The 57,671-nt window shown below is 70.5% G+C and carries 49 protein-coding genes (1 of these 49 running past the window's edge); 23 read left to right on the top strand and 26 right to left on the bottom strand.

The annotated features are described in order from the left end of the window. The 3 genes from pflB to QSK36_RS41155 form a co-directional block, all read right to left on the bottom strand. A protein-coding gene (pflB, locus tag QSK36_RS41165; protein WP_285786177.1) for a formate C-acetyltransferase crosses the window boundary here: on the bottom strand, nt 1-1,968 show its 5' portion. 306 nt of this gene lie to the left of the window's left edge; only the first 1,968 of its 2,274 coding nucleotides appear in the window; its start codon is at nt 1,966-1,968; its stop codon lies beyond the left edge, outside the window. Between the two features lie 184 nt (nt 1,969-2,152). Beyond that, nucleotides 2,153-2,575: an Hsp20/alpha crystallin family protein gene (locus tag QSK36_RS41160; protein ID WP_182903942.1), complete on the bottom strand. Its 423-nt coding sequence runs from the start codon at nt 2,573-2,575 to the stop codon at nt 2,153-2,155. Between the two features lie 247 nt (nt 2,576-2,822). Continuing rightward, the gene (locus QSK36_RS41155) at nt 2,823-3,524 is read right to left on the bottom strand and encodes a CBS domain-containing protein (RefSeq protein ID WP_183541943.1); all 702 of its coding nucleotides are present in this window, start codon (nt 3,522-3,524) and stop codon (nt 2,823-2,825) included. Between the two features lie 169 nt (nt 3,525-3,693). Here QSK36_RS41155 and gap point away from each other — a divergent pair, with 169 nt between their 5' ends. The 5 genes from gap (at nt 3,694) to mgtA (ending at nt 11,810) form a co-directional block, all read left to right on the top strand. Continuing rightward, on the top strand, nt 3,694-4,686 hold the full coding sequence (gene gap, locus QSK36_RS41150; RefSeq protein ID WP_502883456.1) for a type I glyceraldehyde-3-phosphate dehydrogenase: 993 nt from the start codon (nt 3,694-3,696) through the stop codon (nt 4,684-4,686). Between the two features lie 172 nt (nt 4,687-4,858). Next, nucleotides 4,859-5,869: a zinc-dependent alcohol dehydrogenase gene (locus QSK36_RS41145; RefSeq protein WP_285786175.1), complete on the top strand. Its 1,011-nt coding sequence runs from the start codon at nt 4,859-4,861 to the stop codon at nt 5,867-5,869. A 7-nt stretch (nt 5,870-5,876) separates the two neighbouring features. Next, entirely contained in the window at nt 5,877-6,779 is a 903-nt protein-coding gene (locus tag QSK36_RS41140) for a hypothetical protein (protein WP_285786174.1), read from the top strand. 25 nt (nt 6,780-6,804) lie between these two features. Next, entirely contained in the window at nt 6,805-9,282 is a 2,478-nt protein-coding gene (locus QSK36_RS41135; protein WP_285786173.1) for a cation-translocating P-type ATPase, read from the top strand. After that, nucleotides 9,279-11,810, top strand: a complete 2,532-nt coding sequence (mgtA, locus tag QSK36_RS41130; RefSeq protein WP_285786172.1) for a magnesium-translocating P-type ATPase — start codon at nt 9,279-9,281, stop codon at nt 11,808-11,810. Before QSK36_RS41135 ends, mgtA begins: the two co-directional genes overlap by 4 nt. A gap of 18 nt (nt 11,811-11,828) precedes the next feature. Here mgtA and QSK36_RS41125 read toward each other — a convergent pair whose 3' ends face one another. After that, nucleotides 11,829-14,318, bottom strand: a complete 2,490-nt coding sequence (locus QSK36_RS41125) for a bifunctional acetate--CoA ligase family protein/GNAT family N-acetyltransferase (protein WP_285786171.1) — start codon at nt 14,316-14,318, stop codon at nt 11,829-11,831. A gap of 512 nt (nt 14,319-14,830) precedes the next feature. Here QSK36_RS41125 and QSK36_RS41120 point away from each other — a divergent pair. The 6 genes from QSK36_RS41120 (at nt 14,831) to QSK36_RS41095 (ending at nt 21,077) form a co-directional block, all read left to right on the top strand. After that, nucleotides 14,831-17,542 (top strand): cation-translocating P-type ATPase, encoded by a 2,712-nt coding sequence (locus QSK36_RS41120; RefSeq protein WP_285786170.1) that lies wholly within the window; start codon nt 14,831-14,833, stop codon nt 17,540-17,542. A gap of 251 nt (nt 17,543-17,793) precedes the next feature. Next, nucleotides 17,794-18,003 (top strand): DUF1918 domain-containing protein, encoded by a 210-nt coding sequence (locus QSK36_RS41115; RefSeq protein ID WP_183541959.1) that lies wholly within the window; start codon nt 17,794-17,796, stop codon nt 18,001-18,003. A gap of 170 nt (nt 18,004-18,173) precedes the next feature. Then, nucleotides 18,174-18,467: a DUF1876 domain-containing protein gene (locus QSK36_RS41110; protein ID WP_285786169.1), complete on the top strand. Its 294-nt coding sequence runs from the start codon at nt 18,174-18,176 to the stop codon at nt 18,465-18,467. Between the two features lie 50 nt (nt 18,468-18,517). Further along, entirely contained in the window at nt 18,518-19,393 is an 876-nt protein-coding gene (locus QSK36_RS41105) for a universal stress protein (protein WP_183541963.1), read from the top strand. 104 nt (nt 19,394-19,497) lie between these two features. Then, on the top strand, nt 19,498-20,052 hold the full coding sequence (locus QSK36_RS41100) for a hypothetical protein (protein WP_285786168.1): 555 nt from the start codon (nt 19,498-19,500) through the stop codon (nt 20,050-20,052). A gap of 125 nt (nt 20,053-20,177) precedes the next feature. Continuing rightward, nucleotides 20,178-21,077 carry a universal stress protein gene (locus QSK36_RS41095; RefSeq protein ID WP_285786167.1) on the top strand — a complete coding sequence of 300 codons (900 nt, stop codon included), beginning with the start codon at nt 20,178-20,180 and terminating at the stop codon, nt 21,075-21,077. A gap of 35 nt (nt 21,078-21,112) precedes the next feature. Here QSK36_RS41095 and QSK36_RS41090 read toward each other — a convergent pair whose 3' ends face one another. After that, nucleotides 21,113-22,606 carry a bifunctional aminoglycoside phosphotransferase/ATP-binding protein gene (locus tag QSK36_RS41090; RefSeq protein WP_285786166.1) on the bottom strand — a complete coding sequence of 498 codons (1,494 nt, stop codon included), beginning with the start codon at nt 22,604-22,606 and terminating at the stop codon, nt 21,113-21,115. A gap of 315 nt (nt 22,607-22,921) precedes the next feature. Between QSK36_RS41090 and QSK36_RS41085 the strand changes: the two genes are divergently transcribed. Next, complete coding sequence (locus QSK36_RS41085) at nt 22,922-23,572, top strand: helix-turn-helix domain-containing protein (RefSeq protein WP_352241829.1); 651 nt, start codon at nt 22,922-22,924, stop codon at nt 23,570-23,572. A gap of 95 nt (nt 23,573-23,667) precedes the next feature. Here the strand turns inward: QSK36_RS41085 and QSK36_RS41080 are convergent, their stop codons facing one another. The 3 genes from QSK36_RS41080 to QSK36_RS41070 form a co-directional block, all read right to left on the bottom strand. Then, the gene (locus tag QSK36_RS41080) at nt 23,668-25,017 is read right to left on the bottom strand and encodes a nicotinate phosphoribosyltransferase (protein WP_285786165.1); all 1,350 of its coding nucleotides are present in this window, start codon (nt 25,015-25,017) and stop codon (nt 23,668-23,670) included. A gap of 137 nt (nt 25,018-25,154) precedes the next feature. After that, nucleotides 25,155-26,015 (bottom strand): universal stress protein, encoded by an 861-nt coding sequence (locus tag QSK36_RS41075; protein WP_183541975.1) that lies wholly within the window; start codon nt 26,013-26,015, stop codon nt 25,155-25,157. A gap of 169 nt (nt 26,016-26,184) precedes the next feature. Further along, nucleotides 26,185-26,877, bottom strand: a complete 693-nt coding sequence (locus QSK36_RS41070) for a CBS domain-containing protein (RefSeq protein WP_285786164.1) — start codon at nt 26,875-26,877, stop codon at nt 26,185-26,187. Between the two features lie 303 nt (nt 26,878-27,180). On the opposite strand from QSK36_RS41070, the gene QSK36_RS41065 reads away from it, so the two are divergent. Both QSK36_RS41065 and acsA read left to right on the top strand, forming a co-directional pair. Continuing rightward, nucleotides 27,181-28,491, top strand: a complete 1,311-nt coding sequence (locus QSK36_RS41065) for a phosphoribosyltransferase family protein (RefSeq protein WP_285786181.1) — start codon at nt 27,181-27,183, stop codon at nt 28,489-28,491. Nucleotides 28,492-28,839: 348 nt separating this feature from the next. Continuing rightward, nucleotides 28,840-30,624: an acetate--CoA ligase gene (acsA, locus tag QSK36_RS41060; protein ID WP_285786163.1), complete on the top strand. Its 1,785-nt coding sequence runs from the start codon at nt 28,840-28,842 to the stop codon at nt 30,622-30,624. A 27-nt stretch (nt 30,625-30,651) separates the two neighbouring features. Here the strand turns inward: acsA and QSK36_RS41055 are convergent, their stop codons facing one another. The 9 genes from QSK36_RS41055 to QSK36_RS41015 all read right to left on the bottom strand — a co-directional run bounded on the left by QSK36_RS41055 (nt 30,652) and on the right by QSK36_RS41015 (nt 37,657). After that, nucleotides 30,652-30,840, bottom strand: coding sequence for an acyl carrier protein (locus tag QSK36_RS41055; RefSeq protein WP_285786162.1), 189 nt, complete (start codon nt 30,838-30,840; stop codon nt 30,652-30,654). 56 nt (nt 30,841-30,896) lie between these two features. Then, nucleotides 30,897-32,255, bottom strand: a complete 1,359-nt coding sequence (locus QSK36_RS41050; RefSeq protein WP_285786161.1) for a dihydrolipoamide acetyltransferase family protein — start codon at nt 32,253-32,255, stop codon at nt 30,897-30,899. A 20-nt stretch (nt 32,256-32,275) separates the two neighbouring features. Beyond that, a complete protein-coding gene (locus tag QSK36_RS41045; RefSeq protein ID WP_285786160.1) occupies nt 32,276-33,253 on the bottom strand; it encodes an alpha-ketoacid dehydrogenase subunit beta in 978 nt (325 codons plus the stop codon). Continuing rightward, on the bottom strand, nt 33,250-34,275 hold the full coding sequence (pdhA, locus tag QSK36_RS41040) for a pyruvate dehydrogenase (acetyl-transferring) E1 component subunit alpha (RefSeq protein ID WP_285786159.1): 1,026 nt from the start codon (nt 34,273-34,275) through the stop codon (nt 33,250-33,252). The genes QSK36_RS41045 and pdhA overlap by 4 nt, the downstream gene beginning before the upstream one ends. Before the next feature lie 55 nt (nt 34,276-34,330). Beyond that, nucleotides 34,331-34,498: a hypothetical protein gene (locus tag QSK36_RS41035; protein WP_183541994.1), complete on the bottom strand. Its 168-nt coding sequence runs from the start codon at nt 34,496-34,498 to the stop codon at nt 34,331-34,333. Nucleotides 34,499-34,626: 128 nt separating this feature from the next. Continuing rightward, nucleotides 34,627-35,073, bottom strand: coding sequence for an archease (locus QSK36_RS41030; protein ID WP_285786158.1), 447 nt, complete (start codon nt 35,071-35,073; stop codon nt 34,627-34,629). Between the two features lie 4 nt (nt 35,074-35,077). Next, nucleotides 35,078-36,475, bottom strand: coding sequence for an RtcB family protein (locus QSK36_RS41025; protein WP_183541996.1), 1,398 nt, complete (start codon nt 36,473-36,475; stop codon nt 35,078-35,080). A 73-nt stretch (nt 36,476-36,548) separates the two neighbouring features. Continuing rightward, complete coding sequence (locus QSK36_RS41020) at nt 36,549-36,821, bottom strand: DUF1876 domain-containing protein (RefSeq protein WP_285786157.1); 273 nt, start codon at nt 36,819-36,821, stop codon at nt 36,549-36,551. An 89-nt stretch (nt 36,822-36,910) separates the two neighbouring features. Next, a complete protein-coding gene (locus QSK36_RS41015) occupies nt 36,911-37,657 on the bottom strand; it encodes a slipin family protein (protein WP_183542000.1) in 747 nt (248 codons plus the stop codon). A 340-nt stretch (nt 37,658-37,997) separates the two neighbouring features. On the opposite strand from QSK36_RS41015, the gene QSK36_RS41010 reads away from it, so the two are divergent. From QSK36_RS41010 to QSK36_RS41000, 3 genes are all read left to right on the top strand, one after another. Then, the gene (locus tag QSK36_RS41010; protein ID WP_225898624.1) at nt 37,998-38,432 is read left to right on the top strand and encodes a CBS domain-containing protein; all 435 of its coding nucleotides are present in this window, start codon (nt 37,998-38,000) and stop codon (nt 38,430-38,432) included. 109 nt (nt 38,433-38,541) lie between these two features. Continuing rightward, entirely contained in the window at nt 38,542-39,330 is a 789-nt protein-coding gene (locus QSK36_RS41005) for an HPF/RaiA family ribosome-associated protein (RefSeq protein ID WP_285786156.1), read from the top strand. Between the two features lie 56 nt (nt 39,331-39,386). Continuing rightward, a complete protein-coding gene (locus QSK36_RS41000) occupies nt 39,387-39,761 on the top strand; it encodes a CBS domain-containing protein (protein WP_183542010.1) in 375 nt (124 codons plus the stop codon). A gap of 14 nt (nt 39,762-39,775) precedes the next feature. Here the strand turns inward: QSK36_RS41000 and QSK36_RS40995 are convergent, their stop codons facing one another. Both QSK36_RS40995 and ppsA read right to left on the bottom strand, forming a co-directional pair. Beyond that, entirely contained in the window at nt 39,776-40,063 is a 288-nt protein-coding gene (locus QSK36_RS40995; protein ID WP_285786155.1) for a hypothetical protein, read from the bottom strand. Between the two features lie 57 nt (nt 40,064-40,120). Then, on the bottom strand, nt 40,121-42,553 hold the full coding sequence (ppsA, locus tag QSK36_RS40990) for a phosphoenolpyruvate synthase (RefSeq protein ID WP_285786154.1): 2,433 nt from the start codon (nt 42,551-42,553) through the stop codon (nt 40,121-40,123). 205 nt (nt 42,554-42,758) lie between these two features. On the opposite strand from ppsA, the gene QSK36_RS40985 reads away from it, so the two are divergent. Together QSK36_RS40985 and QSK36_RS40980 are read left to right on the top strand one after the other, a co-directional pair. Next, nucleotides 42,759-43,004 (top strand): hypothetical protein, encoded by a 246-nt coding sequence (locus QSK36_RS40985; RefSeq protein WP_285786153.1) that lies wholly within the window; start codon nt 42,759-42,761, stop codon nt 43,002-43,004. Between the two features lie 132 nt (nt 43,005-43,136). Further along, nucleotides 43,137-45,518, top strand: coding sequence for a glycoside hydrolase family 65 protein (locus QSK36_RS40980; protein ID WP_285786152.1), 2,382 nt, complete (start codon nt 43,137-43,139; stop codon nt 45,516-45,518). An 81-nt stretch (nt 45,519-45,599) separates the two neighbouring features. On the opposite strand, the gene trpA is transcribed toward QSK36_RS40980, so the two are convergent. The 5 genes from trpA to QSK36_RS40960 form a co-directional block, all read right to left on the bottom strand. Then, nucleotides 45,600-46,418, bottom strand: a complete 819-nt coding sequence (gene trpA, locus QSK36_RS40975) for a tryptophan synthase subunit alpha (protein ID WP_285786151.1) — start codon at nt 46,416-46,418, stop codon at nt 45,600-45,602. After that, nucleotides 46,415-47,668, bottom strand: coding sequence for a tryptophan synthase subunit beta (gene trpB, locus QSK36_RS40970; protein ID WP_285786150.1), 1,254 nt, complete (start codon nt 47,666-47,668; stop codon nt 46,415-46,417). Before trpB ends, trpA begins: the two co-directional genes overlap by 4 nt. Nucleotides 47,669-47,788: 120 nt before the next feature. After that, entirely contained in the window at nt 47,789-47,953 is a 165-nt protein-coding gene (gene trpM / locus QSK36_RS43795; RefSeq protein ID WP_396781818.1) for a tryptophan biosynthesis modulator TrpM, read from the bottom strand. 207 nt (nt 47,954-48,160) lie between these two features. Beyond that, nucleotides 48,161-48,823, bottom strand: coding sequence for a DUF4097 family beta strand repeat-containing protein (locus QSK36_RS40965; protein ID WP_285786149.1), 663 nt, complete (start codon nt 48,821-48,823; stop codon nt 48,161-48,163). Between the two features lie 126 nt (nt 48,824-48,949). Further along, nucleotides 48,950-49,174, bottom strand: a complete 225-nt coding sequence (locus tag QSK36_RS40960; RefSeq protein WP_285786148.1) for a hypothetical protein — start codon at nt 49,172-49,174, stop codon at nt 48,950-48,952. A 147-nt stretch (nt 49,175-49,321) separates the two neighbouring features. Here QSK36_RS40960 and QSK36_RS40955 point away from each other — a divergent pair, with 147 nt between their 5' ends. From QSK36_RS40955 to QSK36_RS40940, 4 genes are read left to right on the top strand one after another with little or no spacing between them, the layout of a single operon-like run. Then, nucleotides 49,322-49,735, top strand: coding sequence for a TOBE domain-containing protein (locus tag QSK36_RS40955; protein ID WP_183542024.1), 414 nt, complete (start codon nt 49,322-49,324; stop codon nt 49,733-49,735). 9 nt (nt 49,736-49,744) lie between these two features. Further along, on the top strand, nt 49,745-50,554 hold the full coding sequence (gene modA / locus QSK36_RS40950) for a molybdate ABC transporter substrate-binding protein (protein WP_285786147.1): 810 nt from the start codon (nt 49,745-49,747) through the stop codon (nt 50,552-50,554). A 5-nt stretch (nt 50,555-50,559) separates the two neighbouring features. After that, on the top strand, nt 50,560-51,426 hold the full coding sequence (locus QSK36_RS40945) for an ABC transporter permease (protein ID WP_502883453.1): 867 nt from the start codon (nt 50,560-50,562) through the stop codon (nt 51,424-51,426). Next, nucleotides 51,423-52,463: an ABC transporter ATP-binding protein gene (locus tag QSK36_RS40940; RefSeq protein ID WP_285786146.1), complete on the top strand. Its 1,041-nt coding sequence runs from the start codon at nt 51,423-51,425 to the stop codon at nt 52,461-52,463. Before QSK36_RS40945 ends, QSK36_RS40940 begins: the two co-directional genes overlap by 4 nt. Nucleotides 52,464-52,518: 55 nt before the next feature. Here the strand turns inward: QSK36_RS40940 and QSK36_RS40935 are convergent, their stop codons facing one another. Continuing rightward, nucleotides 52,519-56,757 carry a bifunctional nitrate reductase/sulfite reductase flavoprotein subunit alpha gene (locus QSK36_RS40935; RefSeq protein WP_285786145.1) on the bottom strand — a complete coding sequence of 1,413 codons (4,239 nt, stop codon included), beginning with the start codon at nt 56,755-56,757 and terminating at the stop codon, nt 52,519-52,521. A 547-nt stretch (nt 56,758-57,304) separates the two neighbouring features. Beyond that, nucleotides 57,305-57,671 (bottom strand): non-reducing end alpha-L-arabinofuranosidase family hydrolase (locus tag QSK36_RS40930; protein WP_285786144.1); only part of this gene is annotated, 367 nt, incomplete at its 5' end.

The raw sequence follows: 57,671 nt of genomic DNA, 5'->3' as shown, positions 1-57,671 counted from the left end.
TTTGGCCACCGACAGTGCCGAGGCGACCAGGCCGTGCCGGTCGCGGCCGTTCATCGGGTTGGCGCCGGGGGCGAACGGCGTGCCGGCCCTGCGTCCGTCGGGGGTGTTTCCGGTGTGTGTGCCGTACACGACGTTGGAGGTGATGGTGAGCACCGACTGGGTGTGCTCGGCGCCCCGGTAGGACGGGTGGCGGCGGATCTTGTCCATGAACGACCGCACCAGGTCCACCGCGATGGCGTCGGCGCGGTCGTCGTTGTTGCCGTACGCCGGGTAGTCGCCCTCGACCACGTAGTCCACGGCCAGCCCGGTCGCGTCGCGGATCACCCGGACGGTCGCGTGCCTGATGGCCGACAGGCTGTCGGCGGCCACTGACAGGCCCGCGATGCCGCAGGCGAGCGTGCGCTTGACGGGGTAGTCGTGCAGCGCCATCTCGATGCGCTCGTAGGCGTACTTGTCGTGCATGTAGTGGATGACGTTCAGCGCGTTCACGTACGTCTTGGCCAGCCAGTCCATCATCCGGTCGAACGCCGCCGCGACCTGGTCGTAGTCGAGCACGTCGCCGGTCAGCGCCGGGTAGGCCGGGCCGACCTGCTCGCCGGTCATCTCGTCCCGTCCGCCGTTGACGGCGTACAGCAGGGCCTTGGCGAGGTTGACCCGGGCGCCGAAGAACTGCATCTGCTTCCCCACGGGAGCGGCCGAGACACAGCAGGCGATGGCGGTGTCGTCGCCGTACGCCGGCCGCATCAGCTCGTCGCTCTCGTACTGGATCGAGCTGGTCTCGATGGACAGGGCCGCGCAGAAGCGCTTGAACGGCTCGGGCAGCCGCGGCGACCAGAACACCGTGAGGTTCGGCTCCGGGGCGGGGCCGAGGTTGCGCAGCGTCTGCAGGTAGCGGTAGCTGGTGCGGGTGACCAGCGGCCTGCCGTCGGCGCCGATGCCGCCGATCGACTCGGTCACCCAGGTCGGATCGCCGGAGAACAGCTGGTCATACTCGGGGGTGCGCAGGAAGCGGACGATGCGCAGCTTGATGACGAAGTCGTCGACGAGCTCCTGCGCCCGCTGTTCGGTGAGTCGTCCCTCGGCGAGGTCCCGCTCCAGATAGACGTCCACGAAGGTCGAGGTGCGGCCGAGGGACATCGCCGCGCCGTTCTGCTCCTTGACGGCGGCGAGGTAGGCGAAGTACAGCCACTGGATGGCCTGGCGCGCGGTGCCGGCCGGGCCGGAGATGTCGTAGCCGTAGGAGGCGGCCATCTGCTTCAGCTCGTCCAGCGCGCGGATCTGCTCGGCCAGTTCCTCCCGGTCGCGGATCACCGCGTCGGTGGAGAAGTCCCCGTCGAGCGAGCGCAGTTCGGCCCGCTTGGCCTCGATCAGCCGGTCCACGCCGTACAGCGCGACGCGCCGGTAGTCCCCGATGATGCGGCCGCGGCCGTACGCGTCGGGCAGGCCGGTGATGATTCCCGCGCGGCGGGCCGCCCGGATCTCGGGCGTGTAGGCGTCGAAGACGCCGTCGTTGTGCGTCTTGCGGTACTTGGTGAAGATTTCCCGCACCTTCGGGTCGAGCGTGTAGCCGTACGCCGCCAGGCCGTTCTCGACCATCCGCAGCCCGCCCGCCGGCATGATCGCCCGCTTCAGCGGGGCGTCGGTCTGCAGGCCGACGATGAGCTCACGGCCGGAGTCGATGTAGCCGGGACGGTGCGAGGTTATCGAGGAGGGCGTGGCGGGGTCCACGTCGTACACCCCACGCCGGCGCTCCTCGCCGAACAGGCTCGACACCTCCGCCCACACCGCTCGGGTCCGGTCGGTCGGCCCCGCCAGGAACGACTCGTCTCCCTCGTACGGCGTGTAGTTGGCCTGGATGAAGTCGCGCACGTCCACCGACCTGCGCCAGGTCGTGCCGCGGAAACCGCGCCACGCCTCATGCGCGGTCGCCTGCGCGGGACCCTGTGTCCTGACCTCCGTGACCGTCATCGCCTGTCCCCTTCCTCGGTTCCGCCTCCACTGTCGTCCCTGTCGCCGCCCGCCTCCGCGAGCGGAGGTCACCGATCACGGGGACCAAAGTCATCCGTGCGGTGGAAGGGGACGGGCGGGGGGCCCGGCCGGCTCCCCGCCCGTCTCGTCCGCCCTCCGGTGGTTGCGAGGGCCTGTCTCGCGGTCAGTGCTGGACGAGGATCCTGCGGCCCGCGGTCTTGTTCTCCTCCTCCAGACCGACCGTGATCTCAAGGACTCCGTCCCTGTAGACGGCCGTCACGTCCTCGGCCTTGGCCGTCGGGGGAAGCGTGACCGAGCGGGAGAACGCGCCGTAGGCGATTTCGGAGCGGCGCGGCTCCTTGGCGTCCTTGACCTCCTTGATCTTCTCGGCCCGGATGTGGAGAATCCCGTGGCCCACGGTGACCTCGAGGTCCTTGTCGGGGTCGATGCCGGGAAGCTCCGCCCGCAGCACGTACCGGCCGTCCGCGACGAAGTCCTCCACCCTGATGATCTGGCCGAACGGCCGGAACCCGTAGACCGGGCTCTCCAGCAGCTCCAGCAGTTCAGGGAAGGGGAACCGGCCCTGGCTCCGCTCCGTGAGGTTCATCGTGACCTCCTTGTCTCGATGACGACGCACCAAGCACACACCCGCCGCTTCCTCTCCGGCAGGGCAGGACGTCCCACCCGAAGGTCCTCGAAACACCGGCCGCCCGCGGGTCGTGAGTCCCCTCCCGGTGGGGCCTTCGGCGCTGCACACCACAGCGACCCGACGTACCTGGCTCACATCGGCCTGGCCCCGCTCGCCGCCTGGGCCGGTTGAGCCGCGACGCCGCCGGCGCCGGGCGGGGACCCTGTCATCGGTGGCGCCAGGTATGGGTGTCGTCCTCCTCCCACTCCAGGTGGTCGATCACGTCCACCACACCGTTGACACCGCGCGCCAGCCGGGCGGCCGTCAGCGCGTCGCTTCGCCAGCGCAGGCGACCGGTCAGCGTCACGACGCCCTGGTCGACCGTCACGGTCACCCCGGCCAGGTCGCGGAACAGGGAACGGCCGAACGTGTCGATCGTGATCTCGCGGGCGATGTCGGCGTCCGGGCGGGTGAAGACCCGCAGCAGGTCGTGCCGGCCGACCATGCCCTCGAGCGTGCCGTCCTCCCCGACGACCGGCAGATGCGTGACGCCGTGCTCGTCCATGAGCCGGATCGCGAACACCACCGCCGTTCCCGGGCCGATCGTCACGGCCGGGGAGGTCATCAGCTCGGCGGCCGTGTCACCGCGCGACTTCTCGCGCCATCCGTGCCCCGTCCGGCCGAACAGGCGCCGCAGCCGGGCGCGTAGCGGCGGCCGGTAGCCCTCGTGGGCGTACTGATCCTTGAACTCCTCCTTGAGCAGCAGGTCCGCGTCCGTGACGACGCCGATGACCCGGTCGTCGGCGTCGACCACGGGCACGGCGCCCAGGTCCGCGGCGATCAGCACCTGGGCGACGGTCTTGAACGGCGTGTCCCCCTCCACCGCAGGGACGTCGCGGGCCATGACCTGGGCGACCTTCACACGCATCTCTTCCTCCTCGTGACACCTCCCGCATCCCATCGCCGCGACCCGGCGGAGGCGGAGAGGCGGAAGACCTTCGCGCGGGGGGCTGTTGCGCCTCTGTCTTCCGGCACTTACGCCTCTACGGCCGTTCCGCGCCGGAACGGACGATGGCGGCACAGTCAGCTTGAGGAGGATCACCATGAGGATCGGCATCAACGGGTTCGGCAGGATCGGCAGGGCCGTGCTGCGCCGCGCGCTGCCCATGGGCATCGAGGTTGTCGCGATCAACGACCTCGCGGACGCGGCGACCCTCGCCCACCTGCTCAGGTTCGACTCCACGCACGGCCCCCTCGGCGTGCCGGTGACCGCGAGCGCCTCCTCCATCGACGTGGACGGCCGCAGCATCCCGGTCACCGCGCACAGCGATCCGGCGCACGTCGACTGGGCCGCCTACGGCGCCGACCTGGTCATCGAGGCCACCGGCAGGTTCCGCACGCGGGACGACGCGGCCCGTCACCTCAAGGGCGGCGCCCGCCGCGTGCTCATCTCCGCGCCCGGCAAGAGCGTGGACGTCACGATCGTCCCCGGTGTCAACGACGCGGCCTACGACCCCCGCCGCCATGAGATCGTCTCGATGGCCTCCTGCACCACCAACTGCGTGGCCCCGATGGTCAAGGTGCTGCACGAGAACTTCGGCGTCGTCCGCGGCTTCATGACGACCGTGCACGCGTACACCGCCGACCAGCGGCTGCTGGACGCCCCGCACAAGGACCCGCGCAGGGCCCGCTCGGCCGCCGTGAACATCGTCCCGACCACGACCGGGGCCGCCCGGATGGTCGGCGAGGTGCTGCCCGAGCTCGCGGGCCGGCTGGACGGCGTCGCGCTGCGCGTCCCGGTCGAGGACGGGTCGCTCACCGACCTCGCCGTGGTGCTGTCCCGCCCCGCGGGGGTGCAGGAGGTCAACCGGGCCTTCGCCGGCGCCGCCGACCGGGAACTGAAGGGCGTGCTGCGCTACAGCACCGACCCGATCGTGTCCCGTGACATCGTGGGCGACCCCGCCTCCTGCGTGTTCGACTCCGCGCTCACCCAGGCGGACGGCGAACTCGTCAAGGTCTTCGGCTGGTACGACAACGAGTGGGGTTACGCCAACCGGCTCGTCGAGATGGCCGCCCGCATGGCCGGGTGACGGCCGAAGCAGCCAACGAGGCGCGCGGCGGTACACGCCGTGATGAGACGTCTTTCTATCCCGCATGTGTTCGCGGCCGCGGGCGTCCTCGCCGCGGTGCGGTGGCCCGTCCGGGCTCTGCCCGCGCAGGCGCCGCGGGAGGACGCTGAAAGCCCGGTGAAAGGAGAAGGCAATGCGTGCAGCGGTGGTCACCCGGTTCGACGGCCCGATCGAGATCCGCGACCTTCCGGTGCCGGAACCGCGGCCCGGCCAGGTGCTGGTGCGTGTCGAGGCCAGCGGGCTGTGCCACACCGACATCCACGCCGCCCGCGGGGAGTGGCCGGTCAAGCCGGCTCTGCCGTTCACGCCCGGCCACGAGGGCATCGGCGTGATCGAGCAGGTCGGCGCCGGCGTCACGGGCCGGGCCGTCGGGGAGCGGGTCGCGGTCCCGTGGCTGGGCTACGCGTGCGGCGTCTGCGACTACTGCGTGAGCGGGCGGGAGACGCTCTGCGAGTCCCAGCTGAACACGGGCTACAGCCTGAACGGCTGCCACGCCGAATACGTCGCTGCCCACGCCGGCCACGTGGTCCCCGTGCCCGAAGCCGTGAGCTCGTTCGACGCCGCTCCTCTGACCTGCGCCGGGGTCACCACGTACAAGGCCGTCAAGGTCTCGGGGCTCCGTCCGGCCGAGCGTGCGGCGATCTTCGGCATCGGCGGGCTGGGACATCTCGCGCAGCAGTACGCGCAGATCTTCGGCGCCGAGACCGTCGCGGTCGACGTGACGGGCGAGAAGCTCCTCCTCGCCGGTGAACTCGGCGCAACTCACGTCGTGAACGCCGCGGCCGACGACCCGGTGCGAGCGATTCGCGACCTCGGCGGTGCCGACGTGGCCGTCGTCCTGGCGGCCGACCCGCGCGTCCTGCAGCAGGCGCACGCGTCACTGCGTCGTGGTGGGCGCCTGGTGCTGGTCTCGCTGCCCCGGGACAACGCGATGTCCCTGCCCGTCTTCGAGACGGTGCTGGGCGGCATCAGCGTGATCGGGTCCATCGTCGGCACCCGCGCCGACCTCGCGGAGGTCTTCCGCCTGCACGCCGCCGGCCGCACGACGGTGAAGTACGAGACCCGCAAACTGGACGACATCAACCAGTCCTTCGAGGACATCCTCGCCGGCCGGATCCCCGCCCGGCTGGTCTTCGAGCTGTGAGACGGTCATGACCACCCTCGATTCCCGGCCCGCCCCTGCCGCCTCAACGGCATGGCCCGGCCGGGCCGCCGTCTGGCTACGGCTGTCGGTCACGGCAGCGCTCCTGGCCGCTGCGGGCAACATCTACGCGCTGTTCGATCTGGAAGGCGTCTACGGCAGGGAGACGAGCGCCTTCGTCGACCAGGCGATAGCCCAGGACGCCGTCGATCTCGTCGTGGTCTCCCCGGCGATCGCCGTCCTCGTCCTTCTCGCTCTCCGTGGCTCGCTCCGCGCGTACCTGACGTGGCTCGGCGCCGTGGCCTTCACGACCTACAACTACGTCGTCTACACGCTGTCGGTCCATGTCGGTCCGCTGTTCCTGGTCTGGGTCGCCGTCCTCGGGCTGTCCGCGTTCTCCCTCATCGGCGGTCTGGCGGCACTCGACGCGCGAGCGGTCGCCGCCTGGTTCGGCCAGACGTCGCGGCGGCCGGCGGGCTGGTTGCTCATCATCGTGGCCACGCTGTTCACGCTGCTGTGGCTGAAGGACATCGTGCCCGCGATCCTGGCCGGCCGCCTCCCTCAGAGCGTGCGCGAGCTGGCCCTGCCGTCCAGCCCGGTGCACGTACTCGACCTGTCGTTCTTCCTGCCCGCCGCATTCGTCACCGGAGTGCTGCTCCTCCGAGGACGGCCATGGCCCCATACGACCGCGCCCGGCCTGCTGGCCTTCCTCGCGCTGACCGGGCTACCGATCATGGTCACGCCCTTCGTCGCGCAGGCCCGCGGCCACGAATCCGCATGGGCGGTGCTTCCACCGATCGCGATGATCACCATCGCCTGCCTCGCCGTCCTGGCCCGCCTGACGCGGACGCGTGGGCCGAAGGTCCTCCGACGGGATGGCTTTGGCCTGCGGCCTTCCCATACGTCCCAATGATCTGCTTGAGGGCATGGAGATCAGCGTGCGAGAGCCGATCGGACTGAGCGCGGCGGCGGCATCGGAGCGGCTGGCCGAATACGGGCCGAACGAGTTGCCGCAGCCGAGGCCGCCACGCCTGCCCGTCCGGGCCGCCCGCCAGCTCGCCGACCCGATGTCGATCCTGCTGCTGATCGCCGGACTGGTCACCCTGCTCGTCCTCGGCGAGGTTCCCGAGGGAGCGGCGATCTTGACCATTCTCCTGGTCAACGTCGTCATCGGGGTGAGCCAGGAGACGAAGGCCGACCAGGCCGTACGGGCGTTGCGCACCCTCACCGCTCCCATGGCCAAGGTCGTCCGCGACGGCGTCGTACGGAGGGTTCCCGCCGCCGAGGTCGTACCGGGCGATGTCGTGCAGGTCGCGGCCGGAGACCGCGTCCCCGCGGACGCGCGGCTGTCGCAGGCGAACGCCCTGGGGGTGGACGAGTCCATGCTCACCGGGGAGTCGCTGTCGTCCGACAAACGGGCCGCGCGAGCGGACGGAGCCGGCGGCACGCTCGCCGATCGCCGTGACGAGTTGTTCGCAGGGACGCTCGTCGTCCGGGGTTCGGGAGTGGCCGAGGTGACCCGCACCGGTGCCCGCACCGAGATGGGGCGCATCGCCTCCGCGCTGGGCGGCGGCGTCAAGGGCCCGCTGGCGGTGGAACTCGCACAGGTGTCGCGGCGGATCGGCCTGGTCGCCGTCATGGCGGGCGTCGTGATGATCCTCATCGGACTCACCCGGGTCCAGCGGGGCGAGGCCACGCTCCTCGACATCATCCTGGCCGGGGTGGCGCTGGCCATCGCCGCCGTGCCGGAAAGCCTGGCCGCCGCCGTGACCACGGCACTGGCGCTCGGCTCACAGCGCATGGCGGCGCTCGGCGTGATCGTCCGGCGGTTGCCGGCCATCGAGGCGCTCGGCGCGACCACCGTCATCGCCACGGACAAAACGGGCACGTTGACCACCGGACACCTGACCGTGACCGACCAGGTGGCGGTGTCCGAAAGCGGCCTGTGGCGTGCCGCGCTGCGCTGCAACGACGCCCGCGACGGGCTGGGGGACGCGGTCGACGTCGCCCTCGCCGTGGCCGCCGAGCGGCACGGGGCGAGGCTGCCGCCCGGCGAGGAACGCCTGGCCGCCCGGCCGTTCGACGCCGAGACGAGGTCGATGGCCGTGATCACCACGGCGGCCGGGGGTGGGCCTCTGCTGACGGTCAAGGGTGCCCCGGAGGTGGTGCTCGCCCGGTGCGTTCCCGGCCCGGAGACCGAACTGCTGGTGCGAGCGGTGTCCGGTCTGGCGGACCGGGGCCTGCGGGTGCTCACGCTCGCCGACAAGCACACCGACGACCTGGACGCCACAGGGCTGCGTCCGCTGGGCCTGGTCGCGCTCAGTGACGAGATCCGCCCCTCGGCGGCGCGGGCGGTGGCGGACTGCCGCGCCGCCGGCATCCGCGTGGTGATGGTGACCGGCGACCACGCCGACACCGCCCGCGCCATCGCCGGGGAGGTGGGCATCGACACCGACCCCGTCGTGACCGGCGCCGCGCTCCAGACCCTCGGAGGTGCGGCCGGCGATCGTTCGAAGCGGTTCGCCCGGCTGCGCGAGGCGGCCGTGCTGGCCCGCGTCGACCCCGGCACCAAGCTCGACCTGGTGCGCGCCCTGCGCGAGGACGGCCAGGTCGTGGCGATGACCGGCGACGGCGTGAACGACGCCCCGGCGCTGCGCAACGCCGACGTGGGGGTGGCCATGGCCGGAGAGGAGGGAACGGACGTGGCCCGGGAGGCGGCCTCCGTCGTCGTCACCAATGGCGACCTCGGCACCATCGTCGCAGGGGTACGCGAAGGACGCCGCCTGCGCCACAACGTGGCCTCGATGGTCGGATACCTGCTCATCGGCAACCTCGCGGAGATCCTGATCGTCCTCACCGGCCTGATCGCCTGGCCGGATCTGGTCGTGCCGCTGTTTCCCGTGCAGCTGCTGTGGATCAACCTGGTGCTGGACGGCATCCCCGCCATCGCGCTCGGCGTCGACCGGCCCGCCGGCGACCCGCTGGCACTGCGCCCCACCGGCGGCCTGCTCTCCTGGCCGGTCCTGACCCGGATCGCGCTGCGCGCGGTGGCCGTCGGCGCGCTCGTCTTCGCGGCCGTCGAAGTCGCCCGCCGCCTCGGCTGGAGCGAGGAACAGGTCCGCAGCCAGGCCGTGCTCGCACTGGTCTTCGCCCGTCTGACCCTCGCCTACGTCGTCCGGGCCCGCCGCCGGACCTTCGAGCGCGGCTGGTGGCGGAGCCGTTCCGTACTCGTCGCGGTGACCGCCACCGCGGCGCTGCAGGTCTCCGTGACGGTGATTCCGGCGCTGGGCGCGCCGCTCGCGCTGGTGCCTCTGCCGCCCGCGGGCTGGGCGATGGCACTGGGCGCCGCCGCGCTCTCGGTGCCGGCGTGCGACCTGGTGCGTTCCGGCCGGCGAATGAGGAAGGACTCGCTGTGACAGAACCGGCCGTGACAGGGCTCACCGACGAGCAAGCCGCCGCCATCCGGTCAAGGGTCGGCTTCAACGCGGTGCGCAGCCACCGGGCGCGCCCGCTCGCGGTGCTGGCCCGGCAGCTCCGCAGCCCGCTGCTGATACTGCTGCTGGCCGCCGCCACCGTGTCGTTCTTCGTCGGGGAGCGGACCGACGCGGTGGTGATCGGTGTGATCGTCGCCTTGAGCGTCGGGCTGGGCTTCGCCAACGAATACCGCGCCGAGCGTGCGGTGGAAGCGCTGCACGAGCACATGCGCAGCCGGGCGCGCGTGCTGCGCGGCGGCACGCTGGTCGAGCGCGACGTGACCGACCTGGTTCCCGGCGACGTGGTCCAGCTGAAGCTCGGCACCGTGGTCCCCGCCGACATCGAGCTGACCGAGGCCCGGGACATCGAGTGCGACGAGTCGGTGCTCACCGGGGAGTCGTTGCCGGTCCGCAGGAAAGCAGGCGACACGGCGCTGATGGGCACGGTCGTCACCGCGGGAACCGCCACCGGGACCGTGTCCCGAACCGGCGCCCGTACGGCCTTCGGCGCGATCGCCGCGGGCCTGGGCGAGCGGCACGCGGAGACGGCCTTCCAGATCGGGCTGCGCAGGTTCTCCGGGCTGCTGGTGTGGGTCGCCGCGGCGCTGACGGCCGGGGTGTTCGTCACGAACCTGGTCTTGGGCCGCCCACTGCTCGACGCCATGCTGTTCTCGCTCGCCATCGCGGTCGGCGTCACTCCGCAGCTGCTGCCCGCGGTCGTCACCACCGGCCTCGCCACCGGGTCCCGCCGCCTCACCAGGCTGAAAGTGCTCGTGAAACGCCTGGTCGCCATCGAGGACCTCGGCGACGTCGAGGTGCTGTTCACCGACAAGACCGGCACGCTGACCCAAGCCAAGATCGCCCTGCGCCAGGCTCTGCGTCCCGACGGAACTCCCGACCGCGGCGATACCGTCGGCCCGTTCCGTCTCGGGGTGCTGTGCGCGGACCCGCCCGGCTCCGGGCCGCTCGACGACGCCCTCCACGACGCCCTCCACGGCACGGATGCCGTCGCGGGGGAGTGGACGCCGGAGGGCTACCGGCAGCTCGACGCCAAACCCTTCGACCACGAGCGGCGCATGGCATCCGTACTGGTCGAAGACCCCGCCGGCGACACGCTGATCATCGCCAAGGGAGCCCCGGAAGCGGTGCTGGCCCGGTGCCGGACCGTGCCGGAGGAGTCCCGCGCGCTCGCCGAGCGGCTGTTCACCGAGGGCGCCCGCCTGGTCGCGGTCGCGGTACGTCCGGGAGCCCGCGAACTGGTGGAGTCCGACCTGGACCTGGCCGGGTTCCTGGTGTTCAGCGACCCGCCCAAACCCGGTGTGGAGCAGGCGCTCCAGCGCCTGGCCGCGCTCGGAGTCACCGTGAAGATCCTCACCGGTGACCACCCCGCCGTCGCCACCGGCTTGTGCGAGAAGATCGGCCTGCCCGTCTCCGGAGTGCTGACCGGTGAGGAGATCGAGCGTCTCGACGACGCCGCCCTGGCCGATGCCCTGCCGGCGACCACGGTGTTCGCGCGGGTGAGCCCCGAGCAGAAGGCCAGGATCGTGAGCATCCAGCGAAGCGGCGGCCTGGACGTCGCCTACCTCGGCGACGGCGTCAACGACGCGCTCGCCCTGCACCGCGCGGACGTCGGCATCTCCGTCGACACCGGGGCCGACGTCGCCAGGGACGCGGCCGACGTCGTGCTGCTGGAGAAGGACCTGGGCGTGCTCGCCGACGGCATCGTCGAAGGCCGGCGCATCTTCGCCAACACCATCAAGTACCTCCTGATGGGGACGGCCAGCAACGTCGGGAACATGTTCTCCGCCGCGGCCGCCTCGGCGGTGCTTCCGTTTCTGCCGATGCTGCCGAGCCAGGTGCTGCTCAACAACCTGCTGTACGACGCCAGCCAGCTCGCCATCCCGGCCGACGCCGTCGACCGCGAGCAACTCGCCCGGCCCGCGCGCTTCGACCTCGGGCTGATCCGCCGGTTCATGCTGGTCTTCGGACCGCTCAGCTCGGTGTTCGACCTCGCCATGTTCGCGCTGCTGCTGCGGGTGTTCCACACCGAGGCGCCGCTGTTTCGCGCGTCCTGGTTCGTGGAGTCCCTCGCCACCCAGACCTTGGTGATCTTCATCGTCAGGACCCGGCGTACGCCGTTCTGGCGGAGCCGACCCGCCGCGGCCCTCGCGATCGCCGTGGGGTCCGTGGTGGCGGCCGGACTCGCCCTGCCGTATGTGCCCTTCGCACCCGACCTGGGGCTGGCACCCATCCCACCGGCGATTCTCGGCACCATCGCCGTCGTCCTGATCGTCTACCTGGCACTCGTGGAGGCCGTCAAACGGCGCTTCCGCGCCGTGCCCGCCCCACGCGAGCGACACCTGCCGCCCCACCGCCGGGTGCATCGCCGGTCCACGCCGTTCAGCCGCAGGCTGCGGCCGGCCCGGAAAAATCGAGCCCCGGCACGGTCAGTCAGGTCCGCTTCGGCCTGACGGGTCGGCTCTCCACGCCTAGCGGAGACGACGCCGGAAGGGTGAGGGGAGCGGCGGCGCCGGCGCGAGCCGTACGCGAGCCTCCACGGCCACCGCTCCGTCCGCCGTCACGATGACAGGGTTGAGATCAAGCTCAGCGATCCCGGGCAGATCGTCCATGAGACGGCCGACGCGGACGATCTGGTCCTCCAGCGCCGCGACATCGGTCTCAGGCCGTCCACGGTAGCCGTGCAGGAGCGGCGCGCTACGCAGCTCCGCGATCATGCGGGCGGCCTCGGCCCTGTCGATCGGCGGCACCCGGAAAGCGCGGTCGGCGAGCAGCTCGGTCGCGACACCGCCGAGCCCTACCATGATCAGCGGCCCGAACGCCTCATGCGCGACGCCTCCAAGGATCATCTCGACCCCCTCGCCCGCCATGGCCTGAACGATCGCGCCCGTCATGGCGGGACCGAGGCGAGCGGTGACGGATCGCGCCGTGCGGATGGCGTACGCCGACAGCAGGCGGGCCGTCGTGTCTTCGTCCAGCCATCGTCCCTGGGGATGAGCGGCGAGGTCGGCGGCGACGATCCGCCGGGCGGCGGCGAGGTCGATTCCCGGAACGTCCTCGGCAGGGGCCGCCGGCCGGGCGCGCCAGGCGGCATGGCCGGCCGCCCGGGAGAGGGCGTGCACGGCCTGCTCCGGGAAGGCGTATGCGGGGACCCTGCCGTCGATGAGCTCGTCATGCCCGGCCAGGCACGCGAGCACGGGTTTCACCGCGCTCCTGGTGGCGGTCGCGATCGCCTCCCGGGTCGCGTCGAGACCCGCGCCGAACGGCGGTGTGTAGACAGTCAGCACGGCGTCGACGCCCGGGTCGGCCAGGGCGGTCGCGATCGCGAAGGCGAAGTCGGCGGCGCCGGCCTCGGCGGTGAGGTCGACGGGGTTGCCGACGGCGGCGGCCGGGTGGAGCCGGGAGCGAAGCGCCTCCACGGTGGCGTCGGACAGGTCCGGCACGACCAGGCCGAGCCGCTCACAGGCGTCCGCGGTCATCGCCTGCGGGCCTCCGGAGTTGCCCACGATCGCCACCCGAGGGCCGTCCGGCAGCGGTTGGAAGGCCAGCAGCCGGGCGGTGTCGAGCAGGTCCTGGACGCTGTCCTCCCTGATCACGCCGCACGCGCGTAACAGGGCGTCGACGGCGACATCGGGGGTCGCCGCGGCGGCGGTGCGCGAGCGGACGGCCCGGCTGCCCGAGGCGCTGCGTCCGCTCTTCACCACGATGATCGGTTTACGGGTGCTGATCCTGCGGGCTATCCGGGCGAATCTGCGCGGATTACCGAACGATTCGAGATAGAGGGCGATGACGCCGGTGGCGGGATCGTCTTCCCAGTATTCAAGCAGGTCGTTGCCGCTGACATCCGCCTTGTTCCCGACGGAGGCGAAGGAGGAGACGCCGAGGCCCAGTTGCCCGGTCCGCTCGATGACGGCGGCGGCCACCGCGTCCGACTGCGACATCAGCCCCAGTGGTCCCGCGGGTGGACGTCCGGGCAGGAAGGCGGCGTGCAGGCGGGCCGCCGTGTTCACGACGCCGAGGCAGTCAGGTCCGATCAACCGCATGCCCGCCTCACGGCAGACGCGCAGCAGTTCCCGTTCCGCCTCACGGCCCCCGGCTTCGGCGAAGCCGCCGGTCAGCACGACCAGGGCGCGCACCTGGTGACGGGCACACTCGCGAGCGACGCCGAGCACGGCGGAGGCCGGGACGGCGATCACGGCCAGCTCAGCCTGCCCGGGCAGGGAGGCGAGGTCGGGATGGGCGGCCAGGCCGCACACCTCGGCGGCTCGGGGATTGACGGGGTAGATCGGCCCGGGGAAGCCTCCGTCGACCAGATTGCGCAGCACTCGATGCCCCACGCGGCCCGGATCACGGCTGGCCCCGATCACGGCCACCGAGCGTGGGGTGAACACGTGTGCGAGGGAGCTGCGCTCCGCTTCGTGCGCCCGGGCCTCGATCTCGGCCACCAGGCTCTCCGTGGGTCGCGTGGCGATGCGGACCTCGACCTGCCCCTGCTCGTACCGCTTGTCCACGGGCAGGCCGAGATCGTTCAGGACGCGCAGCATCGCCCGGTTCTCGGGCAGGACGGTGGCGACCAGGTGCTCGATACCCGCGTCCGCCGCGTCCAGCGCGATGTGCTCGAGCAGGAGCGTGCCGAGCCCGTGGCCGTGCACCACGTCATCCAGCAGGATTCCCACCTCGGCCGCCGGCCCGTCGGGGATGTATTCCGCCACTCCGACCATGAGGCCGCCGACCAGAGCGACCAGGGCGTGCCCGCGGTAGCCGGGGCCGGTGATCCGGTCCATGTACGCGTGGGCCGAGGCGGTGCCGCCGGTGAAGAACCGCAGGTACGCCGAGCGCGGGGACGATCTGGTGATCAGCGCGTGCAGGGCTTCGCGGTCGGATGACTGCAACGGGCGGATGTGCGCCACCCCGCCGTCACGCAGGAGGACGTCACATGCCTCGGCGACGGTTCGAACCATGCTCCCAGCGTCGACCAGCACCGGACACACCCCCAGGGGCCTCCTCCCCTCTCGGCAGGGACCCTGGTCCCGAGGTTCTCGGACGGGGTGCAATCCCGGCGGCCGGCCGTGAGGCGGGCAGCCAGCGTGACAGCGCGCGGATCCGCGCTGCGAGGCGGGCGTACGGGGCGGAGGCGTGAGTTCGATGGTCTTCTCGCCCACGCCTCTCCGCCGGGGCCGAAGGTCCCCCGGGCCGGTGGCTTTCGCCCGGAGCCGCCTGCGAGGTCCGGGTGATCTGCTGAGGGCATGGAACCCGCTGTGCGCACTCCGGCCGGGCTGCCCGAGGAGGAGGCCGCATGGTCTTCGCCCGCCTGACCCTCGCGTACGTGGTCAGGGCGCGCCGCTGGACGTTCGAGCGGGACCGGTGGCGCGGCGAAGCACGAGATCGTGGTCACCGACGACGGCTCGCTGCGGAGCCGGACGGGAGCGGAGACGGGCAGCGCGATCCAGGTCGATTCTGAGGGTGGTCGCCGATGACGGAAACCGAAGGCCGGCCGTCGGATCCGCGGGAACCCGTCGTCCGGCTGTTCCGCGATCTGCGGACGCGCCCTACTGGGCTGTCCTCCAGGGAAGCCGCACGCCGCCTTGTCGTGTACGGGCCGAACCAGTTGGTCAGGAAGGCCCGGGGGAACTGGGCGAAAGAGCTCGGCCGCCAGTTCACCCATCCGCTGGCGTTGCTGTTGTGGGCGGCGGCAGGTCTGGCGGCGGTGGCGCACACGGCTCCGCTCGCCGTCGCGATCGTCGGCGTGATCGTCCTGAACGCGCTCCTGGCCTTCGCGCAGGAACAGCAGGCCGAGCACGCGGTCGAGACGCTGGCGCGCTACCTGCCGGCCAAGGCCAAGGTCGTCAGAGACGGCAGGCTCCTGGTCATCGATGCCGGCGGGCTCGTGCCGGGTGACGTGCTGGTCGTCGAGGAGGGCGACCGGGTGTCGGCCGACGCCCGGATGCTCGACGGCTCGGCGGAGATCGATCTGTCGACGTTGACCGGCGAGTCGTTGACCGCGTACCGATCCGCCGCCTTCGACGACCGCGCGGGTCCGCTGCTCCAGGCGCGAGACCTGCTGTTCAGCGGCACGACCTGTACGGGTGGGCAGGCCCGGGCGCTGGTGTTCGCCACCGGGATGCACACGGAGCTGGGCAGGATAGCCGCGCTTTCCCAGCGCGTCGGCAGAGACGAGTCGCCGCTGGAACTGCAGGTCAAACGGGTGGCCTGGTTGATCGCGATCGTCGCGGTCGCGGCGGGCGCCGCCGTCCTGCCCGTCGCCGCCCTGGTGGCGCGTCTCCCGCTGGCCGACGCGTTCAAATTCGCCGTCGGCCTGCTGGTCGCCAACGTCCCCGAAGGACTGCTGCCCACCATCACCCTCGCGCTGGCCGTCGGGGTCCGGGCACTGGCCCGCGGCGGCGCGGTCGTCAAGCGGCTGAGCGCCGTGGAGACTCTCGGCTCCACCACCGTGATCTGTACGGACAAGACCGGTACCCTCACGCTCAACCGGATGCGCGTGACCGACATCTGGACCAGCGCCGGCCCGATCCAGAACGCCGGCGGAAAGTGGACCGGCCTTTCGTCGTCACCGCCGCTGAAGGCGGTGGCAGGGGCGGCTGCCCGTTGCAACAACGCCGCTCTCGGACCTGCGGAGACGGGGGACCCGACCGAGATCGCCCTGCTCCGGATGAGCGTCTCACTCGGGGAGAGCGGCCACAACGGCGAGCGGCGGCGGCAGTTCCACTTCGATCCCTCTCTGCGGATGATGTCCACGGTCGACGCCGTCGACGGAACGCTGTGGGTGCATGCCAAGGGAGCTCCCGAGGAGGTCCTCAGGCGCACCACGATGATGATGACCGCCGACGGCGCCTCGCGACCGATCGAGGAGCGGGACCGCGCGGAGATCGCCAAGGTGGTCGACGGCTACGCGTCCCAAGGGCTGCGCCTGCTCGCGGTGGCCCGGCGCCCTCTCGACGCGGAGGTGCCGTTGCCTGCCCGGCGTGAGCATGCCGAGGCCGAGCTGACCTTCCTCGGCGTCGTCGCCATGCTCGACCCGCCCCGCCCGGAGGTGCCCGGTGCCGTGGCTCGCTGCCATACGGCGGGAATCCGGCTCATCGTGGTCACGGGCGACCATGGGCTCACGGCGGCGATGATCGCCAAGCGGGTCGGCATCGCCCGCGACCGTACGCAGGTGGTGACGGGGTCCGAGGTGGACGCGATGACCGACGACGAGCTGGACGCTCTGCTCCGCAAGGGCAACGAACTGATCTTCTCGCGCAGTTCGCCTGAGGCCAAGCTGCGCATCGCCGACGCGCTGCGGGCCGAGGGCCATGTGGTGGCGATGACGGGTGATGGGGTCAACGACGCCCCCGCCCTGCGAAGTGCCGACATCGGCGTCGCGATGGGGGTCTCGGGGACCGACGTCGCCCGCGAAGCGGCCACCATGGTGCTGACCGACGACAACTTCGCCACGATCGTCGACGCCGTGCAGGCGGGCCGGCGCGTCTACGACAACGTACGCAAGTTCATCTGCTACATCTTCGCCCACGCCACACCCGAGGTGATCCCGTTCCTCGTGTTCGCGTTGTCCGGGGGCAGGGTCCCGCTCCCGCTCACGGTGCTCCAGCTCCTCGCGATCGATCTGGGCACCGAAACGCTGCCCGCGCTCGCTTTGGGCCGCGAGCCCGCGGAACCCGGCCTGATGAACCGCCCACCCCGTCGCCGATCGGAGGGGGTGATCCAGGGCGCCATGCTGGCCCGTGCCTGGGGGCTGCTCGGCGGAGTGTCGGCGGTTCTGGTGCTGGGAGCCTTCTTCGGCACGCTCCTGCTGGGAGGCTGGCATCCGGGCGCGGCCACGGGACCCGGCTCGGCGCTGCACCACACCTGGCAGCAGGCGACCACCATGACCTTCCTGGGCATCGTGGTCTGCCAGATCGGCACCGCCTTCGCCGCACGCACCCAGGCGGCGTCCCTGCGGGCCATCGGCGTGACCAGCAACCGGCTGCTGCTGTGGGGGATCGCGTTCGAGATCGCCTTCGCCGCCGTGGTCGTCCTCGTGCCGCCGTTCCGCGCGGTTTTCGGCACGGCGCCGCCCGAGCCGGCTCAGCTCGTGCTCCTCCTTCCCTTCCCGTTCGTGGTGTGGGGCGCCGACGAGGTGTGGCGATGGACACGCCGCCGCTCAAGCACGCGGTCCTGCGGCTGAGAGCATCGGACCAACCGGCCGGCCCGCAGGGGGATCACAGGGAGCGCGCCGTCGGTGGCCCTCGGTACGGAGGTCCCTCGGTTACGGGACCTCCTGCCCTAAGCAGTAGGAGCGACCCCGACCAGGCTGAATAGCGGCAACGGGCCTGGCACACCGCTGGACGCCGATCACGACCGAGGTCGCGACCCCGGTCGGCAGCGGGACCGAATAAGCCGATTAGGGAGAGCCGATAAGGAAGAGATGGGGTAGCCATGAAAGCGGCAGTCGGCGACCGATTGATCATCGAGAGCCGCCGCCTCGACGGGCCTCGCCGCACCGGCATCATCACGGGCCTTTATCACAGCGACGGGTCCCCGCCGTATGTGGTCAGGTGGTTGGACGAGAAGCATGAGACTCTCATTTTCCCGGGGCCGGGTGCCCACGTGGTGCACGGTCGCGAGTACGGAGAGCGCGGTAGGTGACAACACGCCTCCAGGGTGTTTCACCGTAGAAACGCCGCACGCAGGGGCCTGCCGCCCCCGCTGTGTGAGTGCCAGGGGAGAGGCGTGTCGACGCCGCACTCGCGCAGCCTCTGTGGCCGGTGAGATGCGGCAGATCCGACTTGCCCGGGTTCGCGTCACGGGGAGGAAGGATGACAACCAAGCGCTGGAACATCGGCATCGACATCACCGAGCAGGACGATGAGACCTACGCCTGCGCCAGGCTGACCACGGCCGACGGAGTCGACGTCACGGGCGCCGGTCACGCTCACCGCAGCCCGGACGACCGGTCGATCCCCGAGATAGGCGACGAAATCGCCACAGCCAGAGCCCTGGCCAGGCTCAGCCACTGTCTCAACCAGATCGCGGTCAAGAAGATAGCCCCCCAGCAGCACGCGCTCCAGGAAGTGGTCGAACCGAACCTGCCGTGGGAGCCGCCTGAATGAGACCTCTCGATCAGGATCGACCACCAACGCTCGCGACGGGAGAAGACGCCATGGGCAAACTCATCGTGGTCGGCGTGGACGGATCGGCACAGGCCTTGTGCGCTGTGGACTGGGCCGCCGCCGAAGCAGGGCGCAGGCATCTGCCGTTGCGCATCGTGCACATCGCGATCCGCTGGGAGTACAACGTCGCGATCCGCGAACCCGGCCTGGAGGCGCCACGGCCGGAGGCCGCAGGACTGGAGGTCCTCAGGATGGCCGAGGACCGCGCCCGCACCTTCGCATCCGTCGACGTCGGCTGCAGGCTCGGGATCGGCCCCATCTCCGCCACGCTACTTCAGGAGGCGGCCGACGCCGCCCTGCTGGTGCTGGGCTCGCACGGCACAGGGGGTTTCACGCGGTTGCTGCTCGGCTCGGTGAGCCGCCAGATGGCGGAACACGCCGCGTGCCCTGTCGTCGTCGTGCCCGAGAAGCCGGACATCGGGCCCGGCCGATCCGGGATCGTCGTCGGTGTCGACGGCTCGGAAGCCTCCGTAGACGCCGTGGGATTCGCGTTCGAGGAGGCATCTCTGCGCTCGGTCGGCCTGCGTGCCGTACACGCCTGGGCCCACCCCGCGTACCCGAGGGAGGTGCGCCCGGTCCGCTACGACATGACGGCGGTCGAACGAGAAGGCGCAAGGCTCCTGTCGGAGTCGCTGGCGGGTTGGAAGGCCAAATACCCGGACGTTCCAGTGGCCGAAGAGGTGATCGAAGGCGTCCCCGCGTCGGTTCTGGTCGCGGCGTCGAGCGACGCGGAGCTTCTCGTCGTCGGAGCCAGAGGGCGCGGCGGCTTTGCCAAGCTCCGCCTCGGCTCGGTCAGCCACGCCGTCCTTCACCACGCGGAAGGACCTGTGGCCGTCGTACGTAGCCTTCATCCCAAACGGCGGTAGGCGGGACGCTGTCCCGATGTGAGAGCCATGGGCCTCATCGCAGGCATCTGCGGGTAAGAAGCCCATGGACACTGCACGAAGGCTCGCCATCGAGGAGTCACGCAGTGATGGTGGGAGTCTGGATCGACGCCACGGGCGACAATCCTCAGGAGCGGTACGGCGAACGGCTCCGCGCATGGAGCCACGCCTTCGCCGCCGCAGACACTGAGCCTCAGGCGGGCGGCATCACGCTGGATCCGGTGCACTACGCGATGACCGCATGGGATCTGGCGACCCGCCCGACGGATGGACCGCCGTATGTCCGGTTCCATCCCCGGGTGCTGCATGCCGCCTGCCATCGACCGGAAGGGACGTACATCGTCCTGGCAATGGTGAAGTTGGCTGCTCCATCGCCGGAACGGATCCCCGACGGTTGGTTCGGCTGGCAGCAGGGCGAATCGGGCGTCCCCTGCGTCGCCCCGCCGTTCGACAGAAGAGCCGCGCTGTTCACTCTTGAGCTTCGGATTCCCATTCAGGCCGGCCGGTTGCCGACGCCCACGAGGCCGGAAGCCGAGGGGTTGCCGAATCTCGGCGACGCCCAGGCGGCTCTGGAAACGCTGGTAGAGGAGATCAACGCCGCCGTCGTGCCGTTCCTGCGGATTCTGGACGCCACGAGCTGACGGGTGGCCAGGGGGCGGCCCAAGACAAGGTGTCGGTGGGCGCGACACGCAGGCACGTGAGGCGCGCGACCCTTGCCACGCCCCTTCCCACCCGCTGAACCGGACATGACTGCGAGGAGGCGGAGATGAGCGGACACGAGCAGACGCGCTCCGTGCTGGTCGGATATGACGGATCACCGGCCAGCGAGCAGGCGCTCCGCTTCGGGGTGGAGGAGGCTCGGCTCCGCGGCCTTCCTCTCACTGTGTGCCACGCCTGGCACTGGCCCTATCCCCTCCGCCCGCCAGAAGAGAACACCCTCGAAATCCTCAAGGGCATCGGCGCGATCGTGGCCGACGAAGGCGTACGCAAGGCCCACGCTCTCGCCGAAGGTCTCGACGTCCGCTGGCGGTTGGAGCGAGGATGGGCGCCCGCCGTACTGCTGGAGGCGTCCCGCGACGCCGCACTGACCGTGCTCGGCGCACGGGGACACGGCGGGTTCGACGACGTCACGGTGGGATCCACCGCGGCGCAGGTCCCCGCTCGCGCCAACCGCCCGGTCGTCATCGTCCGCCCGGATCTGCCGCCCACCCCGCACCCTCGTGCACGCATCGTGGTCGGCGTGGACGGTTCACCGGCGAGCGAGGCGGCGCTCGGGTTCGCATTCGAAGAAGCCGAGCTGCGCGGAGCGCTGGTGGAGGCCGTGTGCGACTGGTGGGACCCCGCCGCGCTCCCCGGGCCGGACCGGGTTCCCTTCATCGATCCCGAGTCGCTGAGAGTCGAGGCGATCACGCGATTCGAACGAACCGTCGCACCGTGGAAGACCCGGCATCCGAGGGTCTCCGTCGAGACCAAGTTTGTGATCGAGACTCCACGGCGCGCCCTGGTCAAGGCCGCGGAAGACGCGACCCTGCTCGTGGTCGGCAACCGCGGAATCGGCTCCGCCCCCAAGATGCTCCTTGGACCCGTGACCCAGACCGCGCTGCACGAGGCGCCCTGCCCTGTGGCGGTGGTGCCGGGACCACAGGGTGGTTCTCCGGACACCTGACCGGGGCTGTCCGCCGTGGGTGCCGCGGTCGTGGTTCAGCCGGGTTCCATCCGGGGACGCCGAAACCGCCGTGGCACGCCGGCCCAGCGGGCGCGGATCGCCGTCATCGCCCGCTCCAGTGTCTGTTCCGGGGGCGTATCGGTGTCGATCTCGGTCGCGTCCGGCCAGGGCGCCATCGTCGCCGTCATCGCCGCGGCGATCGCCTGGTCCGCGTCCGATATCCCGCCGGTGCGGCGCGCGAGGCGTTCGGCGGTCACCCGCGGAGGGGCGGTGCAGCACAGCGCCAGGAGATCGGCGGAGGCACGCCGGGCCAGGTCCACCGCGGCGGTGCGGCGCGTGGCGTCCGTCCAGGAGGCGTCGACGACGACCGGCTCGCCGAGGCCGAGTAGCCTCTCGGCCCTGGACAACAGCTCGGTATAGGTCCGTCGGGTGGACTCCGCGCAGTAGATGCCCTCGCCGAAGGGGGCGGCCGCGGGCTGGTGTGGCGATATGCCGGCGAGTTCCTTACGAAGGCGGTCGCTGGTCAGCAGCGTGCAGCCGAGCCGGTCGGCGACGGCGGCGGCCAGAGTCGATTTGCCGGTACCCGGGAGCCCGCCGACGAGGACCAGGGTGACCGCGCCCGCCTGGAGATGGCCCAGCGTGAGCTCGGCCAGACGCCGGGCCTCCCACGCCGCTGTGGAGTCTCCCTGGCCATGGCGCAGGCAGGCGACCTTGGCGCGGACGAAGGCCCGGTAGGCGACGTAGTGATGCCACAGCGAGGGCGGCGAGGGGTCTCCGGAGAACTCGGCGTACCAGCCCAGGAACAGCTCTGCCAGGCGAGGCGCGCCGAGCCGCTCCAGATCCATGGCCAGGAAGGCGGCGTCGTCCAGGCCGTCGACGAAGCGGAGCCGGTCGTCGAATTCCAGGCAGTCGAGGATCCGAGGCCCGTCGTCCAGGCAGAAGATGTCGTCGGCGAGCAGATCGCCGTGGCCGTCCACGATCCGGCCTTCCGCGACCCGGGCGGCGAAGAGCGGTTCCCGGCCGTCGAGGAAGCGCAGCGTGAGCCGTTCGATCTCGTCGAGGACCTCGGCGTCCAGGACCGCCTCGGGCAGCGCCCGCACCTCACGGAAGCTCGCGGTCCAGCGGAGTCGCAGTGCCTGCCCGCTCCCTTGTTCGTCGATGCGGGGACTGCGCGGGGACCGGGCGTGCATGCCCGCGACCATTCGCGCGACCTGGCACACGGCGTTCTCCACCGGTTCTCCCGCGCGGACGAGCGCCGACAGGCGGCGTTCGTCCGGCATGCGCCGCATCACCACGAGGTGCTCCCAGACCCGTCCGTCCGGGCCGGCCACGTCGGCCACTCCTTCGTAGACGTCCGGCGCGAGCCGGCGGTTGAGCTCGACCTCCTTGCGGCACATCGCCCGCCGGGCCTCCAGCGTGGTGAAATCCAGGAAGCCCAGATTCACCGGTTTCTTCAGCTTGAAAGCGTGATCTCCGAGGAGGATCACGACCCCGGCGTGCGTCTCCTTGACCTGCGCCCATGGCCTCATCGAGGTGCCCCCGTCCCCGGTCGTTGCCAGGCGGCCGACCAGGAGCCGCCAGACAGCGTCTCCACATCTGCTTCCTGGAGACATTCCCCGCGCACCGGCTCCTCCCCTCGGCTGTGGTCTGCCGGTGCCCCGGCCGGTGGCGGGCCACGATCAGGGGCCGGCGGGAGGTGAAGCACAGCGTGGAATAGATGGGCGACTCGTGGCGACCGGTACATGACGTCGCATGCGACGGGCATGCCCGAGGACAGGACCGCAGATCAGCGCGATCACGTACGCGATGCGATCCGCGTTCCGCCGTAGAAGGGAGGGAAGGTCATGCCGCGTCGAACCGTCATGCCCGGTGACCTCAGTCGTCGCATCACATACCACCGTGAGAAGCTGGGCCTGACTCGCGAGCAGGTCGCGGAGCGTGCGGGGATGGCCCCCGGATTCCTCGAATACCTGGAGCAGAGTCCGTCGTCGCTCACGCAGGGGGTTCTGCTCCGGCTCGCCGCGTCCTTGGAGACGACGGCGGACGAGCTGCTGGGCGGCACCACCGATCGGCCGCCCGGCGGCGGCACGGCGGCGGCCTATCCCGTGTTGCGCGCACTCGAACCGCGCGAATGCCTGCGTCTGATCGCCCCGGGCGGTGTCGGCAGGGTGGCTTTCACCGGGCCTACCGGCCCTGTCGTCCTCCCTGTCAACTACACGATCCACCGTGACGCCGTCGTCTTCCGCACGCGCCTGGGGGGTTCCATCGGCGAAGGCGTATTGGAAAGCGCCACTACCATGATCGGTTTCGAGGTGGATCACATTGACGAGGCCAGGCGAGAAGGCTGGAGCGTGCTGATCCACGGGCCGGCCGGCCCCGTCGCCCAGGACGAACTGCCCATACCCGGCCTCGAACCATGGCCCGGAGGCGACCGCGGGCTCTACATCCGCATCGTGCCGTGCCACATCACCGGTCGCCGCATCCACGGCTTCTGAACGCGTCCACCTGTCTCAGGGCGCGGAACGTCCTGCCGGAGAACCACGTGGAGCCGGGCGTGAGAGGCGCCACCCGCCCTGTCGAAGGAGACCCGTCACTGGGAGCCTCGATCACTCCGGATCGCCGCCGTTCTCGCATGTATCTCGCGGCGGACGCGCTGGGAGAGCAGAGTGAGGCGTTCGCTGTGGCGGACCTGGGGCGCCCGCGGGTCGCGCAACGCCCGCGCGGGCGCCGGAAGGCGCGCGAGTTCCGCGGCGCAGCGGTCGCGCGACGTCGCGATCGCCTCGCTCGGGGCGAGCCGCCGCCCCGCCTCCATCACGGGGGCGAGCAGGGGGCGGTGGCCGGGCGGTGCGGGCTCGTCGCGCAGGCCGACGATGTCGCCGGTCTCCCCGCGGAAGACCTGCTTGGCGCCGGGGAGGGTGACCTTCCCCGCGGAGAGCTTCATCACCGGACGCCCGCCGTAGTCGACCAGCTTGTACGCGCTGTTCAGCGAGGGCGCGTCGGCCGAGACGCCCATCTTCGTGCCGACCGCGTAGATGTCGATCGGTGCGCCCTGCCGCACCAGGTCGTCGATGGCGTACTCGTCCAGCCCGCCGCTGGCGAGGATCTCCGCGTCGGGCAGCCCCGCTTCGTCGAGCATCCGGCGGGCCTGCCGCGACAGGTCCGCCAGGTCTCCGGAGTCGAGCCGTACGACCAGAGGCCCGGGCAGTCGCATCCGCCGGGACACGGCGATGGCCGCCCGGACGCCGGTCAGGGTGTCGTAGGTGTCGACGAGGAAGGTGTTCGCATCGGGCAGATCGGCGGCGAACGCCGCGAATGCGGCTTCGTCGTCGCCGAATGCCTGGATGTACGAGTGTGCCATCGTGCCGGCGGCGCGCAGGCCGTACCGCCGGGCCGCCTCGACGTTGCTGGTGGCGGAGAATCCGGCGATCGCGGAGGCCCGTGCCACCGACATGGCGGCGCCGATTCCCTGGGTGCGCCGGAAGGCGAAGTCGATCAGCCGTGCCCGGCCGGCGGCGAGCACGCATCTGGCGGCCTTGGTCGCCACGGTGGTCTGGAAGGTGATGTGGTTGAGCAGCACGGTCTCGGCCAGTTGGGCCTCGGCGATCGGACCGCTCACCTCGATGATCGGCTCGTCGGCGAACAGCGTGGATCCCTCCGGTGCGGCCCAGACGTCCCCGGTGAAGCGCATGCGTTCCAGGCCTCGCAGTACGTCGTGGCCGTACTGTCCGGTGCGTCCGAGGTAGTCGAGTTCGGCGCCGGTGAAGTGGAAGCCTTCGAGGAATTCCAGGCAGTCGTCCAGCCCGGCGGTGACGAGGAAGCCGCGGTTCGCGGGCAGCCTGCGGACGAACAGGCTGAAGGTGGCCCTGCCGGTCATGCCACGGCGAAGGTAGCTCGCCGCCATGTTGATCTCGTACAGATCGGTGAGCAGTCCGCTGGCCATGGCCTCCTCCTCGATCCTGCTGTGCCGACCCTGCGCGGCTTGCGGCTCAGCCCCGGGCGGTGGACCAGGGTGATCTTCCCGCCCGGAGGCGCCGCAGCGTGACCCCCTCCCTCGGCCGTGGCCTCGGCTGCAAGCGGTCAGTGGCGGACCACGATCACGGGCGCGCGAGCGTGATGAAGCACGGCGTGAGCAGTGGCGCCCAGGCCCAGCCAGGCGGCCATTCCCGTATGGGCCCCGATGATGACCAGGTCCGTCTCCGCGGAGGCCTCGATCAGGGCTTTGGCCGGATGCTCCTGCACGACGCGCTCGGTGAGCGTCACGTCGGGAAAGTTCTCCCGCCGACCGGCGATACTCTCCGCGAGCAGCCGCGCCTCCTCCGCCCCGACGCTGTCCACGTCGTAGACGAGCGGCTGAAGGTAGCCCAGTTCCGTCGCGGCCGGATGCGTCCAGGCGTGCACGGCACGCAGGCCGGCATGCCGCAGCGCGGCTTCGCGGAACGCGAACTCCAGGACGGGTTCCTGATCGGGGTGCCCGGTGACGCCAACGGTGATCTCACCGCGGCCGCCTTCTCTGGTCTGCCGGACGACGGCTACGGGGCAGGGAGCCCTGGCCGTGACGTAGCGGCTCACCGAACCCAGCAGCAGCTCGGCGAACCCGCCACGGCCGCGGTTTCCCACGACGATGAGCTGAGCGCCCTCCGCGGCTGCGACGAGCGCCTCCGCCGCCGCCCCGTTGACGATCTCAGCCGACACCGCCAGATGCGGCCTGCCCGCTCTCGCGTGGACCGTCGCCTCATCGAGCACGGTCCGTGCAGCCGCCTCGGCCTCGGCTCCCCAGCTCGCCGGCTGCGGGACGAGCGGCACGTAGTACGGCCAGCGCAGCGTCACGTACACGATCCGCAGCGGAGCACCGCGGAGCTCGGCTTCCTGACCGGCCCAGCCGGCGGCCTGAAGCGAGGGCGTCGATCCGTCGACGCCGACGACGATCGGCTCTGCCATGGCGTCACCCCTCACACGTTGCCGACCGACGGTCGGTAGGTAAGGCTCCTACTGCAGTTGTGCCCGCATCCGTGCCGTTCGTGCGGCTATGCCACATGAAGGAGCCGGAGGTGTGCTCTGATCCGGTGAAGAGTCGGACCACAGGCCCTGTGCCGGCCGGAGTTTCCCGCTACCCGAGATCGGGCTCCGATTCCGGCGCCCGGAGGTCGCCGATTCCGAAAAGACCCACGAGCGTGCCGTCCGCCCGGGTCACGACGACATGCCGGATGTCGGCGCGATCCATGCGCTCGGTCAGGCTCGCGACCTCTGCGCTCGGACGGGTGGTCGTGGCGCCGACGCACATGACACGCTCGGCCGTAGCCGTGGGATTCGCGCCGATCAGCTCACGCGCACCGATCACCCCGTGAACGACGCCATCCCCGTCGATCACCACAGCCAGCCCTGCCGGATCGGCGATGATTCTGTCCGCTACTTCCGCAAGCGGATCCTCCAGATAAGCGATCACCGGGTCACGACGCACCTGTTCTCTCACCAGGGCAGCGTTCCCTTCATAGGGAAGATCGGCGGAGATCCAGTCCATCTTGCCCGGCGAGTAGTCGTGGACGGTGTCAAAACCCAGCCTCTCCAGGCGGTGGGCCGCTCGGGGACTCAGATCGCAGAGCCAGTCGTGGCAGTAGACGATGATCGGCCGAGACCTGTCCAGCGTAGCGGGGGACAGGTCGTCGAGGTCCTCGAGCGGATGATTGACGGCGTACGGGAGGTGCGCCCACTCGTACTGCCCCCTGGGGAGCACTTCGACCAGCTGAGCCCGCCCGGCTGAGAGAAGATCCTGCACGGCTTCTCGAGTGACGACCTGCACCATGTTGTGGGGCCGTACCCCGCTGACGGAGAGTATGCGGGGTCACAAGAGTTGGGGCCGTCCTGTCGCCGTCGTCGCGGCGATCGCCTGTCCGGCGTCGTCGGGGCAGCGCCACCAACCGGCCGGTGTGCGCGATTGCCGGGAACGCGGTGACCCCAGGGTGGCGTGGGGCAGATGTGCGCTTTCCGCGATGGACGCGCGTCCCCCCCTGTACACGGGCGGAATGTGGGTACGGATGGGCGCAGGACAACAGGCCCTGCGGCCACGGGGAATGGCCGCTTGAGCGGTGGTTCCGGGGGTGGGCGTATGTTTCTTGATCGTCATGATGCGGGGGTACGGCTCGCCGACGAAATGCGCGGGCGTGGCGGAGCTGAGGATGTGGTCGTCCTGGGGCTGCCCCGGGGTGGGGTGCCGGTGGCGTACGAGGTGGCCCAGACGCTCGGCGCGCCGCTGGATGTGATCGTGGTGCGCAAGCTCGGGGTGCCATACCAACCGGAGCTGGGATTCGGCGCCGTCGGCGAGGGTGGGGTAGTCGTCGTCAACCGCGATGTCGTACGGCTCGCGAATCTCAGCCAAGCGGAGATGTCCGCTGTGGAGGAGCGCGAGCGGGCCGAAGTCGAGCGCCGGGCCCGCCGTTTCCGCGGTCACCGCCCGCCCACGGATCTGACGGGCCGTACGGTGATCGTGGTCGATGACGGGGTCGCCACCGGGGGAACGGCTCGTGCCGCGTGCCAGGTCGCACGCGCGCGTGGCGCTTCACGGGTGGTGCTTGCGGTGCCGGTCGGGGCGCGGGAGACGGTCGAGAGTCTGCGCGAGGACGCCGACGAGGTGATTTGCCTCGATGTCCCCGACCGCCTCTACGCGATCGGCTTCTGGTATCACGATTTCTCCCAGACCACCGACGAGCAGGTCGTCGAGTTGCTGCGGCGGGCCGCGTCTCGACATGAGGTCGCCGCAGGGTCCGTTCTGCACGGTCTCGCCGAGGATGTGCAGGTGGACGCCGGGCCGGTCCGGCTCCCCGGCCGGCTGGTCGTCCCTCCGAAGGCGGCAGGTGTCGTGGTGTTCGTGCACGGCAGCGGCAGCAGTCGGCACAGCCCCCGAAACCGGTACGTCGCGACTGTGCTCAACCACGCGGGTCTGGGGACGCTGCTGTTCGATCTGCTCACCGCGCAGGAGGAGATCGACCGCGGCAACGTGTTCGATATCGGGCTGCTTGCGGGAAGGCTCGTCCAGGTGACCGGCTGGGTAGGTCGTCAGAGCAGGTTGGCAGGGCTTCCGATCGGCTATTTCGGTGCGAGCACCGGCGCGGCGGCAGCGCTGTGGGCGGCAGCCGAACCTGGCAGCGAGATCGCGGCCATCGTGTCCCGCGGCGGTCGGCCTGACCTCGCCGAGCCCCGTCTCGGTGAGGTGCGCGCCCCCACTCTGCTGATCGTGGGAGGCCGCGACACCGTCGTGCTCGGTCTCAACCGGGCGGCTCAGGAGCGGTTGCGCTGCGAAAGCTCGCTTCAGGTCATCCCCGGCGCAACGCACCTGTTCGAAGAGCCGGGGGCGCTCGAGACGGTCGCCCACCTCGCCTGCGACTGGTTCACCGACCAGTTCACGCTCCATGCCGCATGAGGCCGCCGGCCTCGGCTGCGAAGACCCGGCGGCCGCTGACAGCAGAGGCGGGCGCCCTCCTCAGCAGTCGATCTCGCCCGCCGTTCGGCACGGTCGCGTAGCACCGGGCGTCGATGCGCGCGATCGTAGTCACGCCCGGGGCGTCGGCCGGGTCGAGACCGGCGCATCCCTTGCCCTCCCGCGAAGCGTTGTGCGGCCTGCGGGTCTCGCCGGCAGAGGACCGAAAGGGCTTCGGGCGCCTTGGCGGGTTTTCCGTCCGCGTCATAGGGGATTTCCGCTCCTATGGGTGCGCGATGAGCCAGATTCACGCTGCAGCGCAGGCTCAACGCAGCCGAGGAGGAGGCCGCGATGACCTGGGAGCCGATTCGGAAAACAGGACAGGAGGCGGCGCGGTCCAACCTGACGGACTACGAACGTGAGCGCCGCGGCTTCTCCTGGCAGACGGCGCGGCGATCCGTGTCCGGCCTGCCCGAGGGCCGGGGGCTGAACATCGCCTACGAGGCCGTGGACCGCCACGTGGACACGCCGCGACGCGATCACGTGGCGCTTCGGTGCGTCGGCAGGGACGACACGGTCACCGAGATGACCTACGAGGATCTCCGCTTCGCCACCAACCGCTTCGCCAACGTGCTGCGCGGCATGGGGGTGGGCAAGGGCGAACGGGTGTTCACGCTACTCGGCCGGGTGCCTGATCTCTATGTGGCCGTCCTGGGGACGCTGAAGAACCTGAGCGTGCTGTGCCCGTTGTTCTCCGCCTTCGGCCCCGAACCGGTCCGCGAACGGCTGCGCCTCGGCGACGGGCGTGTCCTGGTGACCACCCCGGAGCTCTACGCCCGGAAGGTCGCCATGATCCGCGAGTCGCTGCCCGGTCTGAAGCACGTGCTGGTCACCGGCGACGCTTCCCCGCCTCAGGGCGCCGTGTCCCTGCGGGGACTGATGGCCGAGGCGTCGGCGGAATTCGAGATTCCCCCCACTGACCCGGAAGACATGGCGCTGCTCCACTTCACCAGTGGGACGACCGGCACACCCAAAGGCGCCGTCCACGTACACGAGGCAGTGGTCGCCCACCGCGTCACCGCCACCTACGCCCTCGACCTGCGCCCCTCTGACGTCTTCTGGTGCACCGCCGACCCCGGCTGGGTCACAGGAATGTCGTACGGCGTCATCGCGCCGCTCAGCCTGGGAGCCACTCTCGTTACGGACGCGGGCGAGTTCGACGCGCGGCGCTGGTGCCGCGTCCTTCAGGATCAGCAGGTCACCGTCTGGTACACCGCCCCGACGGCGTTGCGCATGCTCATGCGTCATGGCGACACCCTTCCGGGCGAGTACGACCTGTCCGGGCTGCGCTTCATCGCCAGCGTGGGGGAGCCGCTCAACGCCGAGGTGGTGGTGTGGGGGCCGCGCGCGCTCGGCCTGCCGATCCACGACAACTGGTGGCAGACCGAGACCGGCGCCATCATGATCAGCAATTTCGCCGCGATGGACATCAAGCCGGGCTCCATGGGCCGTCCACTCCCCGGCATCGAGGCGACCGTGCTGGAAAGAGGCGCGGACGGGCGAGCCCGCGTCGTCGACGGCGAGGTGCGGGTGGTGGAGGAGCCCGACGTCGAGGGAGAACTCGCACTCCGCCCCGGCTGGCCCTCAATGTTCCGCGCCTATCTCGGGAACCCGGAAAGGTACCGCAAGACGTTCGCCGGGGGCTGGTATCTGAGCGGCGACATCGTCCGAAGGGACCGGGACGGTTACTTCTGGTTCGTCGGCAGGTCGGACGATGTGATCAAGTCGGCAGGGCATCTCGTCGGGCCGTTCGAGGTGGAAAGCGTGCTGATGGAGCATCCCGCCGTGGCCGAGGCGGGTGTGATCGGCAAGCCCGACCCGGTGGCCGGCGAACTGGTGAAGGCCTTCATCACGCTCAACACCGGCTTCGAGCCGACCGAGAGGCTTCAGCTGGAGCTGATCGCCTTCGGTCGGCGCCGCCTCGGCGCGGTCGCCCCCAAGGAGCTGTGTTTCGACCAGAACCTGCCGCACACACGCAGCGGCAAGGTCATGCGCCGCCTGCTCAAGGCTCGGGAGCTCGGACTCCCCGAGGGCGATATCTCGACCCTCGAACGCCAGGAAGGAACCGCACCGTGACGGTCATGCTTCCGAAGGGCCGGCTGCTCACGCTCCGGCGTGCGCGGCGAGGAAGTCCGCTCCACCGGCGATGGTGGAGAAGGCCGGGTAGTCGTCCTCCTCGATCCGGCACCCGCTGGATTCACTCAGCGTCTGCACGTAGGTGAGAAAGTCGAGCGAGTCCAGTTCGAGAGCCTCGCGGATGTCGGCGTCCCGCGGTAGCGTCGCCGGGTCCATGTCCGGCGCCACCTGGCTCAACGCGGTCGTGATGAGTTCCCGAGCGTGTTGTGGCGTCATAGCGTTTGCGGCTGGTTGAGTAGTCGGTCGACGATGCCGAGGAACCGCCCGCCGGTGTAACCGTCGGTCGCTCGATGATCTGCGGCCAGGGTGACGGTCACCAGCGGCCGGACACCCAGCAGCCCGTCGACGGCCCACGGACGATCGAGGATCTTCCCGAAACCCACCAGGGCCACCTGCGGTGGGTAGATGACGCCGTGCACCGCTTCGACTCCCTGGTCACCGAGGTTGGTGACGGTGATGGTGGCCTCGGTCATCTCGGCACCGCGCAGCCGCCCCGTACGCGCCCGGGAGACCAGGTCTTTCAGAGCGGCCATGAGATCGTCAAGCTCGCGGCAGGCCGCGTCGTGCAAGGCCGGGGCGATCAGGCCGCCGCCTTTGAGCGAGACCGCCACCCCCAGATGCACGGCCTTCCCAGGTACGAAGGCATCGTCGACCCAGAAGCCGTTCAACTGCGGCACCGCGGCGGCGGCGCGGGCAGCCGCCTTGAGGAGCAGGGCCGCGGGGAGCAGCCGACGTGAGACCGGCAGATCGTGGTTGCGCTCGCGCAACCACGCGAGCGCGCGGGTGAGGTCCACGGTTGCGCTCAGGTAGTAGTGCGGAATCTCCCGTTTCGACCTAGCCATCGCCCTCGCGATCGCCTGGCGCATCGCCTCCCGCCGGCGTTCCAGGTCAGCCTCCGGTACGGCTCGCGCCTCCACCGGCTCGGCAGGCGTGCGGGCGGCCGCTTCCTCCTCCTCGTGCGGCCGTGCCTCGGTGCCCCGTTCGGCCGCCTCCCGCACGTCCTGGGCGCGGATCGCACCGGCGCGCCCCGTGCCGTGGACGCCGGCGAGGTCGACGCCGAGTTGCGCGGCGAGCCTGCGCGCCAGCGGTGAGACCTTGACCTGCGGTGCGAGCTCCACATGCTCGACGTCCGCGCGGGTCACCCGTCCGTGCGGACCCGTCCCCCGTACGCGGGCGATGTCCAGTCCGCGTTGCTCGGCGAGATGCCGTACGAGGGGTGAGGCGACCGGTGACGGAACGTGCGGCGCGCCTGGCGTCGGCAGGCGCGCCGGCGTTGGCCGTCGTGGGCGCGCCCGCTTCCTCTGGGGCGGAGCCGGCATCGGCTCGGGAGACACCGGTTCGGCAGCGGGCGGGGTGCCGGCGATGACGGCGAGGGCCGTACCGACCGGCACCCGCCGGCCGGTCCCCACCAGCAGGCTCTCGACCGTCCCCGTGTGGAACGACTCGACCTCGATCGTGGCCTTGTCGGTGTCTATCACCGCGATGACGTCACCCTTGCGCACCCGATCCCCTGGCTTGACCCGCCACTCGGCCACTGTGCCCGACTCCATGTCCGCACCGAGCGAAGGCATCACAAACTCCGCGCGCTCGTTCATGAGGCGACCGCCTCTCGCGCGGCGGCGACGATCGACGGCACCTGGGGGAGGGCGGCCTCCTCCAGGTGGCGGGCGTAGGGGATGGGGACCTCCGCTGTGCAGACCCGCTGGATCGGCGCGTCCAGCTGGTAGAAGGCCCGCTCCACGATGCGGGTGCCGATCTCGGCCGACAGGCTGCCCGACCGCCAGCCCTCGTCCACGATGACGGCCCGATGCGTGTTGCCGACCGACTCCACGATCGTGGCGTCGTCGAGCGGGCGCAGGACGCGTAGGTCGATCACGTCCGCCTCGATGCCTTCGGCGGAGAGCGCGTCGGCGGCGGCCAGTGCCTTCCCGGTCGTGCCGCCGTAGGCGATCAGTGTGATGTCCCTGCCGGAGCGCCGGAGCGCGGCGGAGGTGATGTCCACCAGGCCGGGGCGCGGCTGCCCCGACATGCCGTACAGCGAGCCGTGTTCGAAGATCAGGACGGGGTCGGGGTCCTCCAGGGCCGGCCAGAGCATGCCGCGGGCGTCCTCGATTGTCGCGGGTGCGAGGATCCGCAGGCCCGGAATGTGGGCGTACCAGCCTTCGAGGCTGTGTGAATGCTGCGCGGCGAGTTGCCGGCCGGCTCCGGTGGTCATCCGGATCACCAGCGGGACGTTCAGCTGCCCGCCCGACATGTGCAGGAGCGTCGCGGCGTTGTTGAGGATCTGGTCGAGGGCCAGCAGGCTGAAGTTCACCGTCATGATCTCGACGATGGGACGCATCCCGCCCAGCGCCGCACCGATGCCCGCGCCGACGAAGGCGGCCTCCGACAGCGGGGTGTCCCGGATACGCTCGGGGCCGAACTCCTCCAGCAGGCCCAGACTCACCGCGAAGCAGCCCCCGTACGCGCCCACGTCCTCGCCCATCAGGAACACGCGGTCATCGCGGCGCAGGGCCTCGCGGATCGCCTCCCGCATGGCCTCGCGATAGGTGGTCGTCGCCGCGCTCACGACGCCGCCTCCACCGACCCCGCGCGCGCTCCGCCGCTCGCCGGGGGCGTCTCGCTGTAGACGAAACGGGAGAGATCCTCCACCGGCTCGACCGGCGCCTGCTCAGCGAAGGCGACGGCCTGGTCGATCTCTGCTGATATCTCCTTCTCCAGCACGGCGAGATCGTCGTTCGTGATTTCGTGTTCCGCCTTCATCGAGGCGACGAGGGCATCGATGGGGTCGCGCTTCTTCCACTGCTCGATCTCCTCCTTGCTCCGATAACGGTCTGGGTCGTACATCGAGTGGGCGCGGAAGCGGTAGGTGCGCAACTCCACGAAATACGGTCCGGCCCCGGCGCGGATCGCTTCGGCCGCCCGGGTCGCCGCGTCGGCGACCGCCAACACGTTCATCCCGTCCACCTGCCACGCCGCCACGCCGTATCCCGCCGCGCGAAGGGCCAGATCGGTCTGGGCGTGGGACTTGGCCAGCGCGGTGCCCATCGCGTACAGGTTGTTCTCGCAGGCGAACAGCACCGGCAGCCGCCAGAGCGCCGCGAGATTGACGCATTCGTGGAACCCGCCCTCGGCCATCGCGCCGTCGCCGAAGAAACACACGGTCACCCGGTTTCGGTCCTGCAGTTTGTCGGCGAGGGCGAGCCCGATCGCCAGGGGAAGTCCGCCGCCGACGATCGCATTGCCGCCGTAGAAGCGGCGGGCGACGTCGAAGATGTGCATCGAGCCGCCGCGCCCCCGGCTACACCCCGTGGCCTTGCCGTACATCTCGGCCATGATCGTTGTGGCGGGCACTCCGCGGATGAGCGCGTGCCCGTGTTCCCGGTAGGTGGAGACGACCGCGTCGTCCGTGGCCAGCGCGTGGCAGACGCCGGCGGCCACCGCCTCCTCACCGATGTAGAGGTGCATGAATCCGCGGATCTTTTCGCCGCTGTACAGCTCGACACAGCGTTCCTCGAACCGCCTGACGCGCAGCATCTGGCGCAACAGGTCCCGATGCGACTCGGCCCGCGCGCTCTTGTTTCCAGCCATAGGTCCGTCCTCGTGCGCGGTTCGCTCCACTCGGCTCGACCACTTGGTCCCGGGTTTAGGCGCCCTCCGGCATCTTGTTCAGGCGTGCGAGCATGCCGGCGGCCACGTGTGAGGCATAGGCGTAGGCCTCCCGAACCGTCGCTGTCTCGCAATCGCGGTACACCTCGTCCGGGACCTGCCGCACCTCGTTCGGGAATGATCGATCGGGCATCTCGCTGTTCACCCTCTAATGCTGGCGTTCTTACCCACAGATAGGCACAGTCCACTTGTGAGGTTGGGTCAAGGTATGCAGTGACAGATCGACGTCGAATAGGGACCGAGGAAGTCTGGACGACGGCGAGTGTCGGTCGTCTACACGTCCAAGGTCACGGCGCAGACCCATCCGTGCGGTCCGTGATCGAAACGCAGGCCGTGGAGTGCGACGGCCTTGGGCACCGCGCCGATCTGGGGGACGGCCGCCACGTCGGTCATGCCCAGCGTCAGCCACAGTCCCGCCTCGTCCTCGTGCGCATCGATCTCGCAGGGGACGCGGGCTGCCGTGTCCATGAGGTAGATCACCTCGTCGAGCACCGTCAAGAGTTGCTCGTCGGGCGGGGCCGGGGCGACGTGGAGCGTACGCGTGCCGTGACGCTCGGCTCGGCTGAGGTCGGCGAAGCCGTCGATCATTGCGCGGACGGCCTCGGCGATGCATTCGGCGACGGTGGGGGCCCATGCCTCCAGGCGGACGTCGGCGGTGTGGGGGAGCGAGCGATGGCCGCGCCCGCCGATCGGGCCTCTACCGCCGTGGGGCCGGGCCACCGGGTCAGCCCTTCACCACGCCGAGCGGGACGAGCCGCGCGACCATGCGGCAGAGCCCGGCTCCGACGCTCGCCGCGACCACGGCGTCCACGTCCTTGTAGGCGTCCGGCTTCTCTTCGGCGAGGCCACGCCAGGAGGATCCGCGTACGGCGATGCCCTGGCCCTCCAACCGCGCGCGCAGCTCCCGTCCACTGGTGGAGCGCGCGGCCTGATGGCGGCTCTGGACGCGACCGGCGCCGTGGCAGGTGGAGTGGAAGGCGTGCCCGCCGGGCACGCCGGTGAGCACGTACGAGGCGGTGCCCATGGTGCCGGGGATGAACACGGGCTGGCCGAACGGCGCCAGATCCGCCGGCAGATCGGGATGGTGGGGCGGGAGCGCGCGGGTCGCGCCCTTGCGGTGCACGCACAGCCGCCTCCCGTCGTGCTCTTCCACCTTGGCCAGGTTGTGCGACACGTCGTAGACCAGGGCCAGAGCGGCGCCGGTGACCTGACGGAACGCCCGCCGGGCCGCCTCGGCAAGCAGCTGCCGGTTGGCCCGGCCGTAGTTGGCCGCCGCGGCCATCGCGCCCAGGTAGCCGCGGCCTTCCGGCGAGTCCACCGGGACGCAGGCCAGCTGCCGGTCCGGCACACCGATGCCGTAGTCGATCATGGCTTTGTCCATCGCGCGGACGTGATCGGTGCAGATCTGATGTCCCAGGCCGCGTGATCCGCAGTGGATCATCACGCACACCTGGCCGAGCCGCAGACCGAACGCGGCCGCCACCGCCTCGTTGTAGATCTCCTCGACCGCCTGGACCTCAAGGAAGTGGTTGCCGGAGCCGAGACTGCCGACCTGGACCAGGCCTCGTTCCATCGCCCGGGTGCCGACCTGGCCGGGGTCGGCGCCGGCCACGGCTCCCTGATCCTCACAGCGGTCCAGATCGCGAGCCTCGCCGTGCCCCGCCCGTACGGCGAAGCGCGCTCCTTCGCGCAGCACCCGGTCGAGCTGGGCGGGGCCCGGCAGACGCCACACTCCGCCTCCGCCGAGCCCACGGGGTGTGGCCGCGTCCAGGTCGTCCATCAGCCGGTCCATGACGGGCACGAGTCCTTCGCGGTGCAGGTCGGCGGCCAGCAGACGCACCCCGCAGGAGATGTCGAATCCCACACCCCCGGGGGAGACCACTCCGCCCGCCGACACGTCCGTGGCCGCCACGCCCCCGATCGGAAAGCCGTACCCCCAGTGCAGGTCGGGCATCCCGTAGGAGGCGCCGACGATGCCGGGCAGGGTGGCCACGTTGACGATCTGCTGAAGGGCCTGCTCCTCGGGCATCAGGTCCCGGGAGACGAACACGACTCCCGGCACCCGCATCGGCGCCTGCCGCTCGATACGGAACCGAAAGGGTGTCTCCTGTACAAGCTTCATGACCCATCTCACCCGATTGCGACGTCCCGAGATCTGCGAACGAATCCAGCCGGGATTCGGCACAACGGCGCGGCTACCGGCTCCACAGACTGTTCCGCTCGGCGGGCGGGGCGACCTGGGCGATGTCCCTGGACGTGATGACCAGGAGCTTGTCCGCCAAGTCGGCAAGCGCGCGGGCCGTGGCGAGCTCGTCGCCGATTTCGGGGACCGAGGGGTCGACGGGGTTGCGGCGTGCGTGTCCTGCACCGGCCAGATGGCCGTCCCTGGTGGTCAGCACCGCCTTGGCGAAGGTGTCGTCGCCGTGCTCTGAGAGGTAGATCTGCACGGTCCACCGCTTAGTCTCCATGTCAGGAAACCTCCGCTCCCCCTGGACGTCCGATGCGGACGGTTGATCTCGTGGCGGGTCGAGCCATCGGCTCACGGTGCGGCCCGATGTCAGGGCACGAGTGTCGGCTCTTCGACCTTGGCGCCCTCCGCACCCACGAACTGCGACAACGCGCGCACCGTGCTGAGGAACTGGGCGGGGAACACGATGGTGGAGTTGTGCTCCACGGCGATCTCACTCAGGACCTGGAGATTGCGCAGTTGCAACGCGATCGGATGGGCGGCGATGACATCGGCGGCCTCGGCCAGCCGGCCGGCGGACAGCGCCTCACCCTCCGCCGCGATGATCTTGGCACGCTTCTCACGTTCGGCTTCGGCCTGGCGGGCCATCGCCCGCTGCATAGAGGGCGGCAGTTCGATGTCCTTGAGCTCCACCAGAAGGACGTAGACGCCCCACTGCTGCGTGATGCGATCGAGGATCTGTTTGATCGACTCGTTGAGCGTCTCGGTGTCGGTGAGCACCTGGTCGAGCAGGGAGCGCCCGACCACGTTGCGGACGGTTGTCTGAGCGATCTGACCGATGGCCGTCTCGACGTTCTCGATCTCCACGATCGACTTCACGGGGTCCACCCGGCGGAAGTACGCGACTGCGGCGACGCCGATGGAGACGTTGTCGCGGGTGATGATCTGCTGCGAGGGGATGGGCATGGTCACCGTGCGGAGGCTCACCTTCCGCATGCGGTCGACCAGGGGGATCATGAACCGCAGACCGGGATCGCGGACGTCGCGGACTTTGCCGAGCCGGAACACCACACCCCGCTCGTACTGCCGCACGATGGCAATGCCGAGATTTGGCATCGCTGGCCCCAATCCACACGTGATCGCCACTGCTGACGACCCGGGCTTCGATCTGACCGATCCCCGCCGACCGGCGTGCAGGGAGGCGTCCTGTCTCACTCCATGACGTCGGCGGAGCCCTCTACTCGTGAGCCTCGCGTCGCGCGGCGCGGGAAGGTAGAGAATTTCGTCCGCTCACTTGTGGACGAACGTCCTGGCCGAAGCCGGTCTCCTACCGGGCGAGATCGGAGGCGTCGCGGGTATCGCCGGCCGGTACAACCATGGCGTCGGCTACTGCTCATGGCCAGGGTGGGTATAAGGGCCGGGACGCGGGTCATTCGACGTGTCTCGGGGGGCACCGATGAGCGTAACGGACATGGGCAAGAAGGCGCGGGACGTGATGCACGAAGGCGTTCAGTGCATCGGTGAACACGAAACGCTGCGCACCGCCACGCAGATCATGGCCGACCTGGGAGTCGGCGCGCTGCCCATCTGCGGGGACGACGACCGGCTCAAGGGGATCATCACCGACCGCGACATCGTGGTCATGTGCTGCGCGCACGGCATGGACATCGACCGGACGACGGCCGGGGAACTGGCCCGTGGCCTGGTGTGGGTCGATGCCGACGCCAGCGTGGAGGAGGCGCTGTTCGCGATGGAGGAGCACCACATCAAGCGCCTGCCCGTGATCGCACGTCATCGTCTGGTCGGCATCATCAGCGAGGCGGATCTGGCCAAGGAGTTGCCGGACAGCAAGCTCGCGGAGTTCGTCCACCGCGTCTACGCGCTCGACTGACCGCCGGCGGCCGCACCTCCGCTGACCGGAGTTGAGCTCGATGACGCATGCGGAACGGGAACCAGGCCCGACGATGCGGAGGTGATCCGATATGGAACGCCGTTCTCCCGTGAGTGCGCTCGATCCCTCCGAGATACAGGTGGAGACCCGGGGATCGGTCCCGGCCGGTTCGGCCGACGAGGCTCGCGAGACCGTCGCGGCCCTGACCCCGCTCGCGCACGAACCGGTGCTCTACGCCCGGGTGAAGCTCGGTGTCTCGGCCGATCCGGCCGTCCCCCGTCCCTGCGTCGCCCAGGCCAACCTCGACGTGAACGGGCGGCTCGTCCGCGCCCAGGCGGTCGGCGAGCACATGCACCAGGCCATCCGCCTCCTGGAGGACAGGCTCCGGGTCCGGCTGCGCCGTACGTCCCGGGACTGGGAGGACCTGCGCGGGCGAAATCCCTTGGACGTCGACCAGGAGTGGCGGCGTTCGAGCCCGCCTCGCCACCCGCTGCCCTACTTCCCCCGGCCTCCCGGCGAGCGGCAGGTCGTACGGCACAAGGCGTACGAGCTCGCCTGGGCGACCCCTGACGAGGCCGCCTTCGACATGGAGCAGCTCGACTACGACTTCCACCTGTTCCGGGAGGTGGACACCGGTCAGGACAGCGTCATCTACCGCAGCGGAGAGGCATACCGGCTGGCGCAGGTGTCGCCCCGCCCCGATGGTCTGGGCCCGGTGTCCGTGCCGCTCACCGTCAGCACCACGCCCGCACCGGTCCACACCCTGGAGGAGGCCACGGCCCGGCTGGAGACGAGCGGCCTGCCCTTCGTGTTCTTCGCCGACAGGCGGACGGGCCGGGGCAACGTCGTCTACCACCGCTACGACGGCCACTACGGGCTCATCACGCCCAGCGGCTGACCGGCGTCCCCGGGCGGTGTGATTGGCTGGATGTGCTGGTGAGGAGGGGAGGCCGCATGCGTATCGCCAACGTTTACCGTCCCCTGGTGTTCGGCTGTCCGGTGAGTGCGAAGCTGCCCGAGGTGGCGCGCCGGATGACGGAGAAGAACATCGGCGCGCTCGCCGTGCTCGAAGGGGACCGGGTCACCGGAGTGATCACAGAACGGGACCTCGTGACGGCACTTGCCACATCCGACGATCCCGCCGGGCTGAGCGCGGGAACGTGCGCGTCGTCGGACATCAAGACCGCGACCTTGGACGAGGACACGCGCGAGGTGGCCCGCCGCATGCTCGATCACGGCATCCGCCACATCCCGGTGGACCAGGACGGGCGCCTGATCGGCATGGTGTCGATGCGCGACCTTCTCTCGGTGGAGACACTCGCGCCGTAGCCGCCGCACGATCCTCAGGGATCAGGGGCGGGTCCGCGTTCCGGCGGGATAGGCGCGAGCTCCAGTTCGATACACGCCTCCAGTTCCGCCTTGCCGGGCAGCCGGCGCAGGCGTACGAGCATGCTCGGAATCTGGTGCCCGAGCTGGTCGAGGGCGACCACCAGGGGAGTGATGTCCCAGCGGGCGTGGCCGGGTTGGCCACGAAGGTAGCGCGCAAGCCGGTTGTCGAACTCCCGGCGCAGCTTCTCGTCGTCGTGGACGTAGCGGATCACCAGTTCCCGGCCGTCGCCATCATCGATCATGATGTCTCCCGCACGTGAACGTGGCCGCCGGGCGGCGGTACGGCGGGACGCCGGCGATCAGGCCGACGGCCACGACCGCGTTCCGCGGACCGCTGAGGCAGGTTCCCGGCGCTCCTGTCCTCGTTCGGCCGCGGCGACGTTCTCTTTCACCGAGAAGAAGCTGTCGGGTGCGACGGAGATCGAGTCGATACCCGCCTCGACCAGGAACCGGGCGAAGTCCGGGTCGTCGCTGGGACGTTGCCCGCAGAGCCCGACCTTGCGTCTCTTGGCGTGCGCGGCCGAGATGAGGTGCTCGATGCTGCGGGTGAGGGCGGGATTGCGTTCGTCGAACAGATGCGCCAGCTCGGCGGAGTCCCGGTCGACCCCGAGGGTGAGCTGGGTGAGGTCGTTGCTGCCGATGGAGAACCCGTCGAAGCGGTCGGCGAACTCCTCGGCCAGGATGATGTTGGCCGGGATCTCGGCCATGGCGTAGACCTCCAGGCCGCCTCGGCCCCGCCCCAGGTTCTCCTCGGCCATGACCCGCAGGACCCGGTCGGCCTCCTCGACCGTACGGCAGAACGGGATCATCACGATGACGTTGGTGAGCCCGATGCGCTCCCGCACCCGGCGGATGGCACGGCATTCGAGGGCGAAGCCCTCCCGGTATCCCTCCGTGTAGTAGCGGCTGGCCCCGCGCCACCCGAGCATCGGATTCTCCTCGTGGGGCTCGAACCGCCGCCCGCCGACGAGCCGCGCGTATTCGTTGGTCTTGAAGTCGCTCATTCGTACGATCACGGGGTCGGGCCAGCGGGAGGCGGCGATGCGGGCGATGCCGTGGGCCAGTCGCTCGACGAAGTACTCGGTCAGGTCGTCGTAGCCCCGGGTGAGCTCGGTGATCCTGCGGCGGGCGTCCTCCTCGACGCGGCCGGGGTGCACCAGGGCCATGGGGTGGATCTTGACGTGGTTGTTGACGATGAACTCCATCCGGGCCAGGCCGACGCCGTCGGCGGGCAGCCGCCACCAGCGGAAGGCCGCGGCGGGGTTGGCCAGGTTGAGCATGACCCTGGTCCTGGTGGCCGGGATGTCCTCCAGGCTGATCTCCTCGTCCTCGTAGTCGCGCAGGCCCTCGTAGACGAAGCCCTCGTCCCCCTCGGCGCAGGAGACGGTCACCGTCATGCCGTCACCGAGCAGGGTGGTCGCGTCGCCGGTGCCGATGATCGCGGGGACGCCGAGTTCGCGGCTGACGATGGCGGCGTGAGAGGTGCGGCCGCCGTGGTCGGTGACGATCGCCGCGGCCCTCTTCATGATCGGCTCCCAGTCGGGGTCGGTGATCTTCGTGACGAGCACCGATCCGGCCACGAAGCGGTCGATCTCCGCCGCGCTGGTCAGGTTGCACACCGGCCCTGCCGCTATCGCGTCTCCGATGGCCAGCCCCTTCACCAGCGGCTCGACCATTGGTTCACCGGCGTCGCGGATGCGGTAGGTGCGCAGCAGCGACGCCTCCCGGCGCTGGTGGACGGTCTCCGGGCGGGCCTGGACGAGGAAGATCTCGCCGGTCCTGCCGTCCTTGGCCCATTCCATGTCCATCGGGGTGCCGTAATGGCCCTCCACCGCGGTGGCCCACCGGGCCAGCAGCATGATTTCCTCGTCGTCCAGCGCGTACCGGACCGCCTCTTCCTCTGTGGTGTCGAGCTGGCGGGTTCCTCCCGCCGCGTCGTAGACCACCTTGCGTTCCTTGCGCCCCCGGGTCTTCGACACGATGGGGCACAGGTCCGGGTCGCCGAGGAGCGGCTTGAACACCACGTACTCGTCGGGATCCACCTTGCCGCCGACCACCGTCTCGCCCAGCCCCCAGGAGGCGTCGATCAGGACCGAGCGGGGGAAACCGGTCTCGGTGTCGATCGAGAACATCACTCCGGCGGCGGCCAGGTCGGAGCGGACCATGCGCTGCACCCCGACCGACAGGGCGACGTCCAGGTGACCGAACCCGCTGTCCTCCCGGTAACTGATCGCCCGGTCGGTGAACAGGGACGCGTAACAGCGAAGACAGGCGCCGAGCAACGCCGCCGCACCGCTGACGTTGAGGAAGCTCTCCAGCTGCCCGGCGAAACTGGCCTCCGGCAGGTCTTCCGCGGTCGCGCTGCTGCGCACCGCGACATCCGGATCGATGGTCCCCAGGCGATCGGCCAGCTCACCGTATGCCTGCTCAACGGCTTCCGTGACCGCCGCCGGAAGCTCGGCCGCCAGGATGGCGTCCCGTATCGCGCGGCCGACGTCCGGCAGGTCGGCCCCTCGGCGCAGCCGGCCGATGTGCTCCGCGATCACTTCGTTCAGCCCGTTCACCTGGATGAACCGGCGATAGGCGTCGGCGGTGAGGGCGAAGCCCTCCGGCACGCGAACCCCCGCCCGGGCCAGGTTGCGCGTCAGTTCCCCCAGGCCCGCGTTCTTGCCGCCCACCAGGCCGACGTCCGTACGGCCCAGCTCGGCGAACCACCTGACCAACCGCGACATGGCCCACCCCGCTACATGTCGACTACGAGAGTCCCTCCCACCCTTCGCCTCGCGCAGCCGGCGAGGTAGGGAACTTCGTCTCCTGCACGCGGACGAACGTCCCGGCCCGTACCCGCCACCGTCCTGCCGCAAGCTCACCCGGGTCGAAGTGGGATCACGTCGGTTCGTGGGTACGGAGCCAGGAATCAGGGGGTGGACACGCGAGATGCCCAGTCACGTTTTCCAGGACGAGATGCGGCAGGTGCTCGACGAGGTATACCGCGAACGTGAAACGGTCGCGGTCCGGGATGTCTACGCGAACGCGTCGGCGCGTCTGCACCTGACCGCCGACATGCTCGCGCACCTGAACGAGATCCCGGAGGGCGCCTACACCAGGCAGGAGATGACCGAGGCGATCAACAGAGTGATCCTGCACCGTAACGAGCAGGACGTTCTCGGCTTGATCGAGTAGCCTTCCAGGCCGGGGAAGCAGAGGACACGGCCGAGACGTAACGCGGCGCCGAATGCCGGACACCACGTCAGAGTGCGGTTTCCGGGTTGGAACCCCGCCCGGGTTGAGCGGGCAGGCCCAAGAGGAGCTGCGTTGAATCCGTGGTCACTGGCGTACGAGGGGTTCGATCCCTCTCACGAAGGGCTGCGCGAGGCCCTGTGCACGCTGGGCAACGGCCGATTCGCCACGCGAGGCGCGGCACCCGAAGCCGAGGCCGATGCCGTCCACTACCCGGGGACGTACGTCGCCGGATGCTACGACCGGCTCACCTCGAACGTCGACGGCCACCAGCTGACCAACGAGGACATGGTCAACCTGCCGAACTGGCTGCCCCTGACCTTCGCGACACCCGGCTCCGAATGGTTCTCCCCGAGCACCGCGGACCTGCTCCGGTATCGGCAGGAGCTGGACATGCGCCACGCCGTCCTGCACCGGCTGATCCGCTTCCGGGACACCCAGGGCCGTATCACGTCGGTACGGCAGCGCCGTCTGGTCTCCATGGCCGACCCGTACCTGGCCGCTCTGGAGACGACCTTCACGGCCGAGGACTGGTCGGGGCCTCTTCGCGTACGCTCCGGGCTGGACGGCCGCGTGGCCAACACGGGAGTGGCCCGATACCGCGACCTGCGTGGCGACCATTTGACACAGCACGCGGCGGGGGCCGAAGGACACCTGGCATGGCTTCGGGCACGGACCCGGTCCGCCGGTGTCGAGGTCGTCCTGGCCTCGCGAGTCGGCACCTCCTCGAACAGTGGAGGCGGGCCCGAGGTCGACCGATACGACGACCATGTCATGGAGACACGCGTGCTGCGCTTGGAACGGGGCCATCCTGTCACGGTCGTCAAGACGGTCGCGCTCACCACATCGCGCGATCTCGCCATCGCCGATGCGACCTCCGCCGCGCTGCGGCGGGCCGAACTCGCGCCGGGGTTCGGCGAACTGCTGAAACAGCACGAGATCGCCTGGCGTGACCTGTGGGAACGGGCCCGGCTGGAGGTGACGGGCCCGCGCGTCCAGCGGGACATCCGCCTGAACACCTTCCACCTGCTGCAGACCCTGTCGCCGCACACCGCCGGCCTCGACGTGGGTGTGCCCGCACGTGGCCTGCACGGCGAGGCGTATCGGGGACATGTGTTCTGGGACGAGCTGTTCGTGCTGCCCTGGCTGACCCTGCGGTTCCCCGATATCGCCCGCGGTGCGCTTCGCTATCGCCTGCGGCGGCTTCCGGAGGCCCGGGCCGCGGCCCGCGCCGCGGGCCTGCGCGGGGCGATGTTCCCCTGGCAGAGCGGCAGCGACGGCCGCGACGAGACCCCGCGGTTCCACCTCAACCCCCGCTCCGGCCGGTGGACACCTGACCACACGTACCTGCAGCGGCACGTCGGGCTGGCCATCGCCTACAACGCCTGGCAGCACTACGCGATCACCGGCGACATGGAGTTCCTCGCCGGGACGGGCGCCTGCCTTCTGGTCGAGATCGCCCGCCTCTTCGCCTCGCTGGCCCGGCTCAACCCCGTGTCGGGCCGCTACGAGATCCAGGGCGTGATGGGGCCGGACGAGTACCACGACGGCTATCCCGGCGCGGCGTCCCCGGGCCTGGACAACAACGCGTACACCAACATCATGACGGTGTGGCTGCTGCTGCGCGCTCGTCAGGCGCTCGACCTGATGCCGCAACGCGCGCGGGAGGATCTGCGCCGCCGTCTCGGCCTGACGGACGTGGAGACCGAGCGCTGGGAGGAGATCACCCGGCGGATGCGCGTGGACTTCCACGATGGCGTCATCAGCCAGTTCACGGGGTACGCGCAACTGGCGGAGCTGGACTGGGATCGTTATCGCGGCGTGCGGCGACTGGACCGTGCGCTGGAGGCCGACAACGACAGTGCCAACCGCTATCGGGCGTCGAAGCAGGCCGACGTGCTCATGCTGTTCTACCTGCTCACGGCCCGGGAGGTGAGGCAGATCCTCGACCGGCTGGGCTATCCGGCGGCACCGGGCCTGACCCGGCGCACCATCCGCTACTACCTCTCCCGCACCTGCCACGGTTCGACCCTGAGTGCCGTGGTGCACGCCTGGGTGCTGGCGCGATCGGACCGCACCGGCTCATGGCGATTCTTCACCGAGACGCTGACCGGCGACATCACCGACGTACAGGGAGGGACCACCGCCGAGGGGGTCCACCTGGGCGCCATGGCCGGCACGCTGGACCTGGTCCAGCGCTGCTACCTCGACCTCGAGGCCAGGCCCGACGGCCTGCACCTGAATCCGGTGCTCCCCGAACAGCTCACCACGCTGTCGCTGTGCCTCCGCTACCGAGGTGCGGAGCTCTCCATCGAGGCCGATCCCTCCCGCGTACGGATCACCCGGGCCGATGACGGCCCTACCGCCCTGGATTTCGTGGTGCACGGCCACCACGCCCGGCTTCGGCGCGGCGACAGCCGTACCTTCCCCCTCCCGGAACGAAGGCGCGACGAGTGATCGGCGGCCGAACGCATCGAGGGCCAGGTCGAGCCGCAGGACCGGAGGTGGCGGGCGAACGCGCCATCACACCCACGCCGATCAATCCGCGTGCCGACGGGTTGCACGGCTCAGTTCGGCGGTGAGTTCCGCCACGGCCGCGGTTCCCGCGGCAGCATCGGGTGCGTCGAGGACAGCCTTGACCAGTACGGACGCGACGATCACGCCGTCGGCGAAGCGAGCCACCTGGGCAGCCTGCGCAGCGTCGGAAATCCCGATTCCGACGCAGACGGGGAGTTCGGTGGTCGCCCTGATACGCCGCACCAGCGAGCCGGCGGCTGTGCTGACAGCGTCCCGGGCGCCGGTGACCCCCATCAGCGATGAGGCGTAGACGAACCCTGTTCCTGCCGCGGTGAGTTCCCGCAGCCGTTCGTCGGTGGTGCTCGGCGCGGCCACGAAGACGGTGGCGAGGCCATGCCTGGCCGCGGTTTCGCGCCACAGCGCGGACTCCTGCACGGGCAGGTCAGGAAAGATGCATCCCGCGCCGCCTGCCTCGGCCAGCTCGCTGCCGAAGCGCTCGGCGCCGTACTTGTCGATCGGGTTCCAGTAGGACATGACCAGGACTGGCTTGCCGGTGGCCTGGTATGCCTCTCGCACGGTGCGGATGACGTCGGCGATCCGGACGCCGGCGCGCAGGGCGATGTCGTCGGCGGCCTGGATCACCGGGCCGTCGAGCACCGGGTCGCTGTGCGGCAGGCCGATCTCGACGATGTCGGCTCCGCTGTTCAGCATCGCCTGGGTTGCGGCGATGCCGTCGTCGACGGTCGGAAAGCCGGCTGTCATGTACGTGATGAGCGCGGCCCGGTTCTCTTGCCTCGCCCGGGCCAGCGTGTCGGCCAGAAGCCGCAGGTTTCCGCTCACTTCTGCGCTCCCTCTGCCCTGGCCGCGTCGGCGTCCCGCTCGAAGTACCGTGCGGCGGTCTCCATGTCCTTGTCGCCCCGGCCCGACAGGTTCACCAGGATCAGCCCGTCCGGTCCGAGTTCGGTGCCGACTTCGATGGCGCCGGCGAGTGCGTGGGCGCTCTCTATCGCCGGGATGATGCCCTCAGTCGACGCGAGCAGCCGGAAGGCCCGCATCGCGGCGGCGTCCGTGACCGGGAGGTATTCGCCGCGGCCGGTGTCGTGAAGGTATGCGTGCTCCGGTCCGACGCCCGGGTAGTCGAGGCCGGCCGAGATCGACCAGGGCTCGGTGATCTGGCCTTCATCGTCCTGCAGCACGTAGGAGCGCGAGCCGTGCAGGATGCCGGGCTCACCCGCCGAGAGCGCGGCCGCGTGCTTCCCGGTCTCCACCCCGTGCCCGGCGGCCTCGCAGCCGATGAGGCGTACATCCGTGTCCGGGAGGAAAGCGTGGAACAGGCCGATGGCGTTGGATCCGCCTCCGACGCACGCGATCGCGGCATCGGGCAGGCGGCCGGCTCGCTCGATGATCTGACGGCGGGCCTCGACGCCGATGACGCGCTGGAAATCGCGGATCATGGCAGGGAAGGGATGGGGCCCGGCGACGGTGCCGAAGATGTAGTGCGTGGTCTCGACGTTCGCGACCCAGTCCCGGAACGTCTCGTTGATGGCGTCCTTGAGAGTACGGGAGCCAGAGGTAACCGGTATCACCGTGGCGCCGAGCATTTTCATCCGTGCCACGTTGACCGCCTGCCGGCGGATGTCGGTTTCCCCCATGTAGATGGTGCATTCCAGCCCGAACAGCGCGGATGCCGTCGCGGTCGCCACCCCGTGCTGGCCGGCTCCCGTCTCGGCGATAACGCGCGGCTTGCCCATCCGCTTGGTCAGCAGGGCCTGCCCGAGCACGTTGTTGATCTTATGCGAGCCGGTGTGGTTGAGGTCTTCGCGTTTGAGGAACACGCGTGCGCCGCCGGCGTGCCCGGCGAATCCGGGGACTTCGGTGAGCGCGCTCGGACGCCCTGCGTAGTGGGCGAGCAGTAGCTCGAACTCCGCGGCGAACCCGGGATCCGTCTTGGCCCTCTCGTACTCGACGGCGACCTCGTCCACGGCGGCGACAAGCGCCTCCGGGATGAACTTGCCGCCGAACGCACCGAAATAGCCGTCCCCGCTGGGGGATTCGCCCGGCAACGCCGGGAAGAAGAATTTGCTGTTCATCGCACAAACGCTCCTGGCACGGGCTACGCCCGGCTCTAGGTGGCTGGTAAGGAAGCTTGAGTGAGCCTCGTCGTCCCGGATTCTGGGCGGGAACGACGGAGCCGAGGAGAGCGATCTCGCTCAGATACCTCGCACGGCACGGGGGGTGCCGGACCACCGCGTCCCGTTCACCTGACCAGCCTCGGCGCCAAGCACGTACCGCACCTTGCGGCCGAGCACACGCCGCGCCGGGGCCCGGCAGCCGCGCGGCCGGCACCCAGGGGCGAGGCGGATGGCGATGGACACAGCAGGATGCTATCCCACGGTCCGGGGCCGGGCCACGGTGCGGCCAGTGCGGCCAGTGCGGCCAGTGCGGCCAGTGCGGCCACGGTGCGGTCACGGTGCGGCCGCGGGCCCGGGCCATCCGGCCGCGGGTCCAGGGCCGACCTGGCCGACCTCCGCTGTCGCCCCGGACCGCTTCGTTGAGTAGTGACAGTCCGTGGAGGCTGCGGCTCACAGGCTGCGGGCGGTGATGTCACCGTCGGAGGTGGTGGCGTGGATGTCGAGTTCGGCGGTGCCGTCGTTCTTTAGGGCGTTGGTGATGCGGCCGTGGGTGGTGCCGGCGTCCAGGGCCGCCGAGACTCCGCCGGCAGCGGCGATCGAGATGTCGCCGGACTGGGTGCGGAGCACGACCTTGCCGCCGGTGGCCTCGGCGATCCGGATGTCGCCCCGTGCGGTGCTGATCTCCGCGGGGCCGCCCAGCCGACCGACCTCGACGTCGCCGTCGGTCGCGGCGAGGCGGAGGCTTGCGGTCTCGTCGAGCTTGATCTGGCGGTACGCGCCTTCGAAGGCGACGTCGCCGAGGCGGCCGACGGTCCGGAGTTCGGCGCTGGCCGTCTTCGCCTCGACCTGGGAACCGGCGGGCAGCTCGACCGTCACGTCGATGGATCCGGAGGGGCCGAGGTACTGGTTCTGCACCGAGGCCTCGATCCGCAGGACTCCGTCGGCGTATTCGACCGTGGTCTGCTCGGCCGCCTTCACGTCGCGGCTCTTCGAGGCGTTCGTGGGCCGGACCTCGACCGCGGTGTCGGCCCGGTCGGCGGCGATGAACTGGACGCGTCCCGCGGGGATGTCCAGGACGGCGGAGATCGGGGCGGGGGTGTCGAACTTCTGCATCATGTGCTCCTTGTGTTGTGTTCTTTCGATGTCCACCATCGCCGACCGCTCTGATACCGGGCCGTCGCCGTCCTGACGCCGCCGCTGACATATGGGGCTGGGCCCCCGGCCGGGGGTCCAGCCCGGTCAGGCCCCTGGGTTCACGGCGAACACGTCGTACCCGAGGTGTGCGGGCGAACAGGCCATCGCCGGCCTACCGGCGGGCCCCGTGCGCAGCGTGACCGGCGCCGCTTCGGGCGTCGCCTGGACGGTGGAGGATGGCCCGGCAGCAGTAGCGGTGACGGCGGCGGTGGCCGTGGGGGTGAGCGTGGGGGTAAGTGCGGTCAGCGGCGCGGCCGTGAGTGCCGACATGGGGCCCCGGCGGCGCGCGGAGCCCACGCCCATGGCGGGCGTGCTCTACGATCTCGTGAATGCCATGAGAACAACAGAGATTGGGCCGCTGCTGCGGTTGAAGAGGGGTATTCAGCCTGGAATGTGCGAGAGGTAAGGTGAGGATCTGTGACGACGTTTCGGATCAGCGAGGCCGCCGCGTTGCTCGGGGTCAGCTCCGACACCGTCCGCCGGTGGGTGGACGCGGGCCGGCTGGCCGCGGTACGGGACGAGCACGGCCACCGGCAGATCAGCGGGGCCGACCTGGCCGCCTTCGCGCGATCGCAGGTCGAGACGACTGGCGACGGCAGGCGGTCCTCGGCGCGTAACCGCTTTCGCGGGATCGTCACCGAGGTCATCAGGGACGCGGTGATGGCTCAGGTGGAGATCGCCGCCGGGCCGTTCCGGGTGGTGTCGCTGATGAGCCGGCAGGCCGCCGACGAGCTGGGCCTGGAGGCAGGGGTGGTGGCGGTCGCCGTGATCAAGTCCACCAACGTCGTCGTCGAGATTCCCGGCCATGAGCGCGTGGCCACTACTCCATAAGGAGCTCCCTTGGTGTTCAGGCGCCTTTCGCGATGGGCGGTCGCCGTGCCCGTCGCGCTGGTGATCGCCGGGCTGTCCGGCTGCGGCTCAAGTGATACGGCCGGGTCCACGTCTTCCGCTCCCGCTTCGACCTCGGCCGCGGCCGGGGCGAAAAACGTGAACGTGTTCGCGGCCGCGTCGCTGACCGGGACGTTCACCGAGCTCGGCAAGGCCTTCGAGGCCGCCCACCCGGGTGCGACGGTGAAGTTCAACTTCGGCTCCAGCGCGACGCTGGCCCAGCAGATCGTCCAGGGAGCTCCGGCCGACGTGTTCGCCGCGGCCAGTCCGGCCACGATGAAGACCGTCACCGACGCGTCGCTGGCGAGCGGGCCGACCACCTTCGTGCGGAACAAGCTGGAGATCGCCGTCCCGAAGGACAACCCGGCCAAGGTCGACGAGCTGAAGGACCTGACCGATCCCAAGGTGAAGGTGGCGTTGTGCGCCGAGCAGGTGCCGTGCGGGGCGGCGGCCGTCAAGGCGCTGGACGCGGCCGGGCTGAAGGTCACGCCGGTCACCTTGGAGCAGGACGTCAAGGCCACGCTGACCAAGGTCGAGCTGGGCGAGGTGGACGCCGCCCTGGTCTACACGACCGACGTGATCGCCGCGGCGGGCAAGGTGCAGGGCATCGCCTTCCCCGAGGCGGATAAGGCGATCAACGACTATCCGATCGCGACCTTGTCGAAGGCTCCCGCCGGCGACCTGGCCGAGCAGTTCGTCGATCTCGTGCTGTCGCAGCAGGGCAAGGACGTGCTGACCAAGGCCGGCTTCGAGACCCCCTGACCCGGATGACCTCCTCGCAGGCGCGGCGCCCCGGCCGCTCAGACACACCCCGCGGCGGTGCGGCCGGCCACCCGGCCGCCCGCCGTGAGGTCTCCGGCCGTCTGCCGTGGATGCTGGTGCTACCGGCCGTGGTGGGACTGGCCTTCCTGGTGCTGCCGCTGGCCGGGCTGCTGTTCCGGGCGCCCTGGTCCACGCTGCTCCAGCGGCTGGCCGAGCCGCAGGTGCTGGAGGCGCTGCGGCTGTCGCTGGTGTGCGCCACCGCCGCCACGGCCGTCTGCGTGCTGTTCGGGGTGCCGCTGGCCTGGCTGCTGGCCCGGGTCGAGTTCCCGGGCCGGCGGGTGGTGCGGGCTCTGGTGACCGTGCCGCTGGTCCTGCCGCCGGTGGTGGGCGGTGTGGCGCTGCTGCTGGTGCTGGGGCGGCGCGGGCTGATCGGGCAGTGGCTGGAGGCCGCCTTCGGGATCACGCTGCCCTTCACGACCATCGGCGTGATCGTCGCCGAGGCGTTCGTGGCCATGCCGTTCCTGGTGATCAGCGTCGAGGGGGCGCTGCGCGCCGCTGATCGGCGGTTCGAGGAGGCCGCCGCCACGCTGGGAGCCTCCCGCTGGACCGTCTTCCGGCGGATCACCCTGCCGCTCATCATGCCCGGTGTCGTGGCCGGAGCGGTGCTGTGCTGGGCACGGGCGCTCGGTGAGTTCGGCGCCACCATCACCTTCGCCGGCAACTTCCCCGGCACCACCCGTACGATGCCGCTGGCGGTTTATCTGGCGCTGGAAACCGAGCCGGACGCGGCCATCGTGCTCAGCCTGGTTCTGCTGGCCGTCTCGGTGATCATCCTGGCCGGCCTGCGCGATCGGTGGGTGAACAGCCCGTGACCACCGACGGCCTGCAGGCGACCCTGGTCGTCCACCGATCCGCCTTCACCCTGGACATCACGCTCGATGTCGCACCAGGAGAGGTCGTCGCGCTGCTCGGGCCGAACGGCGCGGGCAAGACCACCGCGCTGCGCGCCCTGGCCGGGCTGACCGCCATGTCCGGCGGGCACATCAGCCTGGACGGCCGGCCGCTGCACACCGTGCCCCCCGAGCAGCGCCCGGTCGGCGTGGTCTTCCAGGACTACCTGCTTTTCCCGCACCTGTCCGCGCTCGACAACGTCGCCTTCGGACCGCGCTGCCAGGGCGTCCCCAAGGCCGAGGCGCGCCGCGTCGCCGCGGCACTGCTGGAGCGCGTCGGCCTGGCCGACCGGGCGGCTGCCAAGCCCCGTCAGCTCTCCGGCGGGCAGGCACAGCGCGTCGCCCTCGCCCGGGCGCTGGCCGTACGGCCCCGGCTGATGCTGCTGGACGAGCCGCTGGCGGCGCTGGACGCGCACACCCGGCTGGAGATCCGCTCCCAGCTGCGCCGCCACCTGGCCGACTTCGACGGCGCCACCGTGCTGGTCACCCACGACCCGCTCGATGCGATGGTGCTGGCCGACCGGCTGATCGTCATCGAGTCCGGCGGCATCGTCCAGCAGGGCACCCCCGCGGAGGTCGCCCGCCGCCCGCGCACCGACTACGTCGCCCGCCTCGTCGGGCTCAACCTCCACCGCGGGCTCGGCGACGGCGCCCGGGTCAAGGTCGGCGAACTGCCGCTGCACACCTCCGAACAGGTCGACGGGCCCGCGTTCGTGGCCTTCTCGCCCGCCGCCGTGGCCCTCTACCGCACCCGCCCCGACGGCAGCCCCCGCAACCTGTGGCAGGCCACGATCGGCGGCATCGAGCGGCACGGCGACAACGTCCGCGTCCACCTCGACGGCCCGATCACCGCCTTCGCCGACATCACCCCCGCCGCCCTGGCCGACCTCCGGCTGAGCCCGGGTCAGCGGATCTGGGCCTCGGTCAAGGCCACCGAGACCCACGCCTATCCGGCATGAGCAGGTCCCCGGCGGACGACCGCCATCGATCGACGTGATCGCCGCCCCTGCCGGGTCAGTACACGTCGCGTACGTAGCGTTTGGCGGCGGCGAGTTGCTTGACGTAGGCGGCGGCGTCCTCCGCTGACAGGCCGCCGTGGTGGGCCGCGATGGCACGCAACGTCTGGTCGACGTCCCTGGCCATCCGGCTGGCGTCGCCGCACACGTACACGCGGGCGCCCTCCTGGAGCCAGGCCCACAGCCGGCCGCCGTGTTCACGCATGCGGTCCTGGACGTAGATCTTGGCGCGCTGGTCGCGGGAGAAGGCGAGGTCGAGGCGGGTGAGCAGCCCGTCGTCGCGGAGCGCGGTCAGCTCGTCGCGGTAGTAGAAGTCGGTGGCGCGGCGCTGTTCGCCGAAGAAGAGCCAGTTGCGGCCGCGGTGCCCCAGAGCGCGGCGTTCGTCGAGGAAGCCGAGGAAGGGGGCGACGCCGGTGCCGGGACCGATCATGATCACGGGGGTGGCGGGGTCGGAGGGGGGCCGGAAATGGGTGGTGGGCTGGACGTAGACGGGAACGGATGCGTCCTGTGCGCTGTCGGCCAGGTACGCCGAGCAGGCGCCGCTCCGGAGGACGCCGCGCGTGTTGGCGAAACGGACCACCGAGACGGTCAGGCGTATCTGCTCGGGGCTGGTCAGGGGGCTGGAGGAGATGGAGTACAGCCGCGGCTGCAGCCTCTTGAGGACGCCGGCCCATTCCTGCGCCGTGGCGCGGACCGGCAGGCCGGCGACGACGTCGATGGCCTGGCGGCCCCACGCCCACTTGTCCAGCTCGCCCTTGTTGCCCGGGCGGAGGATGCGGGCCAGGTCACGGTCGCGGCTGCGTTCGGCGACGAACTTCAGCAGGCCGGAACTGATTCTCGTGATGTCGAGGTGGCGGTGCAGGGCCTGGCCGAACGGCAGGATGCCGAGGCCGGGGAGTTCGACGTCGTCGACGGGGCTCAGGCCGGTCACGGCCAGCCATTCCATGACCAGGTCGGCTCCGTTGACCGGCATCACACCGAGGGCGTCTCCGGCCTGGTAGGTCAGTTCGCCGCCGGTGTCGAAGGTGAATTGGCGCACCTCCTTGGCGGAGCCGGGCAGGCTGAGCAGCCGGTTGCCGGAGAGCGTCGCGGTGAAAGGGGAGGCCTTGCCGTACCGGGCCGATGCGGGGGGAGCGGACGGTTCGGCGAGCACGGCCGCGGCGGCTCCGGGCTCGCGTGCCGAGGGGGCGGTCCCGCCGGTGCCGGACAGGGCGTCGAGGACCTGTTCGAGCCAGCCCAGGGCACGCTCGTGCTCGTCGGCTTCGCAGTCCACACGAGGAACCAGACGTACGGCCCCGAGCTCCGCCAGACGCTGATCGAGCCGCCGCCCGTGCCCGCAGAAGTCGTCATAGCTGGAGTCGCCGAAGGCGAGCACGGCGTAGCGCACCCCGTCCAGCCGGGGCGCCCCGGCATCGGAGAGGGCCTCCCAGAAGGTCGTGCCGTTGTCCGGCGCATCCCCATCGCCGAACGTGCTGGAGATGACGAGCACGTCCGCCTCCGCCGGCAACGCGGCCGGTAAGCAGTCGGCCATGCTGACCAGCCTTGGGCTGCGGCCGGCCTCGGCGAGGCGGCGGGCGCCCGCCGAGGCGAAATCCTCGGCGTTGCCGGTCTGCGAGGCCCACAGGATGACGATCTCGCGCGCAGGCTTGTTGGGAGCACGGTTCTCGGGCGGCGGTCCCGTCGCCGGGGCGGGGGCGCGTGAGAAGGCGCCGGCGAGGGCTCCATTGATCCACAGCGCGTGGTCGGGGTCGATGGGTGCGTGATCCGGCAGGACGGGGACGTCCGCGCCGGGGAGCGGTGAGAGCGTGAGGCCGGACAGGAACCCGGACAGGTAACGGCGCTCCCGCGTGCCGAGGTCCGGCGGAGCCTGGTCGGCCAGCCCGAACAGGGCGGACAGCGCCGCCACCGTCGCGGAACGGTCGTGATCGGCGAGCATCTGCGCGCCGGCAGAGATCTGACCACCCTGCCCGGGCTTCGCCGGAGGGATCGGAGCAGCCTGCGACGAGCCGTGCCCGGCGAGGGCCGGCGCCGGTCTCGGGGCCGCCGCTCCGGCGGGAACCCTGGCGAGGGAGACGGCGCACACCTTCAACTCGGGCTGGAACGAGACCGGATCCACGGCGTCGCTGGTGACGGCGTTGACACTGAGGTACTCGCCGAACAGATCGTTCCAGTGGAACGGCGCGAAGCAGTTGCCCGGCATGACCCGGTCCGTGACGACGGCGGGCAGGACGGCCCGGCCACGCCGGGAGGAAACCGCCACCAGGTCGCCTTCACCGATCCCGTGCTCGGCGGCGTCCAGCGGGTTGATCTCGACGAACGGCCCGGGACTGAGCTTGTTGAGCTTGGCGACCTTGCCGGTCTTGGTCAGAGTGTGCCACTGGTGCTGCAGCCGCCCGGTGTTGAGCACGAACGGGAAGTCGTCGTCGGGCAGTTCGGCGGCGGGCAGGTGGGGGCGCGGGAAGAAGACGGCCCGGCCGTCCGATGTCGCGAAGGCCAGCCGAGGACCGCCGCCGTCGTCCCCGGTGAGCAGCGTACGGCTGCGGCCGTCGTTGAGGTAGCGGACCGGATTGCGCTCGCCGGAGTCCGGAGCGGCGGGCCACTGCACGGGTGTGCGGCGCAGCCGGTCGTAGGTGACGCCGCGCAGGTCGTAACCGGTGGCCGGGTTCCAGGCCCGCTTGATCTCCTCGAAGATCTCCTCGGCGCTGTCGTACGAGAACGCCTCCTCGAATCCCATCTCGCACGCGACCCGGGCGATGATCCGCCAGTCGGGCAGCGCCTCGCCGACCGGGTCGACGGCCTGCCGGAGCAAGGTGAGGTTCCGCTCGGAATTGATCATCACGCCTTCGGCCTCGGCCCACAGGGCGGCGGGCAGGACCACGTCGGCGTAGGAGTTGGTCTCGGTGGCGGCGAAGACGTCCTGGGTGACGACGAACTCGGCGGCCTCCAGCCCGGCGATGACGGTCTTGCGGTTGGCGACGCTGGCCACGGGGTTGGTGCAGATGATCCAGCACGCCTTGATCTCGCCCGCGGCCATCCGGGAGAACATCTCGATCGTGCCCTGGCCGACGTCGGTACGCAGCGTGCCGGGCGCGATGCCCCACAGGTCCTCGGCGAACCGGCGGTCCTCCTCGACCAGGACCGAGCGCTGGCCGGGCAGGCCGGGCCCCATGTAGCCCATCTCCCGGCCGCCCATCGCGTTCGGCTGGCCGGTGAGCGAGAACGGGCCGCTGCCGGGACGGCAGATCGCGCCCGTGGCCAGGTGCAGGTTGCACAGCGCGTTGGTGTTCCAGGTGCCGTGGGTGCTCTGGTTGAGTCCCATCGTCCAGCAGCTCATCCACTCGCCCGCCTCCCCGATCCACTGGGCGGCCCGGCGCAGATCGGCCTCAGGAAGACCGGTGAGCTCGGCGACCACAGCCGGCGGATAGTCACGCAGGAAGTCCGGCATGGCCTCCCAGCCCCGGGTGTGATCGGCGATGAACTCCTCGTCGACGTGCCCGTTCTCCACCAGCAGATGTAGCAGGCCGTTCAGCAGGGCCAGGTCCGTGCCCGGCCGGATCTGCAGGAACAGGTCGGCCTTGTCGGCCGTGGCGGTGCGGCGCGGATCCACCACGATCAGCTTGGCCCCGGCCTTGACCCGGTCCATCAGGCGCAGGAACAGGATGGGATGGCAGTCGGCCATGTTCGCGCCGATGACGAAGAACACCTCGGCGCGGTCGAAGTCCTCGTACGAGCCGGGTGGGCCGTCCGAGCCCAGCGACAGTTTGTAGCCGCTGCCCGCGCTCGCCATGCACAGCCGCGAGTTCGACTCGATCTGGTTGGTGCCGACGAAGCCCTTGGCCAGCTTGTTCGCCAGATACTGCGCCTCGAGCGTCATCTGCCCGGACACGTAGAACGCCAGGGCGTCGGGCCCGTGCTCGTCCAGGATCGCGCGTAGCCGCCGGGCGGTCGCCGTGATCGCCTGGTCGACGCCCGTCTCCTCCGGCTCCGCGCCCCGGCCGGGTCTGATGAGCGCCCGCTCCAGCCGGCCGGGGGCTGCGAGCATGTCGGCGCTGGTGGCTCCCTTGGTGCACAGACGACCGGCGTTGGCCGGATGGCTCTTGTCTCCGCTGACCTTGACGACCCGGCGTCGCCCGTCCGCGCCTCGCGCCACATCAAGGACGATCCCGCAGCCGACCCCACAGTAGGAGCAGACGGTCTTCACCTGAGCGTTGGCGTTGTCCGAGCCTGTCGCCGTCATCGGCCCTTCTCCTCTACGGGGCCTGAACGCTGTCCCCGAGCAGTGGGCGCGCCGTAGCCGCAGCGGGCAGATCCAACGACGACAACGTAAGAATGAGCCGTTACGCAGATGTCACGAGCGCCGACGGCTACGGGTTACATACGGATCACCGCCGATGCCCGTTCGCCACAGCGAAAACCCGTACCGCTCGGAATCAGGCCCGGACCGGTTCAGATCCCGCGGCCGGCCTGCCGCTGACGCACCAGGAGGCGAGCCGATCGTGGGTAGGCGGGCGTGTCGGCTTGGCGCTTCCCGAGGAGGACCAGTGGGACCTGCCGGTCGAGTACGGCCACTGGCTCGAGTTCGTGATGCCGAGGCGAACTCCTCGCCCGGACAGCGGGATGATCTGGGCTGTCCGCATGACTGTGGCGGGCTCGGCCTTGCGGCCGAGCCCGCCGGTCCAGGTCGATCCGGTCCTGATCGTGTGTCGTGATGGCGCTCACCCGATTCGGCATACGCCTTCAACGCGAGCGTCAGGAGCACCCCGGGGTGGACCCGTGTGATGCCGTCAGTGCTGCAGGGTCAGCAGGCCCGGCCGGTAGGGCAGGAGGCCGTAGTCGCCGCCGGAGCTGGGGCTGCGGCCCTGGTAGAGCAGCTGCAGGTTGCAAGGGTCGACGGTCTTGGTCTGGTCGGGGTTGTTGCGGACCAGGTCGCCGTGGCTGATGTCGTTGGTCCAGGTGGCGCCGCTGTTGGCCTTGCCGGCGAAGGGGTTGCTCTCGGTCGCGGCGTTCGGGGTCCACGACCCGCTCAGGCTGTCGGCCGTGAACGAGCGGAAGTAGCGGCCCTGCGAGCCGATCGCCTCGACGAGCATGAGGTACTTGTTCTGGCCCTGGAGCTTGTAGACCTCGACCGCCTCGAACAGGTTGTTGGTCGAG

The sequence above is a fragment of the Microbispora sp. NBRC 16548 genome, from assembly GCF_030268985.1.
Lineage (GTDB): Bacteria > Actinomycetota > Actinomycetes > Streptosporangiales > Streptosporangiaceae > Microbispora > Microbispora catharanthi.
This window is presented reverse-complemented; position numbering and strand designations above follow the sequence as displayed.

Coding starts and splice junctions, on each gene's coding strand:
- QSK36_RS41160 (WP_182903942.1), bottom strand. CDS start 2,575: ATGAACCTCACGGAGCGGAGCCAGGGCCGGTTCCCCTTCCCTGAACTG.
- QSK36_RS41155 (WP_183541943.1), bottom strand. CDS start 3,524: ATGCGTGTGAAGGTCGCCCAGGTCATGGCCCGCGACGTCCCTGCGGTG.
- QSK36_RS41145 (WP_285786175.1), top strand. CDS start 4,859: ATGCGTGCAGCGGTGGTCACCCGGTTCGACGGCCCGATCGAGATCCGC.
- QSK36_RS41140 (WP_285786174.1), top strand. CDS start 5,877: ATGACCACCCTCGATTCCCGGCCCGCCCCTGCCGCCTCAACGGCATGG.
- QSK36_RS41125 (WP_285786171.1), bottom strand. CDS start 14,318: ATGGTTCGAACCGTCGCCGAGGCATGTGACGTCCTCCTGCGTGACGGC.
- QSK36_RS41120 (WP_285786170.1), top strand. CDS start 14,831: ATGACGGAAACCGAAGGCCGGCCGTCGGATCCGCGGGAACCCGTCGTC.
- QSK36_RS41115 (WP_183541959.1), top strand. CDS start 17,794: ATGAAAGCGGCAGTCGGCGACCGATTGATCATCGAGAGCCGCCGCCTC.
- QSK36_RS41110 (WP_285786169.1), top strand. CDS start 18,174: ATGACAACCAAGCGCTGGAACATCGGCATCGACATCACCGAGCAGGAC.
- QSK36_RS41105 (WP_183541963.1), top strand. CDS start 18,518: ATGGGCAAACTCATCGTGGTCGGCGTGGACGGATCGGCACAGGCCTTG.
- QSK36_RS41095 (WP_285786167.1), top strand. CDS start 20,178: ATGAGCGGACACGAGCAGACGCGCTCCGTGCTGGTCGGATATGACGGA.
- QSK36_RS41090 (WP_285786166.1), bottom strand. CDS start 22,606: ATGAGGCCATGGGCGCAGGTCAAGGAGACGCACGCCGGGGTCGTGATC.
- QSK36_RS41085 (WP_352241829.1), top strand. CDS start 22,922: ATGCCGCGTCGAACCGTCATGCCCGGTGACCTCAGTCGTCGCATCACA.
- QSK36_RS41080 (WP_285786165.1), bottom strand. CDS start 25,017: ATGGCCAGCGGACTGCTCACCGATCTGTACGAGATCAACATGGCGGCG.
- QSK36_RS41075 (WP_183541975.1), bottom strand. CDS start 26,015: ATGGCAGAGCCGATCGTCGTCGGCGTCGACGGATCGACGCCCTCGCTT.
- QSK36_RS41070 (WP_285786164.1), bottom strand. CDS start 26,877: ATGGTGCAGGTCGTCACTCGAGAAGCCGTGCAGGATCTTCTCTCAGCC.
- QSK36_RS41065 (WP_285786181.1), top strand. CDS start 27,181: ATGTTTCTTGATCGTCATGATGCGGGGGTACGGCTCGCCGACGAAATG.
- acsA (WP_285786163.1), top strand. CDS start 28,840: ATGACCTGGGAGCCGATTCGGAAAACAGGACAGGAGGCGGCGCGGTCC.
- QSK36_RS41055 (WP_285786162.1), bottom strand. CDS start 30,840: ATGGACCCGGCGACGCTACCGCGGGACGCCGACATCCGCGAGGCTCTC.
- QSK36_RS41050 (WP_285786161.1), bottom strand. CDS start 32,255: ATGCCTTCGCTCGGTGCGGACATGGAGTCGGGCACAGTGGCCGAGTGG.
- pdhA (WP_285786159.1), bottom strand. CDS start 34,275: ATGGCTGGAAACAAGAGCGCGCGGGCCGAGTCGCATCGGGACCTGTTG.
- QSK36_RS41025 (WP_183541996.1), bottom strand. CDS start 36,475: ATGAAGCTTGTACAGGAGACACCCTTTCGGTTCCGTATCGAGCGGCAG.
- QSK36_RS41020 (WP_285786157.1), bottom strand. CDS start 36,821: ATGGAGACTAAGCGGTGGACCGTGCAGATCTACCTCTCAGAGCACGGC.
- QSK36_RS41015 (WP_183542000.1), bottom strand. CDS start 37,657: ATGCCAAATCTCGGCATTGCCATCGTGCGGCAGTACGAGCGGGGTGTG.
- QSK36_RS41010 (WP_225898624.1), top strand. CDS start 37,998: ATGAGCGTAACGGACATGGGCAAGAAGGCGCGGGACGTGATGCACGAA.
- QSK36_RS41000 (WP_183542010.1), top strand. CDS start 39,387: ATGCGTATCGCCAACGTTTACCGTCCCCTGGTGTTCGGCTGTCCGGTG.
- QSK36_RS40995 (WP_285786155.1), bottom strand. CDS start 40,063: ATGATCGATGATGGCGACGGCCGGGAACTGGTGATCCGCTACGTCCAC.
- ppsA (WP_285786154.1), bottom strand. CDS start 42,553: ATGTCGCGGTTGGTCAGGTGGTTCGCCGAGCTGGGCCGTACGGACGTC.
- QSK36_RS40985 (WP_285786153.1), top strand. CDS start 42,759: ATGCCCAGTCACGTTTTCCAGGACGAGATGCGGCAGGTGCTCGACGAG.
- trpB (WP_285786150.1), bottom strand. CDS start 47,668: ATGAACAGCAAATTCTTCTTCCCGGCGTTGCCGGGCGAATCCCCCAGC.
- QSK36_RS40965 (WP_285786149.1), bottom strand. CDS start 48,823: ATGCAGAAGTTCGACACCCCCGCCCCGATCTCCGCCGTCCTGGACATC.
- QSK36_RS40960 (WP_285786148.1), bottom strand. CDS start 49,174: ATGTCGGCACTCACGGCCGCGCCGCTGACCGCACTTACCCCCACGCTC.
- QSK36_RS40945 (WP_502883453.1), top strand. CDS start 50,560: ATGACCTCCTCGCAGGCGCGGCGCCCCGGCCGCTCAGACACACCCCGC.
- QSK36_RS40935 (WP_285786145.1), bottom strand. CDS start 56,757: ATGACGGCGACAGGCTCGGACAACGCCAACGCTCAGGTGAAGACCGTC.